Source organism: Stenotrophomonas rhizophila (genome assembly GCF_000661955.1).
In the GTDB taxonomy this organism is placed as follows: Bacteria; Pseudomonadota; Gammaproteobacteria; order Xanthomonadales; family Xanthomonadaceae; genus Stenotrophomonas; species Stenotrophomonas rhizophila.
Genome location: NZ_CP007597.1, coordinates 1485393 through 1541929, shown reverse-complemented (window position 1 = coordinate 1541929; position 56537 = coordinate 1485393). Strand labels below are relative to the sequence as shown.

The window sequence follows — 56537 nt, the reverse complement described above, 5'->3', positions numbered from 1 at the left end:
TTGCTGGCGGCCACGGTCATCGGCAGTGCGGCAATGGTGTTGACGCCGGACTGCAGGCTGCGGGCCTTGGACTGATACCAGCCGGCTTCGCCGAAGGCAGTGATGCCATTTTCGAAGTCATGCTTGCCGGTCAGGAACAGGTTGACGCGGTGCACGTCGGGGGTGATCGACAGCGGGAACTGGGCCTGCTGGTTGTCCAACAGATTGCGGTCGGCACCGGCGGTGGCCTTGCTGCCGGACTGCACGCACAGGCCATCGGCCACGGTGGCGTTGCAGCCCTCGTTGGTGAGCGGCTGCACGTGGAACGCACCCGCGGCGGTGGTGAGGAAGGTGCTGCCCTGGCGCACGCGCGGGCCGATCGCGGTGAAGTTGCCCCACGGGCTGTTGCTGTTGCGGTTGTCGGTGCCGCTCAGCCCTTCGAACGCGGTGCCGACGAAGTCCGGCGCGCGGTCCGCGCTGCGGGTCCAGTCCTGGTCGAGCGAGTTCAGGCCGGTGGTGGCGTAGTAGTTGAAGGCCAGGGTGACGTTGCTGCGCAGGTCCTGCGAGTTCTTGCCGACCAGGCCGTTGATGCCGATGTCACGCAGGTTGGTGCCTTCGCCGATGCCACGCTGGACGCTGATGGTGCCGCCGTCGACATCGTCGCGCAGGACGTTGTTGACCACGCCGGCGACGGCGTCGGTGCCGTAGATGGCGGCCGCGCCGTCAAGCAGCACTTCGACCCGACGCAGGTTGGCGACCGGGACGGTGTTGGCGTTGTAGGTGAGCACGGGGACGAGGTTGCCGTCGGCCTGGCTGGTGGGATGCACGACGGTGCGGCGGCCGTTGATGAGCAGCAGGGTGTTGCCGACGCCGAGCCCGCGCAGGTTGACCGAGGCGATGTCGCCGCGCGCGTAGTTGGAGCTGTTGCCGCCGTTGGTGCCGCTGAAGGAGACGTCGCCCATCTGCGGGATGGCGCGGTAGAGCTCGTCGCCGGAGACCGCGCCGGTGGCTTCGATCTGTTCGGCCTGCAGGGTGGCCACGGGCAACAGGGCGGCGCTTTTGGCGCCCTTGATCTGGGTGCCGACGACGGTGACCGAGTCGAGCGTGACCGGGGCGCTGCGTGCGGCGTCGAGCGGCGCGGGCTCGGGGGCGACGGTAGTGGCCGAGGATTGGGCGGCGAGCAGTGCGGTGCCGCCCAGCGAGGCGAGCAGCGGGCGATCGGCGCGCAGTGTAATGGTACGGCCATCATCGGAGGCGACACTGAGCCCGGTGCCGGCGAGCAGTTGTGCCAGGGCTTGCCGGGCGTCCATCTGGCCCTTGAGGGCGGAGACGGCGATGCCGCCTTCGCCTGCGGCGGGGCTGATGATCTGGATGCCGGCCTGGCGCGCAAACTCGGGCAATGCTTCTTCGATACGCCCCCCGGCGATATCAAAACTGGCCTGCTGGGCCAGGGCGGGCGTGACCATGCCCAGCACCGACACCATCAGGCCTCCGCGGATGGCGCGGGCCAACGGCTGCAACTTGTACGAACGCATGGATACTTCCCCGTGAAAGTGAACATGAGCGGCGATGTTTCGTACCCCCCTGAACAATCCAGATGCACCGGCGTGCGTGTTCCGCCACTGCGCCCGGTGATTGGCCGCGCTTTTGTTCCGGTCTGACTTTACGGGGTTGGGGGTGGGTTTGTTTTTTTGAAGCTTTTAAGAGCTCTTTAGAGCCAGAGCCAGGGCCAGAGCCAGAGCCGGAGCCGGAGCGAGAGCTGGAGCTTTGGTGTGCGTGTTGCGCTGGCTGGGCCGGGGCGTGTGGGTGTGCGGGACACGCTGCAAGTAGGTCCATGTAAGCTCCGCCACCGCATCCATGCGGTGGAGGGTCCCGCACACCCACACGCCCCGACCCCCGATAGTGAACAGGTGCGCAGGGGAAAAGCGTTGGCCTTTTTGAGGCTGTGTGCTGACGGTGGGAGGGGCCGAGGGAGGGGCCGAGGTGGAAGGTGGAAGGTGGAAGGCGGGATCTGGGATCTGGGTTGGAGTCTGGGTTGGGGTTGGGGTTGGCGTAGGTGCCGAGCAACGCTCGGCACTACCCCCCCCCTCCCCGACCCACTGCTCTTGCTCTCACCTACGCGCCGACCATGGCTGGAGGGGTGGGCGTGGGTGGGTTGGCGGGACCGTAGAGCGCCATGGATGGCGCGAACGAGCCTACAGGGACGTACTTGCGGCGTGTCCCGCCAACCCACCCACGCCCGCCCTCCCCACCAAGCCGACGCTCTGGCTCCGGCTCTGGCTTCAGCTTCGAAACAAAAACCCCCTACCCTGCACCCACCAAAACCCAAAGCCAGCACAACCACCATACGCCGTAGTATGCTTTGGCCCACGCGGCACCTGCTCGAGGATTGCGCCCATGTACCACCGCTTCCGTACCGCCCTGCTTGTCGCCCTTGTCGCCGGCAGCACCCTGGCCCTTGCCGCCTGCAACAGTGGCGTGGTCAAGCGCGTCTCGCCCCCCGGTGCCAGCGTCCAGCAGCTCACCGTGCGCGCCGACGGCGGGTGGGATGTTGCCCTGCGCCTGCAGAATTTCAGCTCCATGCCCATGGTCTTCAATGACCTCAGCCTGGCGCTCAAGGTCGGCGATGAAGACGCTGGCACCCTCACTGCCAAACCGGCCGTGTCCATCGGCGGCGTCTCCGCCGAAGTCATCACCCTCCAGCTCCAGCCTGCCTCCGGCGCCCGCCTGGTCGTCGCCGACGCCCTTGCCGGCAACCGCACCCTCGCCTATTCGCTCAAGGGCACGGTCAGCGCCACCCCGCAGGAAAAGAAACTGCGCAGCTTCGATGTCGACAGCCGCAGCACCCTCAACCAGGCCCCCGGCCTGCCCGGCGTGCTGCGCTGACCCGCGCACCGCCCGCCCCCCCTTTGCACCTGATCGAGACCTGACGATGAGCAGCTACACCGCACCGCTTTCCGATATCCGTTTCGCCCTGCATGACGTGCTCAAGGTCGAACCCCTGTTCGCCCGCCTCGGCTTCACCGACGCCACCACCGACGTGGTGGACGCCGTGCTCGAGGAAGCCGGCCGCTTCAGCACCACCGTGCTGGCGCCGCTCAACAGCGTGGGTGACGAAATCGGCTGCGTGCTCGACCAGGCCACCGGCGAGGTCACCACCCCGCCCGGCTTCAAGCAGGCCTACGCGCAGTTCGTCGACGGCGGCTGGACCGGCCTCACCGCCGCACCGGAACTGGGTGGCCAGGGCCTGCCGCACACCCTCGGCGTGCCGCTCAACGAAATGATCAACGCCGCCAACCTGGCCTGGGGCAACTTCCCGCTGCTCTCGCACGGGGCCATCGAAGCGCTCAAGCAGCACGGCGAAGCGTGGCAGCAGGAGGCCTTCCTGAAGCCGCTGATCGAAGGCCGCTGGACCGGCACCATGTGCCTGACCGAACCGCATTGCGGCACCGACCTGGGCCTGCTCAAGACCAAGGCCGAACCCAATGCCGATGGCAGCTACGCCATCACCGGCACCAAGATTTTCATCACCGCCGGCGAGCACGACCTCACCGACAACATCGTGCACCTGGTGCTGGCCAAGCTGCCCGACGCCCCGGCCGGTGCCAAGGGCATCTCGCTGTTTGTCACCCCCAAGTTCAAGGTGGACCGCGAGGGCAAGGTCGGCGAGCGCAACGCGCTGCGCTGCGGCTCGATCGAACACAAGATGGGCATCAAGGGCTCGGTCACCTGCGTGATGAACTTCGACGGCGCCGAAGGCTATCTGGTCGGCCAGCCGCACAAGGGCCTGCAGGCAATGTTCACCATGATGAACACCGCGCGCCTGGGCGTTGGCCTGCAGGGCATCGGCCTGTCCGAGCGTGCGTACCAGAACGCACTGAAGTACGCCCGCGAGCGCCTGCAGTCGCGCTCGTTGAGCGGCCCCAAGAATCCCGAGAAGCCGGCCGACCCGATCCTGGTCCACCCGGACGTGCGCCGCATGCTGCTGACCATCAAGTCGCTGGTCGAAGGCAGCCGCCTGCTGGCCCTGCACGCGGCCACCCTGGTCGACGTGGCCCACCATGCCGACGATGCCGGCGAGCGCGAGCGCGCCGACACCCTGGTGAGCTTCCTGACCCCGATTTCGAAGGCCTGCCAGACCGAATGGGGCATCGAGAACACCTACAACGCCCTGCAGTGCTTCGGTGGCCACGGCTACATCCGCGAGCACGGCATGGAACAGCTGGCCCGCGATGCGCGCATCACCACGCTGTATGAAGGCACCACCGGCATCCAGGCGCTGGACCTGATCGGGCGCAAGACCGCCTCCAGCCAGGGCGCCGGGCTGAAGCTGATGCTGGCCGAGATCGAGGCGTTCGCCAAGGCCAATGAAGGCAACGAAGCGCTCGCCGAGTTCATCGCCCCGCTGCGCGCCAAGGCCGACGAATGGGGCACGCTCACGATGGCCACCCTGCAGCGCGCGGCCGGCAATCCCGAGGAACTGGGCGCGGCCAGCTTCGACTACCTGTTCTATTCGGGCTACGTGGTGCTGGCCTACTGGTGGGCGCGCAGCGTTGCCGCCGCCGACGCCTCCGCGCAGAGCGAGGCGTTCAAGCAGGCCAAGCGCGAAACCGCCCGCTTCTACTTCGCCCGCGTGCTGCCGCGCACCCTCAGCCATGCCGCCGCCATCCAGAGCGGCGCGGCGCCGCTGATGACGATGGCGGATGCGCATTTCGGGGAAGGTTGATCGTTGACCGGCCCACCGACCAACGGTCGGTGGCGACCGGGGATGTGGATCAATCGAGTGTGGATGGTGCCCGGGGGATCGGCATGCACTGGCCGCAGATGAAAGGCCTGCCCGCGTAGGTGCCGACCGTTGGTCGGCACATCGGCGGCCACGGCGACGCCACGCCCGGAAGCCAACCGACCAACGGTCGGTTGCTACCCGGAACGAACCTGAGCCAACCGACCAGCGGTCGGTTGCTACCCGGAACGAACGAGGGCCAACCGACCAGCGGTCGGTTGCTACCCGGAACGAACCTTTGGTTCGTTCCTATACACAAAACGTCAACATTCCGGTATAAGCTGTTTTCCCGATGGAGACAGACACTACACGCCTAGGTCTGATCGATACCGGAGCCTCGTCCGCCCCGGTCGACGAAGTGTCGCCCATCGCCACCCTGCACCGGCCCGGCAGCGTCCGCCTGCTCTCGCTGGATGCGCACGGGCGGGTCCTGGACTGGATCAACTGGCAGGATGCGGCCTGCCTGTATGCGCGTGATGCCGTCGCCTGGACTCTCGGTGACCCCTGCCTGCACATCCATGGCGGCACCAGCCGGTTGACCGGTATCCAGAGCGGCATGGACCTGCACCCGATCATCGCCGCACGCGGCCACGCCCGTTCGCGCGCGCTGGATCCCACCCCGAACCTGTCCAACCAGGCGCTGTTCGCCCGCGACGCGCACCTGTGCCTGTACTGCGGCCAGCAGTTCAACCGCCCCCAATTGACCCGCGACCATGTCATGCCGATCTCCAAGGGCGGCCTGGACGTGTGGGAAAACGTGGTCAGCGCCTGTTTCCACTGCAACTCGCGCAAGAGCGACCGCACCCCGCAGCAGGCCGGCATGCCGCTGCTGGCCGTGCCGTACCGGCCCAGCTGGATCGAACACATGATCCTGTCCAACCGCAACATCCTGGCCGACCAGATGGCCTTCCTGAAGGCGCAGCTGCCCAAACGCTCCAAACTGGCGGCCTGACCTGCGACCAACTGACGCAGGCCCCGTCACCGTTTGCTCACTCCGAAGGCGGTTTGCTTGCCCCACCCCGGTTTGGGGGGGAAAATAGGCGCTCAGAAGAAGCGCGATAAACATGATCGATTCCGCCCGCTATCCCCGCCTGTCGCGCATCCAGTCACCGGATGACCTGCGCAGGTTCGATGAATCCGAACTGCCCGCCATCGCCGACGAACTGCGTGCCTACCTGATCGAATCGGTCGGCAAGAGCGGCGGCCATTTCGGCGCCGGGCTGGGCGTGATCGAATTGACCGTGGCCCTGCACTACCTGTACCAGACCCCGGTGGACCAGCTGGTCTGGGACGTGGGGCATCAGACCTACCCGCACAAGATCCTCACCGGTCGCCGCGACGCGATCCACACGGTCAAGCAGAAGGACGGCGTGGCGCCGTTCCCCAAGCGCGAAGAGAGCGAGTTCGACACCTTCGGCGTGGGCCACTCCTCGACCTCGATCTCGGCCGCGCTCGGCATGGCCATCGCGCGCCAGCTGGAAGGCGACGATCGCAAGGTGGTCGCGGTGATCGGCGACGGCGCGATGACCGCCGGCATGGCCTACGAGGCGCTCAACCATGCCGGTGGCATGGACAGCGAACCGAACCTGCTGGTGATCCTCAACGACAACAACATGTCGATCTCCGAGGCCGTTGGCGGGCTGACCAAGATGCTCGGCCGTGCCACCGGCAGCCGCACGCTCAACGCGCTGCGCGAAGGCGGCAAGAAGATCCTGGGCGACAAGAAGAACAACCCCACCGCGCGCTTCGTCAAGCGCTGGGAAGAACACTGGAAGGGCATGTTCGTGCCGTCCACGTTCTTCGAGGAAATGGGCTTCCATTACACCGGCCCCATCGATGGCCACGACCTGCCGGCACTGGTAGCCACGTTGAAGACGCTCAAGGGCCTCAAGGGCCTGAAGCTGCTCCACGTGATGACCACCAAGGGCAAGGGCTACGAGCGTGCCGAGGGCGACCAGATCGGCTATCACGCCGTCGGGCCGTTCGATCCGGACAAGGGCCTGGTGTCCAAGGGCGCCGCCAAGAAGCCGACCTACACCGATGTGTTCAGCGACTGGCTGTGCGACGCCGCCGCGGCCGACCCCAAGCTGGTGGGCATCACCCCGGCCATGCGCGAAGGCTCGGGCCTGGTCCGTTTCAGCAAGGAATACCCGGAGCGCTACTTCGACGTGGCCATCGCCGAACAGCACGCGGTGACACTGGCCGCAGGCATGGCCACGCAGGGCGCCAAGCCGGTGGTGGCGATCTACTCCACGTTCCTGCAGCGCGCGTACGACCAGCTGGTGCACGACGTGGCCGTGCAGGAGCTGGACGTGCTGTTTGCGATCGACCGTGCCGGCGTCGTGGGCCCCGATGGCGCCACCCATGCCGGCAACCTGGACCTGAGCTTCCTGCGCTGCGTGCCGCACATGGTGGTGATGGCGCCTGCCGACGAAGCCGAATGCCGGCAGATGCTGAGCACCGGCCTGGCGTTCGACGGCCCGGCTGCGGTGCGCTACCCGCGCGGCAGTGGCACCGGCGTGGACGCTGGCACCGATCTGTCCACGCTGGAGATCGGCAAGGCCGACCTGCGCGTACAGGGCAGCCGCGTGGCCCTGCTGGCGTTCGGCAGCACCGTGCCGGCCGCCGAAGCGGTGGGCCGTGCGCTGGGCTTGAGCGTGGTCAACATGCGCTTCATCAAGCCCCTCGACCGCGCCCTGCTGCTGGAGCTGGCACGTACCCACGACGGCTTCGTCACCATTGAAGACAACGTGGTGGCCGGTGGCGCCGGCTCGGGCGTGGCCGAACTGTTCAATGCCGAAGACGTGCTCAAGTCGATCCTGCACCTGGGCCTGCCGGACAGCTTCCAGCATCACGCCAGCCGCGAAGACCTGCTGGCCGAAGCCGGCATCGATGCCGCCGGTATCCGGGCGGCGGTGCTCAAGCGCTGGCCGCAGCTGGCCAGCGATGGGCATCCGCTCAGCGCCGCGGGTTGAGGTTGCGGCCTCGTAGAGCCGGGCTCTGCCCGGCTGGGTGGTGACTGACGTCACGGGATGGTTTTACGCGCAAAGCAGCCGACCAACGGTCGGCTCTACCGGCCATGTCACGGGATGGTTTTACGCGCAAAGCAGCCGACCAACGGTCGGCTCTACCGGTCATGTCACGGGATGGTTTTACGCGCAAAGCAGCCGACCAACGGTCGGCTCTACCGTGCCCCGCCGGCGTCAGCCGTAGCGCACGGCCTCCACGTACGCCCCGCTGGCTTCCACCCGTACCGAACTGCGTCGGCCGGTCTCGGCGTGATGCAGGCGCGCCAGCGCATCGGCGAAATCAAACGCCTTGGCGCTGTCGTGGAAACGGAACGATTCCAGCTTGTCCGGGTGCAGCACGCGCCACAGGCGGTGCTCCAGTTGCAGGCGGATCAACATGCGGTGCTCTCTCCATGAGTCGGCATATCGGGCAGGACGCGCCGCACGACCGTGCGGCGGAACCTGGGGTCGGACGAAGCCGGGGCTTCCCGCCCCGGACAGTAACCAATCGGAACTGTGATCTGTATCAGATTTTTCTGATTCACCAGCCCAATGATTGCTGCGACCTCAATTCACCTGGAATTCGCCACGGCAACCGCCGTTGACCCACACCCCGTTGCGGTCCCAGCCCCAGGTGCGGCCTTCCACGCACGCCGTGCGCGAGGTCTGGCGGACCAGCCGCGCATCGCGCCGGATGCTGACGTTGCAGCGCTGCAGCCGGTGGTCGTTGGAGTCGCAGGTGACCACTTGGCCACGCCCGCCCCAGCCGCCGCCGTGGTTACCGCCTTGGTTGCCGCCCCAGCCACCGCCGTGGCCACGCCCGCCCTCGGCGATGAATTCGGCGCGGCAGCCCTGGGTCACCCACACGCCATTGCGGGCCTGGCCCCAGGTCTCGCCTTCCACGCAGGGCGAACCGGAAATCTGGCGGACCAGGCGTGCACGCCCCTGCAACGGGCACTGCTGGGTGCGGCCCTTGATCGATTCGCAGCGCACCGGACCGCTGTTGTAGCCATCGTCGCGATAGCGATCGTAGTTCTGTGCCTGGGCGGTGGCGCCCAGCGCCAGCATCGCGGGCAGCAGCGCCCACAACCACGCCTGCTTTCCGTGCTTCATCCCATTGCTCCTCATGCCTGCCTCGAAACTGTGTGTGGTGGTGGCGCACAGGATGTGGCAAACCCAACACGCGCGACATAGGCCGGAAGTCCCTGATTTCATGCCCTATTTAGGTACCCGACGGCTGGCTGACCAGACCGCGCCAACGCGGTCACATTGCGTCGAACATCTGCAGCACGCGTTCGGCCGAGTCCATCGCCAGCATCTGGTGTGCGTCGGCAGCGGACACCGCCGCGCGCGCGAACATTACCTGCTCATGTGCGTTTACCGCGGCCGGCCAGTCGACGGCACAGAGCGCGTCGGCCAGATCGGCGGCATCGCGCAAGGCCAGGTTGGCGCCCTCGCCGGCCGGCGGCATCAGGTGCGCCGCGTCGCCGATCAGGGTGACAGCGTCACAGTGCGCCCAACGATGCTCCACCGGCAGTGTATGAATCGGCCACGGCCGCACGGTGTCCTGCGCGTCGGCGATCAACCGGCGCAGATCCGGGTGCCAGCCCTGGAAATGCTGCAGCAGGCTGGCGCGGGTGTGCAGGGGCGCCGCTTCGCCGTCGCCAAGCTGCTGCGGCAGCGACGCGTACACGCGCACGTGGGCATGCGCATTGCGCTGGGCGAACACGGTGCCGCCACTGCCCTTGGCGATCAGCGTGCCGCGCCCAACCAGTGCTGCCAGTGCCGGGTGCGCGTTGTCCACGTCCGGCAGTGACAGCTCGTACAGGGTGATGCCGGCGTGCTGCGGGCGCACGTCGGTCAACAGCGGGCGCACCTTCGACCAGGCGCCATCGGCGCCCACCACCAGGTCGGCGCGCGCCACCGCACCGTTGGCGAACTGCAGCTCGACACTGCCTGCATTCCGCCTGGCCTGCGTCAGCACATGCCCCCAGCGCACGCAGCCCTCGGCCAGCGGCGCCAGCAACAGCGCGCGCAGCTGGCCGCGATCGATCTCCGGGCGGTCGCCGCCCACGCCGTCGTCGGCCAGCAGCAGCCGGCCCTGTGCATCGAACAGGCGCATGCCCTGGTCTTCGTAGCGCGCCAGCTGCTGGAAGGACGCAAACAACCCGGCACTGCGCAGCGCGGCCTGCCCGGTCGCCGCGTGCAGGTCGAGCATGCCGCCCTGGGCGCGGGCGTCGGGCGAGGCGTCGGCTTCATACACCTGCACGGCACGGCCGGCCTGTTGCAGCCGGCACGCCAGCAGCAACCCGGCGGGGCCGCCACCGACGATGGCAATACGGGGGGAACGGGACATGCGGCGCCTCCAGCGGCTTTAACATAGGACCCTATGATTAGTATCATAGGCGCCTATGTCAATGCCCCGCAGGTGACCGCATGTCCCGTCCCGCACATGATCCCAGCAACGTCCCATCGTTCCTGATCAAGCAGGTGGCACGCGAACTCAGCCGCGTCGCCGAAACCCAGCTGCGTCCGCTGGGGCTGGGCATGGCCAGCCTGCCGGTGCTCGAGGCGGTGCGCCAGGGCAAGGCGACCACCCAGGCCGAGCTGGCCCGCCTGCTGCGGGTGGAGCAGCCCTCGATGGCGCAGACCCTGGCGCGGCTGGAGCGCGACCAGTTGATCCGACGGTCGCCGGATCCCCATCACCCGCGCGCCCAGCGCATCGAACTCACGGCGCTGGCGCTGCAGCGGTTGCCGCAGGCCCGCGAGATCCTCAACGAGGGCAATACACGCATGCTGGCCGACTTCAGCGTGGATGAAACCATGCGGCTGACCAGCTTCCTGCAGCGGCTCAGCGCCAACCTCGACCGCACCGGCTGAGCGCCTGCGGTACACGCGCGGTTTCAGCCGTAGCGCACCGCGTCGACGAAGGCATCCATTGCCACGACCCGTACCGCGCAGGCCTGCCCTGTCTCGGCGTGGCGTGCGCGCGCCAGGGTGTCGGCGAAGTCGAAGGCCACCGCACCGTCATCGAAGCTGACCGGGTCCGGGCGGGTCGGGTGAATCACGTGCCAGCGGTGGTCCTGGCATTGCACCTTGATCATCATGCTGATCGCTCCTGCGGGGGCATCCATGCGGAGTGGCGATACGGTGCGCCGCATGGGGGCGCTGGCCGCGTGGGGACAGTCAAGCGAGGCATCCCTCCCTCGATCAGCACGATACGGCCCCAGGCCCGTGCCGGGATATCGGATTAGTCTGATTTTGGGCAGTCACCGACCGTGCGCTGCGCACTCCCCTGATGGCAGGGTCGGCCAACGCCGTCTGCCCGCGGGGTGCGGCGGCAGACGATCAGCCTACCCGGCCCGCGCGCCGTATCAGTCGCCGGTGCCCAGGAACGCGAATGGCGCCGACGGCTGGAACTGCCCCAGGGCATCGCCGGCAAATACGTTGCGCTGGTCGCGGCCGAGGTCAAGCTTCAGCACCTGCGCACCCGGGGCGAAATCGACCTTGGTGAGGTCCACCCAGAACGTGTTGGGGGTCAGTGCCGACTCGAAGAAATACAACCGGCGCTTGTGGTCGGCCACGGTGCGCCACCGCGTGGAGGAAATATTGGGCTGGTCCGGAGTGGTGATGCCGTAGGGCACCGACACGTTGCGGATCACGCTGAACACACTGGCCAGCGCCACCACCGGATCTTCGCTCTTGGGAATGGCGTTGATGTAGAACGACGCCCGCGCGAAACGGTCGGCCGAGCGGTTGGTACCGGGCAGCATCACGGTGCCGCCGATCTGCTGCCAATAGGTGTTGAGCGCCAGCTGCTGGTCGAACACCGGCGAATTGGTCATGACCTGGTAGGCGCGGTCATGGTGGATCACCTGCTTGCCGCCGATGTATTCCACGATCGCGCTGTCGCCACTGGCATCGGACAATGCCAGGTGCAGGGTAGCCTGCCGCGATTCGCCCGGCAGGTTGTCGGTGACCAGCGCATAGGGCTCGCGCTCCAGCGCGGCCACCGCTTCGGCCACCGTGGCAAAGTTGTCGAGCATGTACTGTGCCCACAGCGAGATCGCCAGGCCGGGTTTGCGCCCGCGCTGTGCCGGGTACTCCGATTCCACCAGCCACAGCAGGTTGGCCGACAGCCCCGCTTCGTTGAGCCCATCGGTGGTGGAGATGTCGAACCCACTGGCCACCACGCTGCCGTACTTGGCCTTCCAATGGATCGAATCCCTGCCGGCCTGGCCGTTGCGCGCGATGCCACGCGGCAACACCCACAGGTTGGTGGCGATGTCGCTCTGCCAATCCATCGAACGGGCGGTGATGACGTCCTGGTTCTCGCCCAGATAGACCACCCGGGTGCAGGCGCTGGCCGGGGCCACCGCACCGCCGACCGCCGTCGCAAGCAACACCGCGTACGCAAACGCCTTCATGGCATCTCTCCCTGCAGGATGTTGGGCAACCACGCCACTTGCATGCCGACGCGGAATGGCCCGATCACACCGGACCCTGGGTGATGGAAGGGTGAACCGTCCGGCCGCGCCGATCAGCCCGGCACGATACCCGGCCGATCCACCGCCAGTGCCACCACGAACCGCGCCCCGCCGCCGGCGGCGCTTTCCGCGGCAATGCTGCCGCCATGGCGCAGCATGATTTCGCGCGCCAGGTACAAGCCAAGCCCGCTGCCACTGCCGCTGGGGCGCAGCCGGTGGAAGGGCTCGAAGATCGCCTGGCGCTCCTGCTCCGGCACGCCGGAGCCTTCATCGCTTACCGCCAGCACGCCATCGGGCTGCAACGCCACGGCAATCAAGCCGTGGTCGCCGCCGTGGGCGATCGCGTTCTGCAACAGGCTGGCCACCACCCGGTGCAGCGCATCCGGATCGCCACGCACCCAGACCGGCGCATCGGGCGCATCCACGGCGAAGGTGTAACCGGCATCGAGCACCAGCGGCGCCACGTCGCCGGCCACCTCGCGGGTCAGCGCGGCCAGGTCCACGCGCTGCGACTGGCTGCGGTGATGGTCCAGCCGCTGCAGGTCGAGCAGCTGCTCGGCGATGTTGCTCAGCCGGCCCAGGTCACGCTGCAGGCGCGAACGCGCCGGGCCGGACGGCAGGTCGGCGATGCGCGTGGCCAGAATCGCGATCGGCATGCGCAGTTCGTGTGCCGCGCCCACCAGGAAGCGGTCCTGCGCATCGTAGCTTTCGCCGATGCGGCGCACCGCCGCGTTGAACGCATCCACCAGCGGGAAGATCTCGGCGGGCACCGCGTGCGTGTCCAGGCCACCGCCGCGTTCGTTGATCTGGATCGCGGCGGCCTGCGCGGCCACCCGGTTCACCCCGCGCAGCGAGCGGTGGATTGCCCACGGTGCCACCACCAGGGTGATCACGATCAACGGCACGGTGATCCAGCCACCGAGGTAGCCAATCACCACCAGCATCTGCCGCCACAGGCCACGGTGCGGCATGCCGCCGATCATCACGTGCACGCGTCCCTCCGGCGTGTCGTTCACCCAGATGCGCATGGCCAGTTCGGCCGCACGCGTGCGGGTGCGTACGTCGGTCGGCTCCAGGTAGCGCAGCTGGGCCACCAGCGGGCGGTACATCTCCGGCACCGTGCCGTGGGTGACCTGGCGGCCGTCTTCATCGGTGGCCGCGAACCAGAACGTGGACGGGCGATCCTGCGCGGCCTGGTCCAGCGCGCGCCAGTCCACGTGCAGTGCATCGTCCCGCACATGGATCGACTTGGCGATCGACTCGCTCGTCTTCCAGTCGATGTAACCGGCGCCGCTGTCGCCATACATCAGCACCATGCCAATCAGGCCCATCGCCACCATGGTCACCTGGATCAGGATGATCTTCCAGGCCAGGCTGAAAGACAGCGAGCCGGGTTTGAGGAATTTCATGCGACGTCCTTCAACAGATAGCCGATGCCGCGCATCACGTGGATCTCCACCCGCGCATCGGCCTCGGCCAATGCCTTGCGCAGCTTGGACACGTGCGCGTCCAGGGCGTTGGACTGGATCGCATCGTCGAAGCCGTATACCGCCTCCAGCAACGCCGCGCGCGCCACGGTACGGCCCTGGCGCACCGCCAAGGCTTCCAGCACCAGCAACTGCCGGCGCGGCAGCGCCAGCAGTACACCGTCGACGCTGGCTTCGCGCGCGACGAAATCAAACTGCAGCCGCCCCAGCAGCAGCACCGGCAAGGCGATCTGCGAGGGCCGCCGCGAGATCGCGCGGATGCGTGCCAGCAGTTCTTCCACCGCGAACGGCTTGGTCAGGTAATCGTCGGCGCCGACGTCCAGGCCGAGCACCCGATCGGCCACCGAATCGCGCGCGGTGAGCATGATCACCGGCAGGTTGGGCACCAGGCTGCGCGCCACCAGCACGAAATTGGCCCCGTCGCCGTCGGGCAGCTGCCGATCCAGCAGCAGGATCTGGTGCACGCCGGCTTTGAGCGCCTCGCCTGCCTGGGCCATGTTGACCACCACGTCCACCACCATGCCATGCCGGCCCAGGCTGGCCTGGATGGCATTGGCCAGTTCCGGATCATCTTCGAGCAGCAGGATGCGCATGGGTGGGGACACAGGGGACGACGGCTGCCGATGGTACCGCGCGGCCCGGCGCAACGTTCCGACAATGTAGGCGCGGCACCATGGCCGCTTGGCATTCCCAGTGTGGCAGGTACATGCGCGAGCGTTGCAAGGCAGATTCCCCCCCGGCAGGCACCTGCGGCCTGGTTGGCAATGAACGTACCCGGCAGTCGCTGTGCCCGGGCATCGCCGCCGTCGTGCTGGCGACCGCGGCATGGCTGGTGGCCGGCAGCGCATTCGCGCAGGCACCGGGCGCCAAGCCGCGCAGCAGCCTGGGCGTGGCGGTGGTGGCCCTGAAGTCGCCCTATACCGGCTACAAGACCGACACCGTGGGCGCGCCGATCATCAGCTACGAAGGCAGAAAGTTCCACTTCCGCGGCGGCAGCTTCGGCTACAAGCTGCTGGACAGCGACAGCACCGAAGTGTCCCTGATGGCCTCGCCGTACATGATGCGTTTCAAGCGCAAGGACAGCCACGACCCGCAGCTGCGCCAGCTGTCCAACCGCGGCTTCTCGGCGATGGCCGGGGTGGCGGTGCGGCATACCGCGCCGTGGGGCCTGCTGCAGGGCAACGTGCAGGCCGAAGTGAGCGGCCACGGTGGCGGCGTCGCCGCCGATGCCAAGTACGCCTACCCGCTGCCCATGGGCCGGGTGACGCTGGTGCCCGGCGTGGGCCTGAACTACGCCGGCAAGGGGCTCAACGATTACTACTTCGGGGTCAGCGAGGACGAAGCGCGCCGCAGTGGCCTGGCGCGCTACCGCGCCGGCAGCGGGGTGTCGCCCTACGCCGACCTGACCGCGGTGATGCCGCTTGGCCCGCACTGGACGGCCACCGCATCGCTGCGCCGCACGCGGCTGTCCGATGCGGTCAAGGACAGCCCGATGACCACCGGCGACCACATGGACTCGGCCGCACTTTCGCTCAGCTACGGATTCTGATCATGCGCCAGGGAATCGTCCGTCGTGTTGCCGATGTGGCCCTGCGTATCGAACCGGACCGCGGCGCGGTGCTGGAGTGGATCCTGCATACGCCGCTGCCCTCGCTCGGCGGGCAGACCCCCTTCGAACTGGCCTGCGATGGCCAGGGCGAACGGGTGATCGCGCTGTTGAACGCCCTGCTGCTGCAACCCGGCGCGGCCGCACCGCGCCTGCCGCAGGCACGGGCACCGCACTGAGCCGGGCCCTCCCCGCCTTTCCGACCCCGCTCCCGGAGCCCGCATGAGCCGTCCCTTTCCGATGATGAGCGCCCACGACGGCGGGCAAGACCCGCTGCTGGCCCAGGCCCTGGTCGATTTCGACCGTGCCGTGCAGGGCCTGATCGCCGACGACCCGGTCGCACATGGGCGCTTCTCGCGCGCGTATGTCACCGCGATCTTCCGTGCCTGCCTGGCCCCCAGCGACCCAGGTCCCGGCGCACCGCGCGGCCGCCCCGACCCGGAAATCGCGCAGGCGCTCAAGCGCTGGATACAGGACCAGCTGCAACAACATCCCGGCGAAGGCAGCGACCACCGGCTGACCGCCGCGCGGCGCGCAGCACACGGTTTCTGGCTGCAGTCGCTGGCCAATCCGGTCGATGCAGACGGCCGCCCCCGCGCCGACCGCCTGCTGGAAGGTCTACTGGCACTGACCCGCACCGACGGCTGATCGCTACTCAGGGGCTGCCTCCTCACAGGCGCTTGCGGCACACTTTGCCGATGCTGCGCCGCAGCCCGGAGATTGCACGATGCGCCTGCCTGTTGCCCTTGTCCTGTTGTTGATCGCCTCCCCTGCCCTGGCCCAGGACGACGATGAAACGCCGTCGTTCGATCGCCCCGGTATCGGCTTCTCGCCGAGCACCCTGCCGCGCGGCAACGTCGCACTGGAATGGGGCCTGCCCAGCCTGGAACGCGATCGCGATGACGACGGTACCCGGTCCACCCAGTACAGCAGCGACCTCAACCTGCGCATCGGCCTGGCCGAGCATGTGGAACTGCAGGCCTTCAGCACGCCGTTCAACCACCTGCAGCTCAAGCCGCGCGATGGGTCGGCGAGCAGCAGCAACGGCGGCGGCGACAGCGGCCTTGCCATCAAGATCGCCTTGCCCACCGGCTCGGACAAGCATGCCTGGGCGCTGCTGGCCAGCACCACCTTCGCCACCGGTGCGCGCGATTTCAGCGAAGGCGGCACCCAGTACGCGCTCGGTGCCAGCTACGAATACAGCTTCAACGATCGCTGGAGCGGCGCGCTGTATGCCAACGCCACCCGCGGCGCTGGCGCGGATGCATTCACCTGGTCACCGAGCGTCAGCGTGGCGCTGACCGACACCGTGAGCAGCTACCTGGAAGCCGGCTTCACCCACACCCAGGGCGAAGCGTCCACCGCCATCGCCGGGGCCGGCGTCACCTGGATGGTGGCCCGCACCGTACAGCTGGATGCCTCGTTCGACGTCGGCCTGGACAACAACAGCCCGGACCTGCAGGCCGGCCTGGGCGTGTCGTTCTTCTTCCGGTAACACGTAGAGCCCGCGCCAATGCCACCTGCTCGCTCACTCCACAGTGGGGGGTAGAGCCACCCCACGGGTGGCTGCGCGCGATCCGTGCCTACGCACACAGACACGCACCGCGTTTGGCCACCCATGCAACCGAACGCACCCTCGTGAAACCCGGACGTTCCATCGAATGCCGGCGGCGCACCGCCCAAACAAAAACGCCTGCGCATCACTGCGCAGGCGTTGATATTTGAAGCCGATGCTGTCCTGCGGTCAGGTGACCTTCTTGGCGATCGTCATGCCCAGCACGAACAACACCACGGCGATGATGATGCCGGCCCAGAACAGGAATTTCGCCACGCCGATCGCGGCGCCGCCGATGCCGGCGAAGCCGAGTGCACCGGCAATGAGGCCGATGACGGCGAAGATGATGGCCCACTTGATCATGATGATCCTTACCCGCAAACCGGGATGACTGACAGGCCTCCAACCTAGCGATGCCGCTGTCCGCCCTTCGTGAACGACACGCGCGAACGGCGTGAAGTCTGCGCTGCGTGGATCAGCCCAGCGCGCTGGCGACATCGACGGCGTGGGGCATGTCGCGGACCATCGGCTGGTAGATCAGCCCGGCCGACTCACCCACCTCGCCGCTGCATGCAAAGCCGTGGCGCTGGTAGAACGCCACCGATGGCAGGGATGCGTTTACCGTCACCCCATCGTCGTGTGCCTGCGCGATCAACGCCGCCAGCAATGCCTCGCCCACGCCCTGCCGCTGGCAGGCCGGGTCGACGAACAGCATCGCCACATGGCGACGCTGCTTCAGTTCGCCCACGCCCTTGATCACGCCCGCATCGTCGTACACCAGCTGCAGGCTGTCCGGCCCGGTGCGTTGCGCGAAGCCGTCCGCCGCGGCAATCGTGCGGAAGGTGTCCACCCCGATCGATGACAGCGACGGTGCCACCGTGCTCAGAAACGCGCGCATGCAGACGGCACTGGCGGCGTGCAGATCGGTGTCCCGCAGAGCTCTGATCATCGTGTCTTCTTCCTGTTTGTGTACATCGCTTCACTCTAAGCCTCGCGCGCAGGCACGTCGCAGCCAAACGCGACAAATTCATTGAATTCTGCTGAGATTGGCCGCCGTACCGTGCCGCCCGCCCATGCCGCCCTCTTCTTTCGCACCCGCATCGAACATCGCACGCACGGCACTGCAGGCGTGCCTCGATCTAGCGGTGCTGTTGGCCACCTCGATCACATTTGCGTGCGTGCTCACCGCCCAGCTCCAGACGGAGCGCTTGGGATGGGCCTGGCCGTCGATTCCTTATGACTACACGCGGGGCGACGTGTGGATCCACGCGCTGCTGGCCAGTCTGGTGGTGATCCCTGTGCTCGTGCTCTGCAGGCGCGCAGGGGCGCGACCGCCGTCGCGCTGGCAGGACCTGGCCTTTGCCGTCGCCACGCTCGTGGTCATCCGGCTGGGGCCGCCCGACGCACAGGTGTTCGGCACCACCTGGACCGCATGGGAAATCACGGCCGGATTGTTCCTGCTGCAATGGCCGATCGTGGTGCCGCTGACCGTGGCATCGGTGATGCTCCGCCGCCTGCTGGGCAGGTGGGTGGACCGGCACTGAGCGTTTTTGGACCCGCCGCGGGGTGTTTGGCAGCCCGGCGGCCCCGCGCTCACGGCATTTTCCAGACCTGCGAATTCATGAAAAATATCCGGATAATCAACAGGTTGGAAGCCTATTGAGGATGCGCTGTCAGCTTCCCTCATCTAGCTAAGCGGATTTAATTTGTGATGATTGCCACAAATTCACACCTCCGTCACAATCAGGGCGTCCAACCAGCCTCGTCACGCCCATGCGCGCGCTAATCACCAAGCAACATCCGGCCCTGCTGAAGTTCTACTTCGTGGCCTGTTATGTGGTTCTGATCGAAGAAGTGCTGCGCGCCCTGAGCTGATACGGGCGCGCAACCCTGCCCTGGCCGGTTACGACTGGAACGCGTGTTCCGGCCCCGGGAAGACCCCTGCTTCCACATCGGCGGCGAACTCGCTGGCCGCCTTGTGCAGCAGGCCATGCATGTCGGCGTACTGCTTGACGAAGCGCGGCAGCTGCCCGGTGCGCAGTCCGGCCATGTCCTGCCAGACCAGCACCTGCGCATCGCAGTCGCTGCCCGCGCCAATACCCACCGTGGGCACCGAAACCGCCGCGGTGATCTGCGCGGCCACGTCGGCCGGCACCATCTCGATCAACACCGCGAACGCACCGGCCGCTTCCAGCGCGCGCGCCGCTTCCACCAGCACCGGGCCATTGTCGCCACGGCCCTGGACGCGGAACCCGCCCAGCTGATGCTCCGACTGCGGCGTGAAGCCAATATGCGCCATCACCGGAATGCCCGAGCTGACCAGCTTGCGCACCTGCGGCACCATCTCGATGCCGCCTTCCAGCTTGACCGCGTGCGCGCCGCCTTCCTTCATGAAGCGCACCGCCGTGTGGAAGCACTGTTCCGGTGATGCCTGGTACGAGCCGAACGGCAGGTCGGCGATCACCAGGGGGCGTCGCGTGCAGCGGCTCACCGCACGCACCAGCGGCATCAGTTCGTCCACGGTGATCGGCAACAGGCTGTCATTGCCGAGCACGTTGTTGGACGCCGAATCGCCGATCAGCAGCACCGGGATGCCGGCGTCTTCGAAGATCGCCGCGGTGTACATGTCGTAGGCGGTGAGCATGGCCCACTTCTCGCCGCGTGCCTTCATCTCCTGCAGGTGCGGAATGCGCACGCGCTTTGCCTGGGTCAGCGGGCTGGGCGAGTTCGCGTACGGATGAAGCTGTTCGGTCATGGCATGTCCTTGTTTCATGAGGGGGATCAGATCGTAGTGGTTCGGCACAACAACAGCACGGCGATGATCACCATCGCCGCACCGGAAATGCGGCCGACCACGCGCGCCGCACGCGGTCGGGTGCGCAGCAGCGCGCCGGCACCGAAGCCGATGGCCAGGTACACCACCGCGCAACTTGCGATATGCACCAGGCCCAGTGCCAGGATCTGCGCCGGCATCGCCCACCCGGCACCGACCGAAATGAACTGCGGCAGCAGGGCCAGGAACAACAGCATCACCTTGGGATTCAGGCCGCTTACGCAGGCGCCGCGCACGGCCCAGTGCCGCCAGCCCGATGCCGCATGCGCGTCGCCCGTTGCGGGCGCAGGTGGGTTGCGCAGCAGTGCCACGCCGAGCCACAGCAGGTACAGCGCGCCGGCCACGGTGAGCGCCTGCAGCGCCACCGGGAAGCGGGCCAGCAGCGCGCCCACGCCGGCTGCTACCAGGGCGATCATCAGCAGGTGACCGGACAGCAGCCCGGCCACCGCCGGCACCACCACCCGCCCGCGCAGCCCCGCTGCGATCACGTGCGCCCAGTCCGCGCCCGGGGTGAGCACCAGCAGGATCGACACCGCCCAGAAGGCGGCCACGGTAGTGGGTTGCATGGGGTCCACGCGGTCTTGCCGCTATCTGCTGGCCAGACAGAAGAATATTCCCGCATCACTGGAATGTGCTTCCAATTACTTGCCACGCAACACGCTGCAGGAGGAAACTCTTGCGCATGGACGACACCGACCGCCGTATTCTTGCCGAGCTGCAGAAAGATGGGCGGCTCACCGTCACGGAACTGGCCGAACGGATCGGCCTGAGCATCTCGCCGTGCCACCGCCGCGTGCGGGCGCTGGAGCAGTCCGGGGCGATCCGGGGCTACCGCGCCGAGCTCGACCCGGCCGCGCTGGGACTGAAGTTTTCGACCCTGGTGTTCATCACCCTGCGCGACGGTGACCGGCGCGCGGTGGAAGCGTTCGAGCAGGCCGTGGCCGAGGTGCCGCAGGTACTGCAGGCGCAGCGCCTGTTCGGCGACCCGGACTACCTGCTGCACGTGGTCACCCGCGACCTGCCCGCCTTCCGCCTGCTCTATGACGAGCACCTGTCTGCGCTGCCCGGCGTGCAGCGGCTGACCTCGACGCTGGTGATGAAAGAGGTGGTGGTGGACCGGCCGCTGCCGCTGCTGGCGCGCTGACGCTGTTACCGGCCCGTACCGCCGGTGTCACGGCGGGCTGGACAGTTCCTGGGCGATGTCCTTGATCAGCCCGGCAATCTCATTGGCCAGGCGTCGGCTGTCGGCAACGGAACCGAAGAAGCGGATGCTGCGGCCGTCCATCTGGACGCGCGCCAGCCCCAGCTCCCCCTTCAAGGCGTCGACGCGGCGATGGAACACCTGCAGCCAGCGGGCCGAGGGTTCCACATCGAGCAAGGCAACGATCGCCTCGTCTTCGGCGGGGTCAACCGTGGCCTGAAGACCGGGTACGTCAAAACCGAGCAGCCGGGGGGCGCTCGCGTTATCGGGGGTGGGGTTCATGCGCCATGGTAGCGGCAAACACGCCCTGTACCGCGCCGCGAAGGCGGTGCCCGGATGGGTGCCTGGGCCGGACCGACAACGCCATGGGAGGCAGTTCAATCAGATACCATTCACCGCACCAACAAGTAACATACCGCCCGGTCGGTATCTAACTGGAAGAAACCCATGTCACCCTTGGTCACCGCGTATCTGTTCCTGTCGGGCGCGATCGTCGCCGAAGTCACCGGCACAATGCTGCTGCAGAAGACCGCACAGTTCACCAAACTTGGCCCCACCCTGAGCATGGCGCTGTGCTACGTGGTGTCCTTCTACCTGCTCAGCCATGCGCTGAAGGCGCTGCCGCTGGGCATCGCCTATGCGATCTGGGGCGGCGTGGGCATCGTGCTCACCCTGATCATCAGCGTCACGGTGTTCAAGCAGAGCCTGGATTGGCAGGCCATCACCGGGGTGGCGATGATCGTCGGCGGGGTGGTCATGATCAACGCGTTCTCCAAAGCGGCGGCACACTGATGGACGCCACCCGACGACGCCGGCAGCCGGTGCTGGTGCGCGCGGCCCTGCTCGATGCAGCGGTGCAGGAAGCGATGCTGCACGGCCTGGGCAATGTCACGGTGCTCTCGGTTGCCGACCGCGCCGGGGTCAGCAAGGGCGCGCTGTTCCACCACTTCGCCAACCGCCAGGACCTGCTGGAAGCGGCGTATGCCGAGTGCCTGGCACGCTTCGGGGATGCGCTGGATGTGCTTGTCGCGACGGATCCGGTGCCGCACGGTCGCTTCACCCGCGCCTACGTCCGCGCCACCTTCGAGGCCATGCACGCCGAAGACGCCAACTGGGCACGTTTCTCGTTGAGTGCGCTGGTGGAACCGGCGTTTGCCGCGCTGTGGCGCCGCTGGCTGGATGAGCGCCTGGCCCAGGTGCCGGCCGAACGTAGTGCCCCCCGGTTGCGGGTGGCGCGGCTGGCCGCCGACGGGTACTGGCTGCAGGCGCTGGGCGGTGGTCTGGTTGAGAGCGGCATGGCGGAGATCGATGCCCTGCGCGAGTGCCTGGTCGGGTTTACCTACGACGACCCGATGCCGGGTGCCGCCAACCACTGATCGCGCGCTATCGCCGGCTCAGCGTGTCGCGCTGTCGCCGGCCAGATACCGCGCCACCCGGTCGTCGAGCAACGCCACCAAGGCCGGGTCCATGTAGCGGTAATCATCGGGAATATCGAGGCAGTGCAGCCGCTTGTAAGCCAGCAGGCGCGCATACGCCGCCTGCAGCCGGTGCTGGTGCTTTGGCTCCATCACGAAGATGACATCGGCCCAGCGGATATCCGCTGGGCCGATGGGTCTGCGTGCATGCGGGCTGGTGCCCGCCGAACGCGCAGTGAATCCCGCACGCGGCTGCCAGACCGCTTCACCGGTAGGGCTGCGCAACTGGTTGCGGCTGCAGACGAACAGCAGGTGGGTCATTGCTGGTCCAGCAACTGGCGCGTGCTGCGGATCGGATAGCTGATGCCCAGCTGGCGGGCACGCATCAGCTTGCACGGGCGGGTATACAGCAGCTTCCAGTTCTTTTCGGGCTTGAACTTCATGACATGCGCAATGCGGTCGCCGCCGCACTTGCGGGCCTGCGAACGGCGCCAGGCGCGGTTTCTTTCCATTTCCATGGTCGTGTTCTCGTGAGTACCGGGTTCAGCAGCCGCGGTAGTACGAGTGGGCCTATGGTAAATGCTGAAACGTGCGATGGCCAATCCTCCCACGCAGCAAGTCGCGACACCGCATCGGCCCCATCGAACCGGTGTCTTTCGCACCCCATTAATGCGAATGAGTCGTGTTACGATTGACGTGCTGTGGAGGTTGCTACCTCCACGGCCATGGATGGCCCAGCCACTTCTGCAGCAACGTGCCCAGACGATGACCAATCGAACCTATATCGAGCTCGTACTTTCGCTATTCGCCTTCATCAGTTTCTGCCTGGCGATGATGGCAACTGGCCCGCAAGTGATCGTATTTGCGGCTGTAACCCTTCTGCTGATGGGGTGGATGCCCTTTCGACCGGGGCCAATGAATCGCGTTACCCGGGCCGTATCGATTGCGCTCAGCATTGCTGCCCTAGCCAGAGTCGTCATTCATTTCCTACCCAACGTGTCCATATAGGAATGAATCGTGTCCCGAACACTCATCAACGTAATCACCGGCGCGTGCCTTTTGCTTGCCGCCACAACTGTCCACGCCCAGGCGGAAATCGCCAGTTTCCCCTGCGAGGGATGTTCGCTGGTGGAAATGCAGGAGGAAGCGAGGCGAGCGATCGATTTCGGCGGCGTCGCAATCTTCAGCGTCTCTACGGGCGAGATCCACAAATTCGTCATTACACCCAATACGAAGATGTACGAAATGCCGGTCGACCAGGCGCTTGAAGACTACTTCGTCGCGTTGGTCGGTTTTTGGCACGCCAATGGCCGCTCACTCGACATGCAGTACTACGTCGACTCGGGGTCGTGGAGCTTTGAGCGCCAGGGCGGCCTGGCCATGCAGGCGCGTCAGGCAGCGCCCGCGCAAGACCCCGGAAAACCCTTGCCTGCAAATGCGTACGAAGGGATTCAAAGCCCCGGCAAGATGAACAATGTCATGGAAAGGCTTGATGCGTCGTTGGCAGCGAAAACCTATGTTGCCTGGATATCGTTCGTCAATGCGGTCAAAACACCCATCCTGACCATGGACGGCGGCCGACCGGTCACCGTGATCAATTTCCCGGACGGCTCGAAGATCCGCGCAACCTACAGCAATGACCTGAAAACGTGGGTGGCCATTCCTGAAAGCGCCCAAGACATGCACGGCAATCCCATTCCATTGAAAAAGGAGGACTTCGCCAAGGACGGACAGCCCACCGTCTACGAGTTCCCCGGCGGCATCGGAAGCGCTGCCTACATGGACTTCAGTCGCTATGCGTTCGACCTGGGCATTCGAACCAGCTTCACCCAAGGCGATATCGAGTTGGTGTGTTCCAACACGTACTTCGCCGAGCATATGCGCTGGGAACTGCTCTGCTCGGGCCGTAGATGATGCAGGCGGCGTATTGACCGCTTTTCCCGGTCATACACAAGGGGCGCGAACGAGATTTCGCGCCCCGTCTTCGTTCATGCCACCGCCCGCGAGCGACCCGGCACCGGCATGCGCACGCACAACGAAAAAGGGCCCGCACATCGCTGTGCAAGCCCTTGATCTGTTACCAACAATGGTCGGGACGGCCGGATTTGAACCGACGACCCTCTGCCCCCCAGGCAGATGCGCTACCAGGCTGCGCTACGCCCCGATGATGCTGGTACTGTCCCCGCCTCTCAGCGGGCCGACGAGTATAACGGTTTTATCAGTGGATTTGTTCAGCGACGAAGCAATTGCAGCACTTCTTCCAGCTCCATCCGCGTCTGCTTGATGATCTGGTTGCTCAGCGTCGATTCGTCGCGGGCACCGGCACCTTCCAGGCGCAGGCGTGCGCCGCCGATGGTGTAGCCCTGCTCGTAGAGCAGGCCGCGGATCTGCCGCACCATCAGCACGTCGTGGCGCTGGTAGTAGCGACGGTTGCCGCGGCGCTTGGCCGGCTCCAGGCTGGGAAACTCGGTTTCCCAGTAGCGCAGCACGTGCGGTTTGACATCGCAAAGCTCGCTCACTTCACCAATGGTGAAGTAGCGCTTTGCCGGTATCGGCGGAAGTTCGCGGTTACTGCCCGGATCCAGCATATGCCTCTACCCTTTCCTTGAGCTTCTGGCCCGGACGGAAGGTGACCACCGTACGGGCGGAAATCGGAATTTCCTCACCGGTTTTCGGGTTGCGACCCGGGCGCTGGTTCTTGCGCCGCAGGTCGAAGTTACCGAAGCCGGACAGCTTCACCTGACGTCCCTGTTCCAATGCCTCACGCAACACATCGAAGAACGCGTCGACAAATTCCTTGGCTTCGCGCTTGTTCAGACCCACTTCGTCGAACAGCTTTTCGGCCATCTCAGCCTTGGTCAATGCCATTCCTGCTACCCCCCATGCTGCCCGCTCAACCGCGGATCCGGGCGTGGTGTTCACGCTCCATGGCAGAGACAGCCTCAGCCACTACCGACTCCACGTCGCGGTCCGTCAGAGTGCGCGACTTGTCCTGCAAAATCAAGCCCATAGCGAGACTCTTGAAGCCCGGCTCGACCCCCTGGCCGACGTAACGGTCGAACAGGGTCACCTGCCGCAGCAGCGGCCCGACGGCCCGGCGCAGGGTGGCTTCCAGGTCGGCCCAGGCGGCGGCTTCGGGCACCAGGAAGGCCAGGTCGCGGCGCACCGACGGGAAGCGCGACAGCTCGGTGGCACGCGGCAGCTGGCGGGCGGCCAGCGGGGCCAGGTCCAGCTCGAAGGCGAACACGTCCACGTCGATGTCCATGGCCTTGGCCAGGCGCGGGTGGATCTGGCCGATCCAGCCCAGGCTGACGCCATCGCGCAGCACCTCGGCCGAACGCGCCGGGTGGCCGTAGGGGCGCTGCGAGGGCTGGAAGGTCAGCACCGCGCCGGAGGCGGCCGCCAGCGATTCCAGGTCACCCTTGAGGTCGTGGAAATCGACCTTGCGGGTGGCCAGGCCCCACTGCTGCGGGTCGGCGTCGCCACACACGGCGGCGGCCACGCGCTGGGTCTCCAGCGGCGCCGGGGTGCCCTCGCCTGCTTGCGGGTGGAAGCTGCGGCCCAGCTCGAACAGGCGCACCCGGCCCAGCTGGCGCGCGGCGTTGCGGCCCAGCGTGGCCACCAGGCCCGGCAGCAGCGACGGGCGCATCACCGCCAGTTCGGCCGACAGCGGGTTGGCCAGCGCCACCACGTCGTCATGCAGCTGCCACTGGCCGAGCAGACCGGCATCGACGAAGGCGTAGTTGATGGTTTCCTGCAGGTCGCGCGCCACCAGCTGGCGGCGCACGCTCAGGTCGTCCAGGCGGGTCTCGCTGGGCATGGCGATGCGCGAGGCACCGCCGGGCAGCGTGGTCGGAATCTGCTCGTAGCCGTGGATACGGGCCAGCTCTTCGATCAGGTCTTCTTCGATGGCGATGTCGAAGCGGCGGCTCGGCGCGGTCACCTGCCAGCCGTCGGCGTGGGCGACCACGTCCATGCCCAGCGCGCGCAGGATGCGCTCGACGTTGGCATCGGCGATCTGGATGCCGAGCACGCGGGCGATGCGCGTGCGGCGCAGGCCGATGCTGGCGGTCGCCGGCAGGTCGGCCTCACGGACCGCTTCGGTCACCGGCGCGGGCGTGCCACCGGCCAGGTCCAGCACCAGGCGGGTGGCGTATTCGATCGCGGTGCGCGGCAGGGCCGGGTCCACGCCACGCTCGAAGCGGTGGCCGGCGTCGGTGTGCAGGCCCAGCTTGCGGCCACGGCCCATGATCGCGGCGGGCGCGAAATGCGCGGCCTCCAGGAACACGGCGGTGGTGTCGTCGGTGACGCGGGTGTCGAAGCCGCCCATCAGGCCGGCCAGCGCGATCGGGCGATCGGCGTCGGTGATGACCAAGAAGCTGTCGTCCAGCGCGGCATCGCGGCCATCGAGCAGCTTCAGCGCCTCACCGGCGCGCGAGCGACGCACGCCGATGCGGCCCTGCAGGGTGCCCAGGTCGAAGGCGTGCATCGGCTGGCCCAGTTCCAGCATCACGTACTGGGTGATGTCCACCAGCAGCGACACCGGCCGCACGCCGCTGCGGCGCAGGCGCTCGGCCATCCACAACGGGGTGGCGGCGCGTGCGTTGATGCCTTCGATGACACGGCCCACGTAGCGCGGCGCTTCGGCACCGGCCGCCAGGTCGATCGTCAATTCGCGGGTACCCACCGCCGCAACCGGGGCTGCGTCGAACGGCACCACTTCGCTGGCGCATGCAGCGGCCACGTCGAAGGCGATGCCGCGGATGCTGAAGCAGTCGGCGCGGTTGGGGGTCAGCTTGATCTCGATGCTGGCGTCGGGCAGCCCCAGGTACTCCACCAGGGTCTGGCCGACCGGCGCGTCATCGGGCAGCTCGAACAGACCGGACGCGTCGCTGTCCAGGCCCAGCTCCTTGGCCGAACACAGCATGCCGTTGGAGTCCACGCCGCGCAGCTTGGCCGGCTTGATCTTCAGCTCGCCGATCTGCGCACCGATCATCGCCAGCGGCGCAACCAGGCCCGGGCGCGCGTTCGGCGCGCCGCACACGATCTGCAGGTGCTCGCCCTGCCCGGCATCGACCTGGCAGATCTGCAGGCGGTCGGCTTCGGGATGGCGCTCGGCCGACACGATGCGCGCCACCACCACGTGGTCCAGGCCCACGCCGAGCGCGGTGACCTCTTCCACTTCCAGGCCGATGGCGGTCAGCACCGCGCCGAGTTCGTCGCGCGAGACCGAGGTGGGAACGTGGCTGCGCAGCCAGTTTTCAGAGAATTTCATGGTGTCACCCTGGTGGGCCCGGCGCATGCGCCTGGGCCGTGATGAATGGTGGTGCGACGTAGCGCCGGGCGCTGCCCGGCTGCACGGGTAGTACCGGCGTTACGCGAACTGCTTCAGGAACCGCACGTCGTTTTCAAAGAACGCGCGCAGGTCGTTGACACCGTAGCGCAGCATCGCAAAGCGCTCCACGCCCATACCGAAGGCAAAGCCGGTGTAGCGTTCCGGATCGATGCCCACGTTGCGCAGCACGTTCGGGTGGACCATGCCGCAGCCGAGCACTTCCAGCCAGCGGGTGCTGCCATCGGGCTGCTGCCAGGCGATGTCCACTTCCGCACCGGGTTCGACGAAGGGGAAGTAGCTGGGACGGAAGCGCATCTCGAAATCGCGCTCGAAGAACGCGCGCACGAACTCGGACAAGGTGCCCTTGAGGTCGGCGAAGGTCGAATGCTCGTCCACCAGCAGGCCTTCAACCTGGTGGAACATCGGCGAATGGGTCTGGTCGCTGTCGCTGCGGTAGACCTTGCCGGCCGCGATCATGCGCAGCGGCGGCGCGTGGTCGCCCATGTAGCGCACCTGCACCCCGGAGGTATGCGTGCGCAGCAGGCGGCCGTCGCCGAAATAGAAGGTGTCGTGCATTGCACGCGCCGGGTGGTGCGGCGGGAAGTTCAGCGCTTCGAAGTTGTGCCAGTCGTCTTCGATTTCCGGGCCTTCGGATACTTCATACCCGAGCCGGCCGAAGATCTCGGTGATGCGCTCCAGGGTACGGGTGACCGGATGCAGGCCGGCGCGATCAGCGCGACGTCCCGGCAGGGTGATGTCGATGGATTCGGCGGCCAAGCGCGCGTCCAGCGCAGCGTCTTCCAGCACGGCCTTGCGTTCGGCCAGCGCGCTGGTGAGCGCGTCGCGGGAACGATTGATGGCTTCACCGGCGGCCTTGCGCTCGTCGGCCGGCAATGCGCCAAGCTGCTTGAGCTGGGCGGTGATGCTGCCGTTCTTGCCGAGCAGTGCCACGCGCAGGGCTTCCAGCGCATCGGGGCTGCTGGCAGCGGCCACGTCGGCGAGGGCCTGGGTGGTCAGGGATTGGATGTCACTCATGGATAGCCGGAGCCTCGCGTCGGTATGCCATCGCGATACGCGCCGGGCCGACCCCCGTCGCCACCGCTGTCGATCGGGGGCACCGGGAGGGCCACCGCCAACACAAAAAAGAATGGGGAAGGACTTGCGCCCTTCCCCATGCATTTGCCTTACCCACCACCGCTGCGCGACTGCGGCAACGGCGGGGGGAATGGACTTATGCCGCCAGCGCGCCCTTGGCCTTTTCGGCCAGTGCAGCAAAACCGGCTGCGTCGTGCACGGCGATGTCAGCCAGAACCTTACGGTCCAGGGTGATGCCGGACTTGAGCAGGCCATTCATGAAACGGCTGTAGCTCAGGCCGTTGATGCGGGCAGCCGCGTTGATGCGGGTGATCCACAGCGAACGGAAATTACGCTTCTTCTGCTTACGACCGATGTAGGCGTACTGCTGTGCCTTGATCACGGCCTGCTTGGCAACGCGGAAGACCTTGCGGCGAGCGTTGTAGTAACCCTTCGCAAGGGTCAGAATTTTCTTGTGGCGGCGACGCGCCTGTACGCCACGCTTTACTCGTGCCATGGGTCAGTCCTCAGAGGTAGGGAAGCATACGGTTCAAACGGCCTGCGTCTTCTGCACGAACATGGTTCGTCTGACGCAGATTGCGCTTCCGCTTGGTCGACTTCTTCGTGAGGATGTGGCTACGGTTGGCATGGCCAGCCTTGAACTTGCCGGAGGCGGTCTTGCGGAAACGCTTGGCCGCCGCCCGGTTGGTTTTGATCTTGGGCATTGCAATGTCCTTGATGATGTTTTGTCACTGACCAGGGCGGTGGCCTGCGCCACACTTTCCGTCCATGCCCTTGCCTGCTTGTAAGCCCGGGATCCCCGATGGGAACCAGGCCGGTCCTGTTGCCGTTGAAACAGCATGCCCGTTGCCGGGCCTGAAACCGTTCAAAACAGCGCCCCGCAAAACGGGGCCGCCCATTATGCCCGTGAACACGGGAGGTTGCAAACTGTTGATTGGGCGAATGTTTACCGCGGGCCGGCCGAACCTGAACGGAACGGCCGCGAGGGCCGGCGTCATGCCAGGCCGCGCACGCGGGAAACGGCAGAAGGCGCCGGTGGGCGCCCGCTGTGTGGTGCGCGAAGCAGGGAAGCCGAGCAACGCTCGGTGCAGCCGACCAACGGTCGGCTCTACCCCTCGCCACGTTGGGGTGTGCAGCCGACCAACGGTCGGCTCTACCCCCCGGTGGGCGGTTACTTCTTCTTCGGCGCGATCATCATCACCATCTGCCGGCCTTCAAGGCGCGGACGGGACTCGATCACGATGTCCTCACCCAGATCACCCTCGATCCGGTTGGCCATTTCGCGACCCAGTTCCTGATGGCTCATTTCACGGCCACGGAAGCGGATGTTGACCTTGATCTTGTCGCCCTCTTCCAGGAAACCGCGCATCTTGCGCAGCTTGATCTGGTAGTCGCCTTCATCGGTGACCGGACGGAACTTCACTTCCTTGATCTCGACCTGCTTGGTCTTCTTCTTGGCCTCGTTGGCCTTCTTCTGCGCTTCGAACTTGAACTTGCCGAAGTCCATGATCTTGCACACCGGCGGATCAGCCTGCGGCTGAATCTCGACCAGGTCCAGACCTTCGTCTTCGGCCATCGACAGCGCTTCGTCACGCGTCAACACGCCAATCATTTCTCCGTCGCTGCCGATCACGCGTACGCGCGGCACCCGGATTTCCTGATTCTTGCGGTTCTGTTTGTTGTCAGGGGTACTGATATTGCAATCTCCCAGAGGAATCAAACCGGCCCCTGGCGGATCATCCGCAGGGCCGGGACTTTCTTACACGGACTGTTCTGCCTGCAACCGCTCGATGAAGGCCTGGACGGACATGCTGCCCAGATCTTCGCCAGAGCGCGTACGCACGGCCACGGCGCCATTTTCCTTCTCACGGTCGCCAACCACCAGCAGGTACGGGACCCGCTGCAGCGTATGCTCGCGAATCTTATAACCGATCTTCTCGTTGCGCAAATCGGCGTTTACCCGGAAGCCTTGATCTGCAAGGGTTTTCCGGACTTCGCTCACGTATTCAGCCTGGGCATCGGTGATATTGGCCACCACCACCTGGGTCGGGGCCAGCCAGGACGGGAAGGACCCGGCGTGGTGCTCGATCAGGATGCCGATGAAACGCTCCATCGAGCCAACGATGGCCCGGTGCAGCATGACCGGGTGCTTCTTCTGGCTGTTTTCGTCCACGTACTCGGCGCCAAGGCGGCCGGGCATCATGAAATCGACCTGCATGGTGCCCAGCTGCCAGGTCCGGCCGATGGCGTCCTTGAGGTGGTATTCGATCTTCGGGCCGTAGAAGGCGCCCTCGCCCGGCAGCTCCTGCCATTCCACGCCACAGTTGCCCAGCGCCGAGCGCAGTGCGGCTTCGGCCTTGTCCCAGGTGGCATCGTCGCCCAGGCGCTTTTCCGGGCGCAGCGCGATCTTGATCTGGATGTCCTCGAAACCGAAGGTCGTGTACACCGCCAGCGCCTGCTGGTGGAAGGCGGTCACTTCGGCCTCGATCTGCGATTCGGTGCAGAACACGTGGCCATCGTCCTGGGTGAAACCGCGCACGCGCAGGATGCCGTGCAGCGCGCCGGACGGCTCGTTGCGGTGGCACGAACCGAACTCACCGTAGCGGATCGGCAGGTCGCGGTAGCTGTGCAGGCCCTGGTTGAACACCTGGATGTGGCCCGGGCAGTTCATCGGCTTGACCGCGTAGGTGCGCTTCTCCGACTCGGTGAAGAACATGTTTTCCTGGTAATTGTCCCAGTGGCCCGACTTCTGCCACAGCGACACGTCCAGGATCTGCGGGCAACGCACTTCACCGTAGCCGCTGTCGCGGTACACGCGGCGCATGTGCTGCTCCACCACCTGCCACAGCGCCCAGCCCTTGGGGTGCCAGAACACCAGGCCCGGGGCCTCTTCCTGCAGGTGGAACAGCTCCTGCTGCTTGCCGATGCGGCGGTGATCGCGCATTTCGGCTTCTTCGATGCGCTTGATGTAGGCCTCAAGCTGCTTCTTGTCGGCCCAGGCGGTGCCGTAGATGCGCTGCAGCTGCTCGTTCTTGGCATCGCCGCGCCAGTAGGCGCCGGAAATGCGGGTCAGCTTGAAGGCCTTCAGGAAGCGCGTGTTGGGCACGTGCGGGCCGCGGCACATGTCCACGTATTCCTGGTGGTAGTACATGCCCATGGCCTGGATCTCCGGGGACATGTCCTCGATCAGGCGCAGCTTGTAGTCCTCGCCACGCGCCTTGAAGATCTCGATGACCTCCGCACGCGGGGTGACCTTCTTGACCACATCGTAGTCCTGGGCAATCAGCTCGCCCATGCGCTTTTCAATGGCGGCCATGTCGTCCGGGGTGAACGGACGCTCGGAGTAGATGTCGTAGTAGAAACCTTCGGCGATGACCGGGCCGATCACCATCTTGACGTCCGGGTACAGCTGCTTGACCGCATGGCCGACCAGATGCGCGGCGGAGTGGCGGATGATCTCCACGCCCTCCTCGTCCTTGGCGGTGATGATGCGCAGGGTCGCGTCGCGATCGATCACATCGCTGGCATCGACCAGCACGCCGTCGACCGAACCGGCGATGGTGGCCTTGGCCAGGCCGGCGCCGATCGACTGGGCGACGTCCATGACACTGACGGGGTTTTCGAACTCACGGCGGCTGCCGTCGGGAAGCGTGATCGCGATCATGACTGGGCTTTTTCTGGTGGGCCCGCAACGCAGGCCGGGGAATCGGAGGTGGAACAGAGGCAACGGCGACACGCCGCTCGGCCATAAAAAAAGCGCCACGAAGGCGCCTGCAAGGGGCCGTCGGGAGCGTTCAGCGGTGGGCGATGGTAGTGCTCATGTCGCACGCTGGACCGGCGCTGGGCGCGGGCCACCTTGTTGCCTGGATGGATACCCTGCCGATCTTAAACCAAAGCGCGGATTTTTGCGCCCGCACCGCCCCGGCATGCGCCTGAACGCGCGGCTGTGGCAGACCAAAAGAGCAATGATTACCATGCGCAGCGGGCCGTGCGACAAGCGGCCCTGCCTTTCCCCCAAGGATCCACCATGGCCTCCGCTGCCCGTCCAACGTGCGTCCCGTGCTGAGCGGCACCACGCTTGCCCTGCTGTACTGCAGCGTCGCTGGCGCAGCGTCTGCGTTCTCGGCGCTGGCCTTCTATGCCGCCTCCCCGCACTGCCGCTGGCCGCGGCTGCGCCGTGCCGGGCGGTTGGGTCGGCAGATCGGGCTGGTGGCCGCCGCCACCTCGCTGTGGCTGTGGATGGGCCAGTTGGGTCTGGCCACCGGCCTGTGCGTGACCCTGGCCGGGTGGATGCTGACCGCCCTGATCCTGCCCTACCTGGCCGCCTGGACGCGTCCCGAGCGTGAGGCGCGGTCCTGATGTGGGCGCGTGCCCTGGCCGGGCTGGTCGCCGGCTTCTTGGTGGCCGCCGCATGTGCCGGGCTGGTGGCGTGGCTGCCGCCAGGCCCGTGGCAGAGCGCCATCGTGCCCAGCCTGATCACCTTCATCCCGTTCTGGATGCTGGCCGCGCTGTGGGCCTTCGCGTTCCGCAGCGGCGTGCGCGCGTGGGCCGGGCTCGGCATCAGTGCAGCGGCCGGTTTTGCCCTGCTGTGGCTCCTGCGCGCCGCCGATCTGGTGCAGTAAAGGAACCTCGATGAAATTCAGTTCGCTCACCCTGCGCACCTTCACCACACTGCATACCTGGGTTGGCCTGGTGGCCGGCTTTGCGCTGTTTGTGGCGTTCTATGCCGGCGCGATCACCGTGTTCCACCATGACCTGCCGCTGTGGCAATCGCCGCAGGCGATGACCCAGCCCGCGCAGACCCTGGACGACGCGCAGCGTCTGCTGGATGGCGTGCTGGCCCGGCACCCCGAAGCCCGCCAGCACCTGGGCATGACCTTCCCCGGTGCCGAGACGCCGCAATCGGTGGCCTATTGGCAGGACGCGAAGGGCACCTGGCTGTTCGCCTGGGCCGATCAATACGATGGCAGCCCTACCCCGCCCCAGGCCGGGCTGGCCGAGCTGGTCAACGAACTGCACTACACCCTGGGCCTTCCGGTGGCCGGCATCTACCTGATGGGCGTGGTCAGCCTGCTGTATGGGCTGGCGCTGCTGTCCGGGCTGGTGATCCACCTGCCCAAGCTGGCCGGCGACCTGTTCGCGCTGCGCCCGGGCCGCAACCTGAAGCAGATGTGGCAGGACGCGCACAACGTGATCGGCGTGCTCAGCCTGCCCTTCCACCTGCTGTTTGCGGTGACCGGCGCGCTGCTGTGCCTGGTGTTCCTGCAGATGGCCGCGCTCAACCCGCTGATCTACGACGGCAAGCTGCTGGCCGCGCTGCCGGCGGCGATGGATACCGCGCCGATCCGCGCCGCCAGCGGCGAGCCGGTCCGGGCCGGCAGCCTGGCCATGCTGCATGCCCGTGCGATCGCCGTGGCCAACGACCAGGGCCAGGCACGTTTCGAACCGGCGTACCTGAAGCTGGCCAACGCCGGCGATGCCAACGCGGTGATCGAGATCACCGGCGACGGCGGGGTGTCACTGGGTCCGTTGGGCGCCGTGGCGCTGGACGCCAATACCGGCGACATTCTGCACACCCAGTTGCCGGGCCGGCGCGACGCCAACCACGCCACGCTGGCAACCGCGTATGCCCTGCATTTCGGCGAGTTCGGCAACGGTCTGGTGCCTTGGCTGTATTTCGCGCTGGGCCTGGGCGGTGCCTTCCTGTTCTATTCGGGCAACCTGCTGTGGATCGAGTCGCGGCGCAAGCGCCGTCAGCAGGCCCAAGGCCGTGCCCAGATCAACATGGCGCGCGCCACGGTCGGGGTGTGCATCGGCCTGTGCGTGGCCATCTCGGCCGCCTTCGTCGGCGTGCAGCTGCTGGAACACCTGGCCCCCGCACAGGCCGACGCCGGCATGCGCTGGATCTGTTTCCTGGTCTGGGGCGGCTGCGCCCTGTGGGCGGCGCTGCGCGCGCCGTGGCAGGCCGCACGCGAGCTGCTGTGGGCCGCGGCAATCGTCACCGCGCTGATCCCGCTGGTGCATGGGGCGATGAGCGGGCTGTGGCTGTGGACCAGCGCTCAGCGCGGCTACTGGCCGCTGTTCTGGGTGGACGGGGTGGCGCTGGCCATGGCCCTCGGGTTCGCCGCGATGGCGCGCGCCAGCAGCCGACGCGCGATCCACGGCGAGCCGAACAGCGTGTGGGCGCGACCGCAGCGTCTGGCCACGCCCGCGCCGTGACTGCCGACGCGGCGCTCCGCGCGCCGTGCCCTCGCCCACCGGCGCCCTTGTGCGGGCGGGCTTTCAGAAACCTTCAGGCGTTCTTCCAGCACTTCAGTCGCGTCCATGGCGTAGTCAGGCTCCCCTTCGAGGAGCCTGACCATGCACACCCGTTCACCCCGTTTCACCGCCCTGATCCTGTTCTGGCTCGCCTGCCTGCCACTGGCGGCCCGGGCGGCGCCACCGACACCGGATCCGGCCAAGCTGGCCGCCCTGGAAGCGGCCATCGCCGCCGAAGACATCAAGCAGGTCACCAGCGTGCTGCTGATGGTGGACGGACAGATTGTCTACGAGCACTACTTCAACGGGGCCAGCGCCGACACGCTGCATGATGTGCGCTCGGCCAGCAAAAGCGTCACCGCGATGCTGGTCGGCGCGGCCATCGGCGATGGCCACCTGCCGGGAGTGAAGGCGCGGGTCTACGACTACTTCCCCGAATTCACCGCCACCCATCCGGTCGATCCGCGCCTGCGTGCGACCACGATCGAAGACCTGCTCACCATGAGCAGCCTGTGGGAGTGCGACGACGAGAACGCGTTCTCGGCCGGCAACGAAGAACGCATGTACGTCACCGAGCGCTGGCTGGACTTCGCCCTGGCGTTGCCGGTGAAGGGCTTCGCCCCGTGGATGACGCGCCCGCAGGACAGTCCGCATGGGCGTGCCCACGCCTACTGCACGGCCAATTCGTTCGTGCTGGGCGCCGTGCTGGAACGCGCCACGAAGATGCCGCTGGCCGACTATGCCGCCCAGGCGCTGGAGCGTCCGCTGGGGATCAACGCCAGCCGGTGGAACCGTTCGCCGGAAGGCATCGGCATGGGCGGCGGCGGCACCCGCTACCGCAGCCGGGACCTGGCACGCCTGGGCGCGCTGGTGCTGGCCGGCGGGCGCTGGCAGGGCAAGGCGCTGATCCCGGCTGACTATGTGGCGGCGATGGTCAGCGCACAGGCCAGCACCGGCGATGGCAGCGACTACGGGTACCAGTGGTGGGGCCTGAAACTGCCCGTGCAGGGACGCGAAACGACACTGTGGGCGATGTCCGGCAACGGCGGCAACTACGTGTTCGTGATCCCGGACAGGAAGCTGGTGGCGGTGATCACCAGCAGTGCCTACAACCGCAACTACGCCCACCCGCAGTCGCGCCGCATCCTCACCGGGTTCCTGCTGCCTTCGCTGGACTGAGCCCATCCAGCTCGCCTGGCCGCCACGCGGCGGCCAGGACCTGCGCGCGCTGCGCAGCGACATCCGCGTCGATCCGGGCCAACAGCCGCGACCACCCGGGTGCCGCGCGCAGCGGGGCGAACAGCGGCGTGGCACGCAGCCAGGCGGCATCGCGGAAACCCGCGTCCACCGCGCGTTGCAGGTCGGCCACGGCGGCCGTCGTATCGCCCTGGGCCTGGTGCAGCAGGGCGCGTTCGATGGCCATGTCCGACCAGCCATCCCCGGCCTCGCCCGCCTGCGCCTGCAGCTGCGCGGCGATCCACGCCGACGTGGGCGGCGTGGTGCCGTGCAGGCCGACCAGGGTCTGCCCCATCGACTGCTGCGGACGCAGCGCCCGGCCGCGCTCGAAGGCCTGCGCCGCGCCGGTGGCGTCGCCCAGCAGGAGCAGCATCTCGCCCTGCAGGCGGAACAACTGTGGATGCGGCGTACCGCGCGCAAGCGCCTCCTGCAGCGCCGTCCGTGCCCGGCCCGCATCACCCCTGAGCAGCAGGCTGCGCGGCCAGGCGATGTTGGCGAACACGTTGTCGGGGAACAGCTGGAAGTTGCGTTCGTGGCGACGTGCCGCGGCGTCGGTGAAGCCGAGCAGTTCCAGCTCGCGCGCGACCTGCACCTCACGGAAGCGGACGCGTTCGGGCGCGCGCAGCGACAGGTTGGCCTGCAGGGCCTGCGCAAGGTGGCCCTGTTCCTGCTGCAGGTACGCCAGCGAGGCGCGCGTGCGCTCATCGTCCGGGTCGCGCTGCAACGCCCGCTGGTAATCGGCGATTGCGCGCGGCATCGACCCCAGGCAGTCATGCGCGTACCCGCGTGCAGCGAACGCGGCGGCATCGTCCGATGCGGCGCGCAGCACCCGGTCCGCTTCGAGCACGGCCTGCTGCGCACGCTCGGCGGGACCATTGAACAGGCAGGTATCGGCTGCCAGCGCACGTGCCAGCCCGCGTCGTGCGGCAGGCAGGTCCGGATCGACCTGCAGCGCCTGCCGATACAGCGCGATGGCGCGCGCGTTGTTGCTGGCCTGGCCGATGCCGGCGTAGTGGTCGGCACGCTGCAGCAGCGGGTCGGCCGGGGAGCGCGGCGCGGCGGCGGGCCAGGCCACGACGGCCACGGCCGCGGCGACCACCACCGCACTGGCGGCAACGGCGGATGCGCGCCATCCCCAGCGCCGCGTCAGGGGCGGTGCCTGGTCTGCGGGTGCGGCCTGCGCGACTGGCTGCACGGGCGCGCAGAGCTGGTAGCCACGGCCGCGGACCGAGCGCACATAGCGCGGGCTGCGGCTGTCATCGCCCAAGGCCTGCCGCAGCAGCTTCACCCGCTGGCTGATCGCATCTTCGCCGACCACGGCCGGGGCCCACACCTGCGCGGCGAGGGTATCGAAGCTCACCACGTTGGTACCGTGCGCCAGCAGGCAATCGAGCAGCCGCCAACTCAGTCCGCTGACCGGCAGAACGGCATCGCCGCGCCGCACCTGTTGCATGGCGCGGTCGATGTCCAGGTCCAGCAGGCGCACGGTCTCCATGCGGTCAAGCATAGGGCACGGCGCAACCGCCCCGCAGGTGCCGTTGGTCTCCCGCCCTGCAGCCCGCCCTCACTCACCGTGCATTGCCGGCAGCAGGGGTAACGTGCCGGTTTCCCCGCCGTGCCGCACTGCCATGACCGACCTGCATATCGACCGCCTCGACCACCTCGTACTCACCGTGGCCGACATCGACACCACCTGCGATTTCTACCGGCGCGTGCTGGGCATGCAGGTGGAGACCTTCGGCGCCGGGCGCACCGCGCTGCGCTTCGGGCTGCAGAAGATCAACCTGCATGCTGCGGGACGCGAGTTCGAGCCCAAGGCGCTGCGCCCCACGCCCGGCTCGGCGGACCTGTGCCTGATCACCTATGCCGGCATGGACGAGATCCTGGCCCACCTGCAGGCGCAGCAGGTGGACGTGGAAGACGGCCCGGTGCAGCGCACGGGCGCCACCGGGCCGATCCTGTCGGTGTACTTCCGCGATCCCGACGCCAACCTGATCGAGGTGTCGCACTACCTGGACTAAGGCAGGAACGGCGCAGCCATCGCCTGCAGCAGGCTGCCCTGTGCGTCGTCGCCGGTCAGCTCCCAGGTGAATACCCCGCGCAGCGCGGCGGACTTGGCGAACGCGGCGCGCAACCCGATCGACGTCGGGTCTTCATAGCTGATGAAGATCCGTTGGGTCGGGTTGTACAGCCACGGACTCTGCGCCACCGGATGCCATTGCCGCTGCCAGCCGGGCGCGTCCAGGAATTCGCTGCGGATGCGTCGCCAGTCACCGGCATCGAACGGGCCGCTGTAAGGCTGGTACAGGCCATCGTTGCCGCCAGCGGTGGCGCGGAAACCGCGCCCGTAGAACGGCACGCCCAGCACCAGTTTGCTGGCCGGTACGCCGTGCTGCTGGTAGTAGGCCACGGCGCCTTCCACGTTGTTCCACCGGCGCTGCGCCGGGTCCAACGGATCGTCGGCCACCTCACGCAGCGGCGCGTTGAAGGTGGACACGGCCGAGAAGCCGGTGCCCATGTCGTAGCTCATCAGGTTGATGAAATCGAGCGTCTGGCCCAGTTCCTTCAGCGCATAGCTGCGCGCCGGATCGTAGGGGCCGTCGGTCTGCACGCGCCCGGCCGGCAGCGCGGCGGTAAGCAGCAGGTGGCGCTTGTCGGCCGTGCCGGCCGCGTCCAGCTGGCGGCGGAACTCGCGCACCAGCAGGGTCATGTTGCGCCGATCCTGCGGGCGATCGGTGACCTCCAGCGGTCCGCCGTACACCGGGAATTCCCAGTCAATGTCCACGCCGTCGAAACTGCCGCGGTGCGTGTCGAAGAACAGCGCAACGCAGGACGCAACAAACCGCGCGCGGCTGTCGGCCGTCAACGCCGCGTTGGAGAAGCCGCCCGCGTTCCAGCCGCCGATCGATATCAGCGTATGCAGCGTCGGATGCGCACGCTTGAGCGCGGCCAGCGCCTTGAAATGCGCGTCCGCCTGCGGCTCCACCACGCACCGGCCCGCGTCGATGGTGGCGAATGCGTAGAACAGATGGGTGAGCGTGTCGGCGGGGATGTCCGCGACCGGATAGCGTTCGGCCGAGCCACCCGGGTAATACGCCCCGATCACCTTGGACGGTGGTTCGGCGGCGGAAGCGGCCAGCGACAGCGCGGCGGCGGCGCAGGCGGCAAGAACGGCAAGGCGCTGGCGGAACATGCAGACTCCAAGGGGTCGGTGGCCGGGCCACGTTAGCAAATGCACATGCGGGCGACGACGGAAATACAGGCGTTTTGGCGCCATGTCCGGCACATTCGTCCAGCGGACAACACCGCCCCGTCGGCATGCGCCAATGCCGTGTCCCGCACGGCCGATCGCGGCATCGGGCAAGGTCCGCTGATGTCCTGTCGCGCCACTGCCGCATGCCCGCACGACAGGCGACGGTACGCCTGGATTCGGCCTATCCTGCGCACATGACCGACACTTCCGATCCACGCGACACCGCACCGGACACCGCCGCCAGGGACGCGCTGGAAGCGCGCGCCTACGATGCCTTCGACCACGGCCAGCTGAAGCAGGCCAGTGCGCTGTTCGGCGAACTGACCACGCTGGCGCCCGAGGTGCCGTACCTGCATTACATGCGCGGCCTTGCCCACAAGTACCTGCGCGACTGGCCCGCCGCGCTGCAGCATGCCCTGCGCGCGCAGGCGCTGCATGGGTCGGCCGACGACGCCAGTGCCTGGAATGCCGGCATCGCCGCGACCGCCCTGGGCGACTGGGCCGAAGCGCGCCGACAGTGGACGCGGTGCGGCATCGGCCTTCCCGAGGGCGACGGTCCGATCGAACACGATTTCGGTCTGGTCTCCATCCGTCTCAATCCCTGGGGCAATGGTGAAACGGTGTTTGCACGGCGCATCGACGTGGTGCGCGCGCGATTGTTGAACGTACCCCTGCCGGAAACCGGCCACCGGCTGTTCGACATCGTGCTGCATGACGGCGCCAAGACCGGCGAGCGCGCGCTGGATGACGGTACGGTGCCGGTGTTCAACGCCCTGCAGATCCTGCAGCGCTCGGACCACCGCACCTTCGTGGCGTTCATCCGCTGCCCCTCGGCCGACGACCTGGACGAACTGCAGCAGGCCGAATTGCCCGGCATCGGCTACGTGGAAGACTGGACCGCATCGATCGTGTCGCTGTGCCTGCGCTGCAGCTATGGCGTCGGCCACGGCGAGGAGGATGCGGCGGACACCGCGCACGATGAAGGCGCGGCCAGCAACGATGACTGGCAGGTCGAACGCAACCTGGGCATCGGTGCGCAGGGCAAGGCGGCCGTGGAGCGGCTGCTGGCCAACTGGGTGGCTGCGGGGCCGGGGCGCAGCGTCGACGCGATCGAGAGCCCGCCGTGCGAGGAGAGTGCACCGGAAGAAGGCACGGTGTGGTGGCGGGGTGTGGGCGACGATGAGGACGAGAGCGAGGCGTAGGCGCCTGCCTGGAGAGTATCGTCGGCCGGGTTACGGAACGACAGACACAAAAAAGCGGGCCGAAGCCCGCTTTTTTGTTGTGCGAAAGCGTGAGGCGCAGACGTGAGGACCAATGGTCCTCACCTACCGCGCCACCGGCCCGGCCGATTACTCGGCGACGGCGCCTTCGCCTTCTTCGACGGCCTTCATCGACAGGCGGATACGGCCCTGCTTGTCGACTTCCAGCACCTTGACCTTGACCACATCGCCTTCCTTCAGCACGTCGCCGACCTTCTCGACGCGGTCGCTGGAGATCTGCGACACGTGCACCAGGCCGTCCTTGCCCGGCAGGATAGTGACGAACGCACCGAAGTCCATGATCTTGGCGACCTTGCCTTCGTAGATGCGGCCCGGCTCGACGTCCGAGGTGATCTGCTCGATGCGGGCCTTGGCAGCCTGCGCAGCGATGGCATTGACCGACGCGATGACGATGGTGCCGTCATCCTGGATGTCGATCTGGGTGCCGGTTTCCTTGGTGATGGCCTGGATGGTCGAACCACCCTTGCCGATCACTTCGCGGATCTTGTCCGGGTGGATCTTGATGGTCAGCAGGCGCGGCGCGTAGTCCGACAGCTCCTGGCGCGGAGCGGTCAGGCCGTGGGCCATTTCACCCAGGATGTGCAGACGGCCAGCCTTGGCCTGCTGCAGTGCCTGCTTCATGATCTCTTCGGTGATGCCTTCGATCTTGATGTCCATCTGCAGGGCGGAGATGCCCTCAGCGGTACCGGCCACCTTGAAGTCCATGTCGCCCAGGTGATCTTCGTCACCCAGGATGTCGGACAGGACGACGAAGCGCTCGCCCTCCTTGACCAGACCCATGGCGATACCGGCCACCGGCGACTTGACCGGCACGCCGGCGTCCATCAGGGCCAGCGAGGAGCCGCAGACCGAGGCCATCGACGAGGAGCCGTTCGACTCGGTGATTTCCGACACGACGCGGATCGTGTACGGGAAGGATTCCAGCGACGGCATCACTGCCAGCACGCCGCGCTTGGCGAGGCGGCCGTGGCCGATTTCGCGACGCTTCGGGCCCATCATGCGGCCGGTCTCACCCACCGAGTAGGGGGGGAAGTTGTAATGGAACAGGAAGTTGTCCTTGTACTCACCGGACACGGCGTCGATCACCTGACCGTCGCGGGCGGTGCCCAGCGTGATGGTCACGATGGCCTGCGTTTCACCGCGGGTGAACAGCGACGAACCATGGGTACGCGGCAGGATGCCGGTCTTCACGGCGATCGGGCGGACGGTGTCCAGCGCACGGCCGTCGATGCGGACCTTGGTGTCCAGCACCGAGTTGCGCATGGTGCTGTATTCCAGCTCGCCGAATTCCTTCGACAGCTCGGCCGGGTTCCAGCCTTCAGCGGCCACACGGCCAGCCAGCGACTCGACCACGTCCTTCTTGATCGCCGAGATGGCGTCGCGGCGCTGCAGCTTGTCGCGCACCTGGAAGGCTTCGCCCAGACGCGGGCCGATGGCTTCCTGCAGGGCGCTGATCAGCACCTCGTTCTTGGCCGGGGCCACCCAGGTCGACGGCTTGGTGCCGGCTTCCACGGTCAGCTCGTTGATCGCGTTGATGACCTTCTGCATTTCGCGGTGACCGAAGGTCACGGCGCCCAGCATCACGTCTTCGGACAGCAGCGCGGCTTCGGATTCCACCATCAGCACGGCGTTGGCGGTACCGGCGACAACCAGTTCCAGCTCCGAATCCTTCAGTTCGGTCACGGTCGGGTTGAGGATGTACTCACCGTTCTTGTAACCCACCTTGGCAGCGGCGATCGGACCCTTGAACGGGGTGCCGGCCAGCGACAGTGCAGCCGAGGCACCGATCAGCGCGGCGATGTCGCCGTCGATGTCCGGGTTCAGCGACATCACCGTAGCGATGATCTGAACTTCGTTCTTGTAGTCTTCCGGGAACAGCGGACGGATCGGGCGATCGATCAGGCGCGAAATCAGCGTCTCTTTTTCGGTCGCGCGGCCTTCGCGCTTGAAGAAGCCACCCGGGATACGGCCACCGGCGTAGAACTTCTCCTGGTAGTCACAGGTCAGGGGGAAGAAGTCCTGGCCCTCACGCGCGCTCTTGGCAGCTACGGCGGAGACCAGCAGCACGGTGTCGTCGAACTTGACGATGACGGCGCCACCGGCCTGGCGGGCGATTTCGCCGGTCTCAAGCGTGACGGTGTGCTTGCCGTACTGGAAGGTTTTGGTGATTTTTGCCACGGGGGATGTCCTTGGGATGATGCTTTCTTCGAATGGACCGCGGGCGACCCTTGCCGCCGACGGGTGACCGGTTGTCCGGCCCAGGCGTTTGATGCGGTACTACCAAAACAAAACCGCGGCGCATTCCTGCGCCGCGGTTGGGATTCCTGCTTAGCGACGCAGGCCGAGCTTTTCGATCAGGGCCTTGTAACGCGGAGCGTCTTTCTTCTTCAGGTAGTCGAGCAGGCTGCGGCGGCGGTTGACCATCTGCAGCAGACCGCGGCGGCTGTGGTGATCCTTCTTGTGGGTCTTGAAGTGGCCGGTCAGCAGTTCGATGCGGGCGGTCAGCAGGGCGACCTGGACTTCCGGGGAGCCGGTGTCGGCGGCGCTGCGCTTGTTGTCTTCAATGACTTTCTGGGTGTCGATCGACATATCTGTTTTCTCTTGGATGCGTGGCCCGCAGAAACGTCCCATTGACGTACCGCGCGACTCGCCGTTAACGAAAGGATGAACCCGCAGGACGCGGGAAGCCTGAAAAGGCCGCGAAATTGTAACGGGCGCAGCCCTCCGGGACAAGGACCGGCTGCGCCGGGGTCAGCCCTGCCCGGCCAGGTTGAAGCGCCGCTGCGGTGCCAGCCGCCCGTTCTCGTCGACCTGGCCAAGGCCCTGGATGGCCTCGTCCGGGCCGTATACCACCACCGTGCCCTGGGCCCAGGCCGGGTCGCGCAGGCGCTGGCCCACGCAGAACCGCGGGGTCTGTTCAGCATCCAGGGTCACCCGCGGATAGTGCGCCAGGCCGGCGTCCAGCGGCAGCAGCAGCGCATCGATGGCCGCTTCGTCACCCTCCTCCACCAGGGTTCGCAGCGTGTCCAGGGACACCATCGGCGCCTCGCGGAAGGGGTCCACCCACAGCCGGCGCAGGCCGGCGATGTGTGCCCCACAGCCCAGGGTTTCCCCGAGGTCGCGGGCCAGGCTGCGGATATAGGTGCCTGAACCGCAGGTCACGCGCAGCCGCAGCCGGGTCGGTTGCTGCTCCAGCACCTCGATGGCGTGTACCTCCACCTGGCGCTCCGGCGCCTCGATGACCTCGCCGCGGCGCGCTTTCAGGTACAGCGGTTCGCCGCCCTGCTTGAGCGCCGAGTAGATCGGCGCACGCTGCAGGATGCGCCCCTTCAACGGGGCCAGCGCGGCCGCCAGCGCGTCGGCGCTGATCGGCGGCACCGGCCGTTCGCGCAGCACTGCGCCATCGGCGTCGTCCGTGTCGGTGGTCTGGCCCAGCACCACCTCGGCGTCGTAGGCCTTGGCCGAGCCCAACAGCAGGCCGGCAATCTTGGTGGCCTCGCCGAAGCACAGCGGCAGCAGGCCGGTGGCCAGCGGGTCCAGGCTGCCGGTGTGGCCGCCCTTCTCGGCGCGGTACAGGCGCCGCGCGATCTGCAGCGCAGCGTTGGAACTCATGCCGCCCGGCTTGTCGAGCAGCAGGATGCCGTCCAGGCGACGGAATGTGATTCGGGATGCCATGTCGTGGTTTCAATCGGCGCCATGTGGCGCTGCCGGCAGTCCCGGCGGTCGGCGGCGCGGTCGTTGTCGACCCGGGCACCGCCCCATAAGACAACAGCCCTTGCGGGCTGTTGGTCCATCAATCAGATTTCTTGTCGCTTTCGTCCGCGTCGCCATCCCCGGCGTCGTCCTCGGGCTGTCGGCTCTTTTCCGCCGCCAGCGTATCGGGGAGGTCACGCAGGATGTTGTCGATGCGCTCGCCGCGATCCACCGAATCATCGTAGTGGAAGTGCAGTTCGGGCACGTGGCGCAGCTTCATGGCACGCGCCAGCTCCATCCGCAGCTCCCAGGCCAGTTCCTTCAGGCCCTTCATGGCTTCTACCGAACGTTCGGGCATCAGCGCGGTGACGAAGATCTTGGCATGCGCCATGTCACGGGTGATTTCCACGTCGGAGACGCTCACCGAAGGCAGGCCGTGTACACGCACGGCGTTGTGCACGAGCGTCCCCAGTTCGCGGCGGATCTGGGCGGAAACACGGTCGGTTCGATGGAAGGTCTTTGGCACGGTAGGCGGACTCGTCTTGAAGGGTGATGCGTGAGCGAAAAAGCCGGACCGCGCGAAGCGGTCCGGCCTGGAACATTACAGGGTGCGCGGCACTTCGATACGCTCGAAGCACTCGATCTGGTCACCCGGCTTGACGTCGTTGTAGGCCTTCACGCCGATACCGCATTCGGTGCCGTTGCGAACTTCGTCGACGTTTTCCTTGAAGCGACGCAGCGATTCCAGCTCGCCTTCGAACACGACAACGCTGTCGCGCAGGACGCGGATCGGCTTGCTGCGCTTGACCGTGCCTTCGATGATCATGCAGCCAGCGACTGCACCGAACTTCGAGCTGCGGAACACATCGCGGACCTGGGCGATACCGATGATCTCTTCGCGGATTTCCACGCCGAGCAGACCCGAGGCCACCTGCTTCACCTGATCGATCACGTCATAGATGATCGAGAAGTAACGCAGGTCCACGCCGTTGGATTCAATGATGCGGCGGGCCGAAGCATCCGCACGCACGTTGAAGCCGATCACGGTGGCCTTGGAGGCAACCGCCGAGTTGGCGTCCGACTCGGTGATGCCGCCCACGCCGGAGTGGATCACGTTGATGCGGATGTCTTCGTTGGACAGCGCAACCAGTGCCTGGCTCAGCGCCTGCACCGAACCCTGCACGTCGGCCTTGATCACCAGGTTCAGCACCTGCTGGCCATCGCCCTTGCCCAGGGTTGCCATGATGTCTTCCATCCGGCTGCCGGCCGACTGCACCAGACGCGATTCACGGCGCTTGGTTTCGCGCTGCTGCGCGACGTCCTTGGCCAGACGCTCGTCTTCGACCACGACGAAGTCATCACCGGCATCCGGCACGCCGGACAGACCCAGCACCTGCACCGGAATCGACGGGCCGGCCTGGTCGGGCTGTGCGCCGGTTTCGTCGAACAGCGCGCGCACGCGGCCGTACTGGATACCGCAGACCAGGTAGTCGCCCTTCTTCAGCGAACCCTGCTGCACCAGCACGGTCGCGATCGGACCGCGGCCCTTGTCCAGCGAGGACTCAATGACCACACCGCTGGCGCGGCCATCAGGCACGGCCTTCAGTTCGAGCAGTTCGGCCTGGACCGAAATCGCGTCGAGCAGGTCGTCGATGCCCAGGCCAGCCTTGGCCGAGATTTCGACCATCTGGATGTCGCCACCGAAGTCTTCGGACACGACCTGCTCGGTGAGCAGCTCGTTCTTGACGCGCATCGGGTCGGCACCGGCCTTGTCGATCTTGTTGATCGCCACGATCAGCGGCACACCGGCAGAACGCGCATGCTGGATGGCTTCCTTGGTCTGCGGCATCACGCCGTCGTCGGCCGCCACCACCAGCACCACGATGTCGGTCAGCTTGGCACCGCGGGCACGCATGGACGTAAACGCCGCGTGGCCCGGGGTATCCAGGAAGCTGATCACGCCCTTCGGCGTTTCAACGTGGTACGCACCGATGTGCTGGGTGATGCCACCGGCTTCGCCCGTGGCGACCTTGGTGCGGCGGATGTAATCCAGCAGCGAGGTCTTGCCGTGGTCGACGTGGCCCATGATGGTGACCACCGGCGGACGTGCCGCCGGCTCGCCCTGGTTGCCACCGGCCAGCGCCAGCAGCGCGTCTTCGGCGTCGTTGGTGTTGGCACGGATCACGTTGTGGCCGAGTTCTTCGGTCACCAGCGCAGCGGTGTCGTGGTCGATGGTCTGGGTGATGGTCGCCATGACGCCCATCTTGAACAGCGCCTTCACCACGTCGCCGCCCTTCAGGGCCAGCTTCTGGGCCAGATCGGCCACGGTGACGGTGTCGCCGATGGTGACGTCACGCACGATCGGAGCGACCGGACGTTCGAAACCATGGGCACCGCCGCCGCTGCGCGACTGGTTGCTGTCACGACGGCCGCCGTGCTGGGTACGCCCGGTCGGGCGACCACGCGAGTTGCTGTTGTTGCCGCGACGGGCACGATCGGCAGCCGACAGGTGCAGCTGACCGGCGAAGCGGTTGCCACCCTCGTCGTCACGCTTGGCGCCCGGACGGTTGTTGTTGTTGTTGTTCGAGTTGCGGTCATCCGAACGCGGAGCCGGACGCGCAGCCGACGGCGCCGACGGGCGCGCGGCGCGGGCCGGTGCATCGGCAGCAGCGGCCGGCTTGGCAGCCGCCGGCGCCGGTGCAGGCGGTGCGTTCTTGGCCGCTTCAGCAGCGGCTTCGGCGGCCTTGCGCTCGGCTTCGGCGCGCTCCTTGGCGTCGATTTCTTCCTGACGCTTGCGGGCGATTTCCTCGTCGCGTGCACGGTCCTTTTCGGCCAGTGCGCGCTGCTCGTCCAGATTGCGCTGGCGGGATTCCTCCAGCTTGCGCAGGATGTCGGCGCGCTCTTCATCCGCCGTCATCGGCTTGCCGCTGGCGTCCTTCATGTAGGTGCGCTTCTGGCGCACTTCCACGTTGACAGTGGTCTTGCTGCGGCCGGCGCTGACGGTCACTTCCTGCAACTTGCGACGGTTGAGGGTGATCTTCTTGGCGGCGTCGTCGGTGCTCTCGACGGGCTGCTCGGTCTTGCCGTGCGAACGACGAAGGAAGCCCAGGAGCTTCACCTTCTCGGTGCTGGTCACGACCTGGTCGGGACCGCTGAACTTCATGCCGGCTTCGGCAAGTTGTACAAGCAGTTTATCGACCGGGGTGTTGACCAGTTCGGCAAGCTTGCGGATGGTGGTTTGCTGCGACATTCGGATCCTATGATCTGGTTGGCGCTCCCTCGAAACGTGCGAAGGCAGCGCGGAGTCTAAGCCCTGAGCGGGTCAGGGCACTGTTCATCGCTGGCTCATTCGCCGCGCTCCAGGCGGGCGATCTCCTCGGCTCGGGCGGCCAGGATCAGGGCGGCGGCGCGCTCCTGGTCCAGGTCCTCGATACCGAACTCGAGGATCTCGTCGGCGGCCAGGTCCGACAGGTCCTCACTGGTACGCACGCCGTGACCGGCCAGGGCGTAGGCAGTTGCCTCGTCCATGCCTTCCAGGGCGAGCAGGTCGTCCGACGGCGAACCGTCTTCCAGACCTTCTTCCACCGCCAGCGCCTCGTTGAGCAGCGCATCGCGGGCACGGGCACGCAGTTCTTCGACGATGTCTTCGTCGAAGCCTTCCACGGCCAGCAGTTCGCCGACCGGGACGTAGGCGATTTCTTCCACGGTGTTGAAGCCTTCGGTCACCAGGATGGCGGCGATTTCTTCATCCACTTCCAGCTTGTCCATGAACAGCTGACGGGCAACGCCCTGCTCTGCCTCGGACTTGGCGGTCACCTGGTCCTGGGTCATCACATTGAGCTGCCACCCGGTCAGGCGGCTGGCAAGACGGACGTTCTGGCCGCCCTTGCCGATCGCCTGGGCCAGGCGCTCTTCAGCGACGGCCAGGTCCATGGAATGCTTTTCTTCGTCGACGATGATCGACTGCACTTCGGCCGGCGCCATCGCGTTGATGACGAAGTTGGCCGGGTTCTCGTTCCACAGCACGATGTCCACGCGCTCACCGTTGAGCTCGTTGGACACGGCCTGGACGCGCGAACCGCGCATGCCGATGCAGGCACCGATCGGATCGGTACGCGAATCGTGGGCCAGCACGGCGATCTTGGCGCGGTCGCCCGGGTCACGTGCACAGGCCTTGATCTCGACCAGGCCTTGGCCGACTTCCGGCACTTCGAGCTTGAACAGTTCGATCATGAATTCCGGGGCGGCGCGGCTGATGAACAGCTGCGGGCCACGCGGTTCCGAACGGACTTCGGCCAGGTAACCGCGGACGCGGTCGCCGGCGCGCAGGACGTCGCGCGGGATGCCCTTGTCCTTCGGGATGAAGGCTTCGGCGTTGCCACCGAGGTCCACATAGATGTTGCCGCGCTCGGCGCGCTTGACCACACCGGTGACCAGTTCGCCAACGCGGTCCTTCCATGCATCCACGACCTGCTGGCGCTCGGCTTCGCGCACGCGCTGGACGATGACCTGCTTGGCGGCCTGGGCAGCAATGCGGCCGAAGTCGGGGTTTTCGATCTGTTCTTCGATGTAATCGCCAACTTCGACGCCTTCGGCTTCGTCGATGGCATCCATCAGGCGGATCTGGCGGTCCGGGGACTCCATGACCACGTCATCGGCCACCACTTCCCAGCGGCGGAAGGTTTCGTAGTTGCCGTCCTTGTGGTCGATCGACACACGGGCCAGCACTTCTTCGTCGGGGTAGCGCTTCTTCGCAGCCGACGCCAGTGCTGCCTCGATGGCATCGAAGATCACTTCACGCGGAACGCCCTTTTCATTGGCGACCGCATCCACTACCAGCAAAAGTTCCTTGCTCATTGGCTCACTCCGCGCGCGGCTTTTTAGCCGCCGGCTCGTTGGATGGTTTCTTGTTCGCCTTGCCACCCTGCTTGGGTGCCGGGCCAGTCGGTTTGGTCGGAGCGAGGCCGAGGGCGGCCCAGTCCGGCATGATGCGTGCCTTGTCGATATTCTCGACGTCGGCGGTGAACGGGGCGTTGTCGACCTTGAAGGTGACGGTACCCTGCTCATTGTCTACAGCGAGAATCTCGCCCTGCAGGCGACGACGGCCGTCCTGCGGAAGCTTGAGCGTGACCTTGGCGGATTCGCCGATGGCACGCTCGAATTGTTCTGCGGTGAACAGCGGGCGATCCACACCGGGAGACGAAACTTCCAGGGTGTAATTGGCGCTGATCGGGTCTTCGACGTCCAGCTGCGCGGACACTTCGCGGCTGACGCGTTCGCAGTCGTCGATGTTGACGATACGCTCGGGCTGTTCGGCCAGCGGCACGTCGATGTAGAGGCGCAGCGTCGCACCACCCGGGGCAGTGAGATATTCCACGCCCAGCAGCTCCAGACCCAGCGACTGAACGGTGGGGGCGAGCAGATTCGCGATTTCGGTTGCCTTGTCGCTCACAGTCGGCCTTGATTCGTTGAAAGAGATACGGTTTGGCCAGTCACGCTGGCCGGGCTCTACTGAACATGTTCCGGAAACAACAAAGGGCCCGCTGGGCCCCTTGTCCGGTACAACTCCGGTCATGCTGGATTCCGGTAGCGGGAACACACGCGGTGTGTGTTCCTGCGAGCCCAGCCTTCCGGGGGGTCACGGCGGCCTGGGTACAGGGTGCCGTTCCTGGAAGCCGGTCGCGGGCCGCATTCACATCCGTTGAAAGGATATGCATGGACAGTCCGCTAAGCCGCTGATGATAGCCGTTGCACCGCGCTGGTGCAATGGCTGGGGGTTTTTGCCGGGTGGCTATTGCGAAAGCTGAACAGGGCGTGGTTGGCTTCTGGCGCGTAGATCGAAGGCTGGGCTGGTCGCTTGTGTCGCGGGCACCGGCGCGGGTGGGTTGGCGGGACACGCCGTGAATCCATCCGTGGAGGCTCGTGAGCGCCATCCATGGCGCCCAACGGTCCCGCCAACCCACCCGCACCGGCACCTGGATGCAAATGGGCCAGTCGTTGAGATCAAACAAGGCAGCGCTACGCGCCAACAGCCAAGCCAGATCCCTGCCCTACCCCGCACCACCACCCACTCAACAAACCCAAACAACACACCCGACCGAATCCTCAGCACTTGGCGATACGGCGAAAAGAAACCGAAAGCAGAGCCGGCCGTTGATCTTCGTTGCACACCGACACTCTATGGAGGCGCTGGCATGGGTGGGCTTGCGGGGCCCTCCAGCGCATGGATGCGCTGGCGGAGCTTACAAGGACGTACTTGCAGCGTGCCCCGCAAGCCCACCCATGCCAGCGCCCTCCCAGATGCCCGCGCACCGAATTTGCTCTGGCCCTGGCTTCAGCGGTTGCTTTTGCCTTTTGCCTTTTGCCTCGAAAAAACAACCAAACCCCACAACGAAAAAAGCGACCCCGTTTCCGGAATCGCTTCTTCGTCTACTGCATCTGCACTGCAGATTTTCTGTGGTAGCGGGGGCAGGATTTGAACCTGCGACCTTCGGGTTATGAGCCCGACGAGCTGCCAGACTGCTCCACCCCGCAGCAGAAGCGGAATTGTAAGGGAGTTTTCATTCCCGTGCAACCCCTTGGTGAAACATATCGCCCGGCGTCCAGGAAAGGCAGCCGACCAACGGTCGGCTCTACCCGCAACGTGCGAAGCAGCCGACTGACAGTCGGCTCTACCGAAACGTCCGAAACGTCCGGAGCAGCCGGAGCAGCCGGAGCAGCCGGAGCAGCCGGAGCAGCCGGAGCAGCCGGCCAACGCCCTGGGCATACAACGAAAAAAGCGACCCCGTTTCCGGAGTCGCTTGATTCGTCCACTGTCTCCGGCTTGCACCGGAGCTATATGGTAGCGGGGGCAGGATTTGAACCTGCGACCTTCGGGTTATGAGCCCGACGAGCTGCCAGACTGCTCCACCCCGCATCAAAAGCGGATGAGCCGGTGTACCAACCAACGGTGGGTACCTTGCAACGATCTTCTGGCGAAACCGCTGCAGCAACAACTCAGGAAACGAATATTACACGATTTGCGCAGTTTTGTATCGTTTTTTACGCAAGATGTGCAAATGCCTGCTGGCACCACACCATGATCGGGTTCCACGACAGGCCCAAGGCCAGCAGCGCCAAGGCATTCACGCCCAGCACCACGCCCAGCACGCGGTCGTTGTTGGCCGGCAGCGGCTCGCCCACCGGCTCATCGAAGTACATGACCTTGATGACACGCAGGTAGTAGAAGCAACCCACCACCGCGCACAGCACGCCCAGGATCGCCAACCACAGCATGCCGCCGTTGATCGCCGCGCCCAGCACCGCCAGCTTGGTCCAGAAGCCCAGGAACGGCGGAATACCGGCCATCGACGCCATGATGCACAGCACCAGGCCGGCCATCCACGGGTTGCGGGCATTCAGACCCTTGAAGTCGTCGATGTTCTCGGCTTCAAAGCCGCTGCGCGACAGCGCGATGATCGCGCCGAAGCCGGCGGTCGACATGATCGCGTAGCTCAGTGCATAGAACAGCGCCGCCGCATAACCCTGCTCGCCACCACCGGCAATGCCCAGCAGCAGGAAGCCGATGTGCGACACCGTCGAGTACGCCAGCATGCGTTTCAGGTTGGTCTGCGCGATCGCCATCAGGTTGCCGATCACCAGCGACAGCGCCGCCAGACCGCCGATCAGGTACTTCCACTCGTCCGACAGCGGACCCACGCCCACTTCCAGCAGGCGGTAAGCCATGCCGAACGCGGCCAGCTTCGGTGCCGAGCTGATGAACAGCGCGATCGGGGCCGGTGCGCCCTGGTACACGTCGGGCAGCCACATGTGGAACGGTGCCGCGCCCAGCTTGAAGGCCACGCCGGCAATCATGAACACCGCGCCGGTCAGCAGCAGCACGCGCTCTTCCGAATGCGGAATGGCGGCGTGGATGACGTCCAGGTGCAGCGAACCGGTGGCGCCGTAGATCAGCGACATGCCGTACAGCAGCAGGCCCGAGGCCAGCGAACCCAGCACGATGTACTTCATCGCCGCTTCGGAGGCCAAGCCGTTCTCACGGTTGCTGGCCACCAGTGCATACGAACACAGGGCCAGCAGTTCCAGGCCCAGGTACACCATCAGCAGGCTGCCGGCCGACACCAGGATCATCATGCCGGCGGTGCCGAACAGGATCAGCACCGGAATCTCGCCCTGGTACAGCTTGCGCTCGCGCAGGTAGCTCCAGCCGTAGACCAGGGTCAGGCCACTGCACAACACGATCACGGTCTTCATCACGTCCGCCGCGGTATCGCGGACGAACATGCCGTGGAAGACCTCGCCCTGCCCGCCCACTCCGGTGGCGAGCATGAACAGCACCGCGGCCAGCGCGGCAACCGACAGCAGGTGGGTCCAGATCTTGTTCTTCTCACTGATGAACAGATCCAGGATCAACAGGGCGAACGCACTACCAATCAGCACCAGCTCGGGAGCGAGCGGCGGCAGGTCGGCGGCGGTCAACGGCAACAGCGGCGAGGTGGTCATCATCAAATCCTGGAATCAATACTCTCGACGGCCCGATTACAGCAGCTTGCTGGATGCGATCTGCATCGCCAGCTTCGCGATCGAGGGCTCCATCAGGTCGGTCAGCGGCTTGGGGTACAGGCCCAGGGCAAGCGTGCCCACGGCAAATACACCCAACACCAGCCATTCGCGACCGTTGATGTCCTTCAGTTCGGCGACATGGGCATTGGCCACTTCACCGAAGAACACGCGCTTGTACAACCACAACGTATAGGCCGCCGTGATCACCAGGGTGCTTGCCGCACCCAGGGCCAGCCACGGATTGCGCTGGAAGCTGGCCATGATGATCATGAACTCACCGACGAAACCGCTGGTACCCGGCAGGCCGGCATTGGCCATGAAGAACAACATGGCGAAGGTGGCGAACCACGGCATCACATTGACCACGCCGCCGTAATCGGCGATGCGGCGGCTGTGCATGCGGTCGTACAGCACGCCGACGCAGGAGAACATCGCACCGGACACGAAGCCGTGCGAAATCATCTGCACCATGGCGCCCTGCAGGCCCAGGCGGGCCGCGTCCGGGTTGCCGGCGTCACGTACCAGCCACAGCGCGATGAAGGTGCCGAGGGTGACAAAGCCCATGTGCGCGATCGACGAATAGGCGATCAGCTTCTTCATGTCGTCCTGGACCAAGGCGACCAGGCCGACGTAGATCACCGCGATCAGCGACAGCGTGATCACCAGCCAGGCCCATTCCTGCGATGCGTCCGGGACGATCGGCAGGTTGAAGCGCAGGAAGCCGTAGCCACCGATCTTCAGGGCGATGGCGGCCAGGATCACCGAACCGGCGGTGGGCGCTTCCACGTGGGCGTCCGGCAGCCAGGTGTGCACCGGGAACATCGGCACCTTGACCGCGAAGGCGATCAGGAAGGCGAAGAAGATCCAGGTCTGTTCCTTGCCCGACAGCTGCAGCTGGTACAGGTCGGCCAGCTGGAAGCTGCCGCCCTTCAGGTACAGGTAGATCAGGGCCACCAGCATCAGCACCGAGCCGAGGAAGGTGTACAGGAAGAACTTCAGCGCGGCGTAGATGCGGCGCGGACCACCCCAGACACCGATGATCAGGAACATCGGGATCAGCATGGCTTCGAAGAACACGTAGAACAGCATCGCGTCGGTTGCCGCGAAGATGCCCACCGTGACGCCTTCCAGGATCAGGAAGGCGGCCACGTACTGGTTGACGCGCTTGTCGATGGCGCTCCAGGCGCCGATCAGGGCCAGCACCGACACCAGCGTGGTCAGCAGGATCAGCGCGATCGCGATGCCGTCCACGCCCAGGTTGTAGCCGATCTTGTAGGCGGGGATCCAGGCGCGGGTTTCGACGAACTGCAGCGCGTCGTTCCCCACGTCGTAGCCGCTGAGCAGCGACAGGCTGGCCACGAAGGTCAGCACCGCTACGCCCAGCGACGCCCAGCGGGCGGTTTGGGCGTCACGGATGGCAAGGATCAAGGCACCGCCGAGGATCGGCAGCCAGATGAGAACACTGAGTAGGGGCCAGTTCGACACGTCTTCTTATTCCGTACAGGTCATCAACGCAGGTAATGCATCAGGACGCCCAGAAGGGCAATCAGGCCGATGATCATCGCGAAGGCGTAGTGATAGAGGAAACCGGATTGGGTGCGACGCAGCAGGTTGGCCGCCAGATCGATCAGGCGAGCCGAACCGTTGACCACCACACCATCGACGATGTTCGTGTCGATCGCGCGCGAAACCTTACCCAGCTTGATGCCGCCACCGGCGAAGCCGCCGATCCACAGCTTGTCGAAGCCGTACTTGTTCTCCAGCACCGATACCAGCGGCGCGAAGGTCGTGCGGGCCTTGCCCGCCAGCTCCGGCTTCCACAGGTAGAACAGCACCGCCAGCAGGAAGCCGGCCACGGTCAGGAAGAAGGCCGGGGCCATCATGCCGTGCAGCGCGAACGCAACCGGGCCGTGGAACTCTTCGGCCAGCGCGCCAATGGTGTCGCGCGACGGGACGTAGAAATCAACGATGCCGGTGAAGAACGAATGGACCTGGCCCGGGATCGCGTGCTCGGCATGCGCGCCCTTCCAGTCCGTGCCGTACAGCATCGGACCGATGCCGAAGAAGCCGATCACAATCGAGGGGATCGCCAGCAGGATCAGCGGCAGCGTCACCACCCACGGGGTTTCGTGCGGCTCATGCGGACCGTGGCCATGACCGTGGTCGTCATGGTGCGCGTCACCGTGGTGGGCATCGGCAGCGTGGGCATCGACCGCATGCGCGTCGGCATGGTGATCGTCATGGCCATGGGCGTGATCGTCATGCGCATCGCGGAAGCGCTCCTTGCCATGGAAGGTCAGGAACAGCAGACGGAAGCTGTAGAAGCTGGTCACGATGACGCCGCCCAGCACCGCCCAGTAGCCGTAGGTGGCCACCCAGCTATGCGACACGTGCGCGTGGTGCTGCGCCGCCTCGATGATGGTGTCCTTGGAGTAGAAGCCGGAGAAGAACGGCGTACCCACCAGGGCCAGCGTGCCGATCCACATGGTCACGAAGGTGATCGGCATGTACTTGCGCAGGCCGCCCATCTTGCGCATGTCCTGCTCGTGGTGCATCGCGATGATGACCGAGCCGGCACCCAGGAACAGCAGCGCCTTGAAGAAGGCGTGGGTCATCAGGTGGAACACGGCCGCCGAATAGGCCGACACACCCAGCGCCACGGTCATGTAGCCCAGCTGGGACAGCGTGGAATACGCGACGACGCGCTTGATGTCGTTCTGCACGATGCCGATCAGGCCGGTGAAGAACGCGGTGGTGGCACCGATGAACAGCACGAAGTTCAGCGCGGTCTGCGACAGCTCGAACAGCGGCGACATGCGGGTGACCATGAAGATACCCGCGGTCACCATCGTCGCGGCGTGGATCAGGGCCGAGATCGGGGTCGGGCCTTCCATCGAGTCCGGCAGCCACACGTGCAGCGGCACCTGGGCGGACTTGCCCATTGCACCGATGAACAGGCAGATGCAGATGATGGTGGCGATGGACCAGATCACCGGGGCGTCCAGCACCTGGAACGAGGTGCCGAACAGGGTGATCGCGCCGGACCAGATCTGCATCTGTGCCTGCGGGCTGCCCAGGATCGGCGCATTGGCGAACACGGTGGCGTAGTCCAGCGAACCGAACACCCACAACACGCCGGCGATGCCCAGGATGAAGCCGAAGTCACCCACGCGGTTGACCAGGAACGCCTTCATGTTGGCGAAGATCGCGGTCGGGCGCTTGAACCAGAAACCGATCAGCAGGTACGACACCAGGCCCACTGCTTCCCAGCCGAAGAACAGCTGCAGGAAGTTGTTGCTCATCACCAGGGTGAGCATGGAGAAGGTGAACAGCGAGATGTAGCTGAAGAACCGCTGGTAGCCCGGGTCATCCTGCATGTAGCCGATGGTGTAGACGTGCACCAGGAACGACACGAAGGTCACCACGACCATCATCATGGCGGTCAGCTTGTCGATCATGAAACCGACATGC

55 protein-coding genes and 3 tRNA genes (2 of these 58 cut by a window edge) are annotated in these 56537 nt (G+C 66.3%); 20 read left to right on the top strand and 38 right to left on the bottom strand.

Annotation, left to right across the window (positions count from 1 at the left end):
• Positions 1-1514, bottom strand: partial view of a TonB-dependent receptor gene (locus tag DX03_RS06515; protein ID WP_219335245.1) — the beginning only. Its footprint begins 1840 nt before the window's first position; the window shows 1514 of its 3354 coding nt (coding positions 1-1514); the start codon lies at positions 1512-1514; its stop codon lies beyond the left edge, outside the window.
• Between the two features lie 862 nt (positions 1515-2376).
• Here DX03_RS06515 and DX03_RS06510 point away from each other — a divergent pair.
• The 4 genes from DX03_RS06510 (at position 2377) to dxs (ending at position 7737) form a co-directional block, all read left to right on the top strand.
• Positions 2377-2865: an LEA/WHy family protein gene (locus DX03_RS06510; protein WP_038687337.1), complete on the top strand. Its 489-nt coding sequence runs from the start codon at positions 2377-2379 to the stop codon at positions 2863-2865.
• A 46-nt stretch (positions 2866-2911) separates the two neighbouring features.
• A complete protein-coding gene (locus DX03_RS06505) occupies positions 2912-4705 on the top strand; it encodes an acyl-CoA dehydrogenase C-terminal domain-containing protein (RefSeq protein ID WP_038687335.1) in 1794 nt (597 codons plus the stop codon).
• A gap of 349 nt (positions 4706-5054) precedes the next feature.
• Positions 5055-5714 (top strand): HNH endonuclease, encoded by a 660-nt coding sequence (locus DX03_RS06500; protein ID WP_038687333.1) that lies wholly within the window; start codon positions 5055-5057, stop codon positions 5712-5714.
• 112 nt (positions 5715-5826) lie between these two features.
• The gene (gene dxs, locus DX03_RS06495; RefSeq protein WP_038687331.1) at positions 5827-7737 is read left to right on the top strand and encodes a 1-deoxy-D-xylulose-5-phosphate synthase; all 1911 of its coding nucleotides are present in this window, start codon (positions 5827-5829) and stop codon (positions 7735-7737) included.
• Between the two features lie 228 nt (positions 7738-7965).
• On the opposite strand, the gene DX03_RS06490 is transcribed toward dxs, so the two are convergent.
• From DX03_RS06490 to DX03_RS06480, 3 genes are all read right to left on the bottom strand, one after another.
• Positions 7966-8169 (bottom strand): hypothetical protein, encoded by a 204-nt coding sequence (locus DX03_RS06490; protein WP_038687329.1) that lies wholly within the window; start codon positions 8167-8169, stop codon positions 7966-7968.
• 168 nt (positions 8170-8337) lie between these two features.
• Positions 8338-8883, bottom strand: coding sequence for a DUF3011 domain-containing protein (locus tag DX03_RS06485; RefSeq protein WP_038687328.1), 546 nt, complete (start codon positions 8881-8883; stop codon positions 8338-8340).
• 151 nt (positions 8884-9034) lie between these two features.
• On the bottom strand, positions 9035-10126 hold the full coding sequence (locus DX03_RS06480) for an FAD-dependent oxidoreductase (protein WP_038687326.1): 1092 nt from the start codon (positions 10124-10126) through the stop codon (positions 9035-9037).
• A gap of 80 nt (positions 10127-10206) precedes the next feature.
• Here DX03_RS06480 and DX03_RS06475 point away from each other — a divergent pair, with 80 nt between their 5' ends.
• Entirely contained in the window at positions 10207-10650 is a 444-nt protein-coding gene (locus DX03_RS06475; RefSeq protein WP_038687324.1) for a MarR family winged helix-turn-helix transcriptional regulator, read from the top strand.
• 23 nt (positions 10651-10673) lie between these two features.
• On the opposite strand, the gene DX03_RS06470 is transcribed toward DX03_RS06475, so the two are convergent.
• The 4 genes from DX03_RS06470 to DX03_RS06455 form a co-directional block, all read right to left on the bottom strand.
• A complete protein-coding gene (locus DX03_RS06470; RefSeq protein ID WP_038687322.1) occupies positions 10674-10877 on the bottom strand; it encodes a hypothetical protein in 204 nt (67 codons plus the stop codon).
• Between the two features lie 267 nt (positions 10878-11144).
• Positions 11145-12197 (bottom strand): linear amide C-N hydrolase, encoded by a 1053-nt coding sequence (locus DX03_RS06465; RefSeq protein ID WP_038687319.1) that lies wholly within the window; start codon positions 12195-12197, stop codon positions 11145-11147.
• Positions 12198-12310: 113 nt separating this feature from the next.
• Positions 12311-13666 carry a sensor histidine kinase gene (locus DX03_RS06460; RefSeq protein WP_038687318.1) on the bottom strand — a complete coding sequence of 452 codons (1356 nt, stop codon included), beginning with the start codon at positions 13664-13666 and terminating at the stop codon, positions 12311-12313.
• The gene (locus DX03_RS06455; protein WP_038687316.1) at positions 13663-14337 is read right to left on the bottom strand and encodes a response regulator transcription factor; all 675 of its coding nucleotides are present in this window, start codon (positions 14335-14337) and stop codon (positions 13663-13665) included. Before DX03_RS06455 ends, DX03_RS06460 begins: the two co-directional genes overlap by 4 nt.
• Positions 14338-14450: 113 nt before the next feature.
• Between DX03_RS06455 and DX03_RS06450 the strand changes: the two genes are divergently transcribed.
• From DX03_RS06450 to DX03_RS06435, 4 genes are all read left to right on the top strand, one after another.
• Positions 14451-15293 (top strand): MipA/OmpV family protein, encoded by an 843-nt coding sequence (locus tag DX03_RS06450; RefSeq protein ID WP_102100611.1) that lies wholly within the window; start codon positions 14451-14453, stop codon positions 15291-15293.
• Between the two features lie 2 nt (positions 15294-15295).
• Positions 15296-15529 (top strand): antitoxin Xre/MbcA/ParS toxin-binding domain-containing protein, encoded by a 234-nt coding sequence (locus tag DX03_RS06445; RefSeq protein ID WP_038687314.1) that lies wholly within the window; start codon positions 15296-15298, stop codon positions 15527-15529.
• Positions 15530-15572: 43 nt separating this feature from the next.
• Positions 15573-15998: a hypothetical protein gene (locus DX03_RS06440; protein WP_185753472.1), complete on the top strand. Its 426-nt coding sequence runs from the start codon at positions 15573-15575 to the stop codon at positions 15996-15998.
• 79 nt (positions 15999-16077) lie between these two features.
• Positions 16078-16845, top strand: coding sequence for a transporter (locus tag DX03_RS06435; protein WP_038687310.1), 768 nt, complete (start codon positions 16078-16080; stop codon positions 16843-16845).
• Positions 16846-17094: 249 nt separating this feature from the next.
• Here DX03_RS06435 and DX03_RS20625 read toward each other — a convergent pair whose 3' ends face one another.
• Both DX03_RS20625 and DX03_RS06425 read right to left on the bottom strand, forming a co-directional pair.
• Positions 17095-17268 (bottom strand): DUF1328 domain-containing protein, encoded by a 174-nt coding sequence (locus tag DX03_RS20625; protein ID WP_038687308.1) that lies wholly within the window; start codon positions 17266-17268, stop codon positions 17095-17097.
• Positions 17269-17380: 112 nt separating this feature from the next.
• Complete coding sequence (locus tag DX03_RS06425) at positions 17381-17854, bottom strand: GNAT family N-acetyltransferase (protein ID WP_038687305.1); 474 nt, start codon at positions 17852-17854, stop codon at positions 17381-17383.
• 124 nt (positions 17855-17978) lie between these two features.
• Here DX03_RS06425 and DX03_RS06420 point away from each other — a divergent pair, with 124 nt between their 5' ends.
• Positions 17979-18449, top strand: coding sequence for a hypothetical protein (locus DX03_RS06420; protein WP_185753471.1), 471 nt, complete (start codon positions 17979-17981; stop codon positions 18447-18449).
• A gap of 359 nt (positions 18450-18808) precedes the next feature.
• On the opposite strand, the gene panB is transcribed toward DX03_RS06420, so the two are convergent.
• A complete protein-coding gene (gene panB, locus DX03_RS06415) occupies positions 18809-19660 on the bottom strand; it encodes a 3-methyl-2-oxobutanoate hydroxymethyltransferase (protein WP_038687304.1) in 852 nt (283 codons plus the stop codon).
• 26 nt (positions 19661-19686) lie between these two features.
• Positions 19687-20304, bottom strand: a complete 618-nt coding sequence (locus DX03_RS06410) for a LysE family translocator (RefSeq protein WP_038687302.1) — start codon at positions 20302-20304, stop codon at positions 19687-19689.
• Positions 20305-20420: 116 nt separating this feature from the next.
• On the opposite strand from DX03_RS06410, the gene DX03_RS06405 reads away from it, so the two are divergent.
• A complete protein-coding gene (locus tag DX03_RS06405) occupies positions 20421-20882 on the top strand; it encodes an Lrp/AsnC family transcriptional regulator (protein WP_038687299.1) in 462 nt (153 codons plus the stop codon).
• A 27-nt stretch (positions 20883-20909) separates the two neighbouring features.
• Here DX03_RS06405 and DX03_RS06400 read toward each other — a convergent pair whose 3' ends face one another.
• The gene (locus DX03_RS06400; RefSeq protein WP_038687297.1) at positions 20910-21221 is read right to left on the bottom strand and encodes a hypothetical protein; all 312 of its coding nucleotides are present in this window, start codon (positions 21219-21221) and stop codon (positions 20910-20912) included.
• 165 nt (positions 21222-21386) lie between these two features.
• Between DX03_RS06400 and DX03_RS06395 the strand changes: the two genes are divergently transcribed.
• Positions 21387-21731 (top strand): DMT family transporter, encoded by a 345-nt coding sequence (locus DX03_RS06395; RefSeq protein WP_038687295.1) that lies wholly within the window; start codon positions 21387-21389, stop codon positions 21729-21731.
• A complete protein-coding gene (locus DX03_RS06390; RefSeq protein ID WP_038687293.1) occupies positions 21731-22315 on the top strand; it encodes a TetR/AcrR family transcriptional regulator in 585 nt (194 codons plus the stop codon). The genes DX03_RS06395 and DX03_RS06390 overlap by 1 nt, the downstream gene beginning before the upstream one ends.
• Positions 22316-22333: 18 nt before the next feature.
• Here the strand turns inward: DX03_RS06390 and DX03_RS06385 are convergent, their stop codons facing one another.
• Both DX03_RS06385 and DX03_RS06380 read right to left on the bottom strand, forming a co-directional pair.
• A complete protein-coding gene (locus tag DX03_RS06385; protein ID WP_038687291.1) occupies positions 22334-22675 on the bottom strand; it encodes a low molecular weight protein tyrosine phosphatase family protein in 342 nt (113 codons plus the stop codon).
• Positions 22672-22872, bottom strand: coding sequence for a hypothetical protein (locus DX03_RS06380; protein ID WP_038687289.1), 201 nt, complete (start codon positions 22870-22872; stop codon positions 22672-22674). The genes DX03_RS06385 and DX03_RS06380 overlap by 4 nt, the downstream gene beginning before the upstream one ends.
• A gap of 499 nt (positions 22873-23371) precedes the next feature.
• Here DX03_RS06380 and DX03_RS06370 point away from each other — a divergent pair, with 499 nt between their 5' ends.
• Positions 23372-24268 (top strand): hypothetical protein, encoded by an 897-nt coding sequence (locus tag DX03_RS06370; RefSeq protein ID WP_038687285.1) that lies wholly within the window; start codon positions 23372-23374, stop codon positions 24266-24268.
• 173 nt (positions 24269-24441) lie between these two features.
• On the opposite strand, the gene DX03_RS06365 is transcribed toward DX03_RS06370, so the two are convergent.
• From DX03_RS06365 to thrS, 9 genes are all read right to left on the bottom strand, one after another.
• Positions 24442-24518: transfer RNA gene (locus DX03_RS06365), tRNA-Pro, on the bottom strand.
• Positions 24519-24585: 67 nt separating this feature from the next.
• Positions 24586-24942, bottom strand: a complete 357-nt coding sequence (locus DX03_RS06360) for a MerR family transcriptional regulator (RefSeq protein WP_038687283.1) — start codon at positions 24940-24942, stop codon at positions 24586-24588.
• A complete protein-coding gene (locus DX03_RS06355) occupies positions 24923-25222 on the bottom strand; it encodes an integration host factor subunit alpha (protein WP_005410432.1) in 300 nt (99 codons plus the stop codon). The genes DX03_RS06360 and DX03_RS06355 overlap by 20 nt, the downstream gene beginning before the upstream one ends.
• A 25-nt stretch (positions 25223-25247) precedes the next feature.
• A complete protein-coding gene (gene pheT / locus DX03_RS06350) occupies positions 25248-27629 on the bottom strand; it encodes a phenylalanine--tRNA ligase subunit beta (RefSeq protein ID WP_038691980.1) in 2382 nt (793 codons plus the stop codon).
• A gap of 99 nt (positions 27630-27728) precedes the next feature.
• Entirely contained in the window at positions 27729-28724 is a 996-nt protein-coding gene (pheS, locus tag DX03_RS06345) for a phenylalanine--tRNA ligase subunit alpha (RefSeq protein ID WP_038687280.1), read from the bottom strand.
• A gap of 196 nt (positions 28725-28920) precedes the next feature.
• On the bottom strand, positions 28921-29280 hold the full coding sequence (gene rplT / locus DX03_RS06340) for a 50S ribosomal protein L20 (RefSeq protein WP_017355264.1): 360 nt from the start codon (positions 29278-29280) through the stop codon (positions 28921-28923).
• 10 nt (positions 29281-29290) lie between these two features.
• Positions 29291-29488, bottom strand: a complete 198-nt coding sequence (gene rpmI / locus DX03_RS06335; RefSeq protein WP_017355265.1) for a 50S ribosomal protein L35 — start codon at positions 29486-29488, stop codon at positions 29291-29293.
• A 467-nt stretch (positions 29489-29955) separates the two neighbouring features.
• Positions 29956-30495 (bottom strand): translation initiation factor IF-3, encoded by a 540-nt coding sequence (gene infC / locus DX03_RS06330; RefSeq protein ID WP_172407481.1) that lies wholly within the window; start codon positions 30493-30495, stop codon positions 29956-29958.
• Between the two features lie 48 nt (positions 30496-30543).
• The gene (gene thrS, locus DX03_RS06325) at positions 30544-32448 is read right to left on the bottom strand and encodes a threonine--tRNA ligase (protein ID WP_038687276.1); all 1905 of its coding nucleotides are present in this window, start codon (positions 32446-32448) and stop codon (positions 30544-30546) included.
• A 386-nt stretch (positions 32449-32834) separates the two neighbouring features.
• Here thrS and DX03_RS06320 point away from each other — a divergent pair, with 386 nt between their 5' ends.
• From DX03_RS06320 to DX03_RS06305, 4 genes are all read left to right on the top strand, one after another.
• Positions 32835-33143, top strand: coding sequence for a hypothetical protein (locus DX03_RS06320; protein WP_244880189.1), 309 nt, complete (start codon positions 32835-32837; stop codon positions 33141-33143).
• Positions 33143-33406 carry a hypothetical protein gene (locus DX03_RS06315; RefSeq protein ID WP_038687272.1) on the top strand — a complete coding sequence of 88 codons (264 nt, stop codon included), beginning with the start codon at positions 33143-33145 and terminating at the stop codon, positions 33404-33406. The genes DX03_RS06320 and DX03_RS06315 overlap by 1 nt, the downstream gene beginning before the upstream one ends.
• Before the next feature lie 10 nt (positions 33407-33416).
• The gene (locus DX03_RS06310) at positions 33417-35003 is read left to right on the top strand and encodes a PepSY-associated TM helix domain-containing protein (RefSeq protein WP_038687270.1); all 1587 of its coding nucleotides are present in this window, start codon (positions 33417-33419) and stop codon (positions 35001-35003) included.
• Positions 35004-35144: 141 nt separating this feature from the next.
• Complete coding sequence (locus DX03_RS06305; protein ID WP_081797164.1) at positions 35145-36221, top strand: serine hydrolase domain-containing protein; 1077 nt, start codon at positions 35145-35147, stop codon at positions 36219-36221.
• Here DX03_RS06305 and DX03_RS06300 read toward each other — a convergent pair.
• Positions 36190-37773, bottom strand: a complete 1584-nt coding sequence (locus tag DX03_RS06300; RefSeq protein ID WP_038687268.1) for a tetratricopeptide repeat protein — start codon at positions 37771-37773, stop codon at positions 36190-36192. The genes DX03_RS06305 and DX03_RS06300 overlap by 32 nt on opposite strands.
• A gap of 142 nt (positions 37774-37915) precedes the next feature.
• On the opposite strand from DX03_RS06300, the gene DX03_RS06295 reads away from it, so the two are divergent.
• Positions 37916-38299: a VOC family protein gene (locus DX03_RS06295; protein WP_185753531.1), complete on the top strand. Its 384-nt coding sequence runs from the start codon at positions 37916-37918 to the stop codon at positions 38297-38299.
• Here DX03_RS06295 and DX03_RS06290 read toward each other — a convergent pair.
• Positions 38296-39471 carry a glycoside hydrolase family 18 protein gene (locus tag DX03_RS06290; protein ID WP_038687264.1) on the bottom strand — a complete coding sequence of 392 codons (1176 nt, stop codon included), beginning with the start codon at positions 39469-39471 and terminating at the stop codon, positions 38296-38298. The two genes, DX03_RS06295 and DX03_RS06290, sit on opposite strands and share 4 nt — an antisense overlap.
• 254 nt (positions 39472-39725) lie before the next feature.
• On the opposite strand from DX03_RS06290, the gene DX03_RS06285 reads away from it, so the two are divergent.
• On the top strand, positions 39726-40733 hold the full coding sequence (locus DX03_RS06285; protein WP_051598757.1) for a tetratricopeptide repeat protein: 1008 nt from the start codon (positions 39726-39728) through the stop codon (positions 40731-40733).
• Positions 40734-40880: 147 nt separating this feature from the next.
• Here the strand turns inward: DX03_RS06285 and pnp are convergent, their stop codons facing one another.
• The 12 genes from pnp to nuoL form a co-directional block, all read right to left on the bottom strand.
• Positions 40881-42989, bottom strand: coding sequence for a polyribonucleotide nucleotidyltransferase (gene pnp, locus DX03_RS06280; RefSeq protein WP_038687262.1), 2109 nt, complete (start codon positions 42987-42989; stop codon positions 40881-40883).
• A 150-nt stretch (positions 42990-43139) separates the two neighbouring features.
• Entirely contained in the window at positions 43140-43400 is a 261-nt protein-coding gene (gene rpsO, locus DX03_RS06275; RefSeq protein WP_038687260.1) for a 30S ribosomal protein S15, read from the bottom strand.
• Between the two features lie 162 nt (positions 43401-43562).
• The gene (truB, locus tag DX03_RS06270) at positions 43563-44486 is read right to left on the bottom strand and encodes a tRNA pseudouridine(55) synthase TruB (RefSeq protein WP_038687258.1); all 924 of its coding nucleotides are present in this window, start codon (positions 44484-44486) and stop codon (positions 43563-43565) included.
• Positions 44487-44604: 118 nt separating this feature from the next.
• On the bottom strand, positions 44605-45030 hold the full coding sequence (gene rbfA / locus DX03_RS06265; RefSeq protein ID WP_038687256.1) for a 30S ribosome-binding factor RbfA: 426 nt from the start codon (positions 45028-45030) through the stop codon (positions 44605-44607).
• Between the two features lie 75 nt (positions 45031-45105).
• On the bottom strand, positions 45106-47754 hold the full coding sequence (gene infB / locus DX03_RS06260; protein WP_038687254.1) for a translation initiation factor IF-2: 2649 nt from the start codon (positions 47752-47754) through the stop codon (positions 45106-45108).
• Between the two features lie 95 nt (positions 47755-47849).
• On the bottom strand, positions 47850-49361 hold the full coding sequence (gene nusA / locus DX03_RS06255) for a transcription termination factor NusA (protein ID WP_038687252.1): 1512 nt from the start codon (positions 49359-49361) through the stop codon (positions 47850-47852).
• A 4-nt stretch (positions 49362-49365) separates the two neighbouring features.
• Entirely contained in the window at positions 49366-49956 is a 591-nt protein-coding gene (gene rimP / locus DX03_RS06250) for a ribosome maturation factor RimP (protein WP_038687250.1), read from the bottom strand.
• A 1005-nt stretch (positions 49957-50961) separates the two neighbouring features.
• A tRNA-Met gene (locus DX03_RS06245) sits at positions 50962-51038 on the bottom strand.
• 305 nt (positions 51039-51343) lie between these two features.
• A tRNA-Met gene (locus DX03_RS06240) sits at positions 51344-51420 on the bottom strand.
• 125 nt (positions 51421-51545) lie between these two features.
• Entirely contained in the window at positions 51546-53006 is a 1461-nt protein-coding gene (gene nuoN / locus DX03_RS06235) for an NADH-quinone oxidoreductase subunit NuoN (protein ID WP_038691974.1), read from the bottom strand.
• A 36-nt stretch (positions 53007-53042) separates the two neighbouring features.
• Positions 53043-54551 carry an NADH-quinone oxidoreductase subunit M gene (locus DX03_RS06230; RefSeq protein ID WP_038687248.1) on the bottom strand — a complete coding sequence of 503 codons (1509 nt, stop codon included), beginning with the start codon at positions 54549-54551 and terminating at the stop codon, positions 53043-53045.
• Between the two features lie 23 nt (positions 54552-54574).
• On the bottom strand, positions 54575-56537 hold the 3' portion of the coding sequence (nuoL, locus tag DX03_RS06225; RefSeq protein ID WP_038687246.1) for an NADH-quinone oxidoreductase subunit L. It continues 242 nt past the right edge of the window; 1963 of the gene's 2205 nt are visible here — the last part of the coding sequence; its start codon lies beyond the right edge, outside the window; its stop codon occupies positions 54575-54577.

Coding starts and splice junctions, on each gene's coding strand:
- DX03_RS06420 (WP_185753471.1), top strand. CDS start 17,979: ATGCCGCCCTCTTCTTTCGCACCCGCATCGAACATCGCACGCACGGCA.
- DX03_RS06400 (WP_038687297.1), bottom strand. CDS start 21,221: ATGAACCCCACCCCCGATAACGCGAGCGCCCCCCGGCTGCTCGGTTTT.
- DX03_RS06450 (WP_102100611.1), top strand. CDS start 14,451: ATGCGCGAGCGTTGCAAGGCAGATTCCCCCCCGGCAGGCACCTGCGGC.
- dxs (WP_038687331.1), top strand. CDS start 5,827: ATGATCGATTCCGCCCGCTATCCCCGCCTGTCGCGCATCCAGTCACCG.
- panB (WP_038687304.1), bottom strand. CDS start 19,660: ATGACCGAACAGCTTCATCCGTACGCGAACTCGCCCAGCCCGCTGACC.
- DX03_RS06500 (WP_038687333.1), top strand. CDS start 5,055: ATGGAGACAGACACTACACGCCTAGGTCTGATCGATACCGGAGCCTCG.
- DX03_RS06475 (WP_038687324.1), top strand. CDS start 10,207: ATGTCCCGTCCCGCACATGATCCCAGCAACGTCCCATCGTTCCTGATC.
- infB (WP_038687254.1), bottom strand. CDS start 47,754: ATGTCGCAGCAAACCACCATCCGCAAGCTTGCCGAACTGGTCAACACC.
- DX03_RS06405 (WP_038687299.1), top strand. CDS start 20,421: ATGGACGACACCGACCGCCGTATTCTTGCCGAGCTGCAGAAAGATGGG.
- nuoN (WP_038691974.1), bottom strand. CDS start 53,006: ATGACCACCTCGCCGCTGTTGCCGTTGACCGCCGCCGACCTGCCGCCG.
- DX03_RS06285 (WP_051598757.1), top strand. CDS start 39,726: ATGACCGACACTTCCGATCCACGCGACACCGCACCGGACACCGCCGCC.
- DX03_RS06310 (WP_038687270.1), top strand. CDS start 33,417: ATGAAATTCAGTTCGCTCACCCTGCGCACCTTCACCACACTGCATACC.
- DX03_RS06440 (WP_185753472.1), top strand. CDS start 15,573: ATGAGCCGTCCCTTTCCGATGATGAGCGCCCACGACGGCGGGCAAGAC.
- DX03_RS06410 (WP_038687302.1), bottom strand. CDS start 20,304: ATGCAACCCACTACCGTGGCCGCCTTCTGGGCGGTGTCGATCCTGCTG.
- DX03_RS06445 (WP_038687314.1), top strand. CDS start 15,296: ATGCGCCAGGGAATCGTCCGTCGTGTTGCCGATGTGGCCCTGCGTATC.
- DX03_RS06305 (WP_081797164.1), top strand. CDS start 35,145: ATGCACACCCGTTCACCCCGTTTCACCGCCCTGATCCTGTTCTGGCTC.
- nusA (WP_038687252.1), bottom strand. CDS start 49,361: ATGAGCAAGGAACTTTTGCTGGTAGTGGATGCGGTCGCCAATGAAAAG.
- DX03_RS06455 (WP_038687316.1), bottom strand. CDS start 14,337: ATGCGCATCCTGCTGCTCGAAGATGATCCGGAACTGGCCAATGCCATC.
- DX03_RS06360 (WP_038687283.1), bottom strand. CDS start 24,942: ATGCTGGATCCGGGCAGTAACCGCGAACTTCCGCCGATACCGGCAAAG.
- DX03_RS06390 (WP_038687293.1), top strand. CDS start 21,731: ATGGACGCCACCCGACGACGCCGGCAGCCGGTGCTGGTGCGCGCGGCC.
- DX03_RS06490 (WP_038687329.1), bottom strand. CDS start 8,169: ATGTTGATCCGCCTGCAACTGGAGCACCGCCTGTGGCGCGTGCTGCAC.
- DX03_RS06465 (WP_038687319.1), bottom strand. CDS start 12,197: ATGAAGGCGTTTGCGTACGCGGTGTTGCTTGCGACGGCGGTCGGCGGT.
- rpsO (WP_038687260.1), bottom strand. CDS start 43,400: ATGTCGATCGACACCCAGAAAGTCATTGAAGACAACAAGCGCAGCGCC.
- truB (WP_038687258.1), bottom strand. CDS start 44,486: ATGGCATCCCGAATCACATTCCGTCGCCTGGACGGCATCCTGCTGCTC.
- DX03_RS06385 (WP_038687291.1), bottom strand. CDS start 22,675: ATGACCCACCTGCTGTTCGTCTGCAGCCGCAACCAGTTGCGCAGCCCT.
- pheS (WP_038687280.1), bottom strand. CDS start 28,724: ATGAGTGACATCCAATCCCTGACCACCCAGGCCCTCGCCGACGTGGCC.
- DX03_RS06505 (WP_038687335.1), top strand. CDS start 2,912: ATGAGCAGCTACACCGCACCGCTTTCCGATATCCGTTTCGCCCTGCAT.
- DX03_RS06395 (WP_038687295.1), top strand. CDS start 21,387: ATGTCACCCTTGGTCACCGCGTATCTGTTCCTGTCGGGCGCGATCGTC.
- DX03_RS06510 (WP_038687337.1), top strand. CDS start 2,377: ATGTACCACCGCTTCCGTACCGCCCTGCTTGTCGCCCTTGTCGCCGGC.
- DX03_RS06300 (WP_038687268.1), bottom strand. CDS start 37,773: ATGGAGACCGTGCGCCTGCTGGACCTGGACATCGACCGCGCCATGCAA.
- DX03_RS06460 (WP_038687318.1), bottom strand. CDS start 13,666: ATGAAATTCCTCAAACCCGGCTCGCTGTCTTTCAGCCTGGCCTGGAAG.
- DX03_RS06290 (WP_038687264.1), bottom strand. CDS start 39,471: ATGTTCCGCCAGCGCCTTGCCGTTCTTGCCGCCTGCGCCGCCGCCGCG.
- DX03_RS06315 (WP_038687272.1), top strand. CDS start 33,143: ATGTGGGCGCGTGCCCTGGCCGGGCTGGTCGCCGGCTTCTTGGTGGCC.
- DX03_RS06425 (WP_038687305.1), bottom strand. CDS start 17,854: ATGATCAGAGCTCTGCGGGACACCGATCTGCACGCCGCCAGTGCCGTC.
- DX03_RS06435 (WP_038687310.1), top strand. CDS start 16,078: ATGCGCCTGCCTGTTGCCCTTGTCCTGTTGTTGATCGCCTCCCCTGCC.
- DX03_RS06380 (WP_038687289.1), bottom strand. CDS start 22,872: ATGGAAATGGAAAGAAACCGCGCCTGGCGCCGTTCGCAGGCCCGCAAG.
- DX03_RS06470 (WP_038687322.1), bottom strand. CDS start 10,877: ATGATGATCAAGGTGCAATGCCAGGACCACCGCTGGCACGTGATTCAC.
- DX03_RS20625 (WP_038687308.1), bottom strand. CDS start 17,268: ATGATCAAGTGGGCCATCATCTTCGCCGTCATCGGCCTCATTGCCGGT.
- DX03_RS06485 (WP_038687328.1), bottom strand. CDS start 8,883: ATGAAGCACGGAAAGCAGGCGTGGTTGTGGGCGCTGCTGCCCGCGATG.
- pheT (WP_038691980.1), bottom strand. CDS start 27,629: ATGAAATTCTCTGAAAACTGGCTGCGCAGCCACGTTCCCACCTCGGTC.
- DX03_RS06480 (WP_038687326.1), bottom strand. CDS start 10,126: ATGTCCCGTTCCCCCCGTATTGCCATCGTCGGTGGCGGCCCCGCCGGG.
- rplT (WP_017355264.1), bottom strand. CDS start 29,280: ATGGCACGAGTAAAGCGTGGCGTACAGGCGCGTCGCCGCCACAAGAAA.
- DX03_RS06355 (WP_005410432.1), bottom strand. CDS start 25,222: ATGGCATTGACCAAGGCTGAGATGGCCGAAAAGCTGTTCGACGAAGTG.
- thrS (WP_038687276.1), bottom strand. CDS start 32,448: ATGATCGCGATCACGCTTCCCGACGGCAGCCGCCGTGAGTTCGAAAAC.
- rpmI (WP_017355265.1), bottom strand. CDS start 29,488: ATGCCCAAGATCAAAACCAACCGGGCGGCGGCCAAGCGTTTCCGCAAG.